This is a genomic window from Exiguobacterium sp. s193 (assembly GCF_018618755.1).
Taxonomy (GTDB): Bacteria; Bacillota; Bacilli; order Exiguobacteriales; family Exiguobacteriaceae; genus Exiguobacterium_A.
This window is the reverse complement of sequence record NZ_JACSMR010000002.1, coordinates 230,687-288,236: the sequence shown is the minus strand read 5'-3', so window position 1 is coordinate 288,236 and position 57,550 is coordinate 230,687. Positions and strand designations below refer to the sequence as shown.

Genomic DNA, 57,550 nt, shown 5'->3' with positions numbered 1-57,550 from the left:
CGAAAAGCAAAAGCGATGGAACGGGCACTCGAACGAATTGAGCGACTCAAACGGCCACTTCTTGAAAAAGCGGCTCCTGACATCCAATTTTCGTCGCAAGGGCAAATCAGTCAAGTCGTATACCGCCTGACGGATGTTGAGCTTTCAGTTGCCAACCGCAAGTTGTTCGAGTCGCTCGATTTCGAAGCCGCGGCGCGTGACCGGATTGGAATCGTCGGTGCGAACGGGAGTGGTAAAACAACGTTATTACGTGTCTTACTTGGACAACTCGAGCCGACGAATGGACGTGTCACGCGTGGTCCGTCAAATCAGGTCGGATTTTTATCAAAATCAGGCGAGAATACGCCCACTTCTAAACGATCCGGGTGAAGCCATAGTGAACGTGGGAGATGAATCGCCACCCTCTCTTTCGGGTATATCCTTTGTAAGGAGGTGAACATCATGCTGACACACAAGGCCTACAAATTCAGAATCTATCCGACAAAAGAGCAGGAAATCCTGATCGCGAAGACGATCGGTTGTTCGCGCTTCGTCTTCAACCACTTCTTGGCGAAGTGGGATGAGACGTATAAAGCGACAGGGAAAGGACTGTCCTACGGGTCTTGTTCGAAAGAACTCCCGTCGTTGAAGCAAGCGTTCGACTGGCTGAAGGAAGTCGATAGCATGTCTGTTCAAACGAGCGTCAAGCATCTTGCCGATGCCTTTGACCGCTTCTTCAAGAAACAGAACGAACGACCCCGCTTCAAGTCGAAGTGCAACCCTATTCAATCGTATAAGACGAACATTCAGGGTAAGTCTCAACTTCCAGAAGTCTCGATCGTCGGCGCCAAGATCAAAATTCCAAAGCTGAAGTGGGTCCGTTTCGCCAACTCGAGGCAGGTCGTCGGTCGCATCTTGAACGCGACCATCCGGCGTAACGCTTCAGGAAAATACTTCGTCTCCCTGCTCGTCGAGCAGGAGAGCAACGAAATGCCGAAGACGGGCTCGTCCGTCGGCGTCGATGTCGGGTTGAAGCACTTCGCCATCCTGTCGGACGGCACGGTGTACAAGAATGACCGCTACTTCCGTTCGCTTGAGAAAAAGCTGGCACGTGAGCAACGTAAACTCTCTCGTCGTCAACGGTTGGCCTTGGACAAGAAAGTAACACTTTCCGAGGCGAAGAACTATCAGAAGCAGAAGCGGAAGGTCGCCCGCATCCACGAGAAGATCGCCAACAAGCGAACCGATTTCCTGCACAAGGTGTCGACCGAGATCGTCAAAAACCACGACATCATCGGGATCGAGACCTTGCACGTGAAGAACATGCAGAAGAAACGCAAGTTGAGCAAGTCCATCTCTGATGTCAGTTGGTCGGAGTTCTTCCGCATGCTCGGATATAAGGCGGAATGGTACGGGAAGACCGTCGTGAAAGTCGGCAAGACCTTCGCCTCTAGTCAACTGTGTTCCAGTTGCGGACATCAACACAAAGACGTGAAACATCTTGACTTGCGTGAATGGACATGCCCGAGTTGCGGGATCCTCCACGACCGGGATGTGAACGCAGGATTGAACCTCAAACAAGAAGCTGAACGCCTCTTAGCTTCTTCAACCGTCGGGACGACGGGGTTAGCCTGATCAGGTTTCGACCGTTAGGTCGGATCACTCAGGAATCCTCCACCTCTAAGCGAAGCGTAGGTGGAGGTAGTTCAACACAACACGTTGACGTACCGGGTGAAGAGCGACTGATCGATTACTTCCGTTCACACGTTTCGACAGATGAAGGAACAGCCCGCTCCCTGTTAGCCCGTTTCCTCTTTTTCGGTCCACGCGTCTTCTTACCGATTGATGCGTTAAGTGGTGGAGAAAAGATGCGCTTAATGCTCGCGATTCTTGTCCACTCGCCGCTCAATGTCCTGATTCTTGACGAACCGACGAATCACCTCGACATTGAATCCCGCGAGGCGCTTGAAGAAGCACTCGAGCACTTTGATGGAACGCTGATCGCCATATCGCATGACCGCTATTTCTTGAACCGACTCTTTTCGAAAACCTATTGGCTAGATGACACGACAGAAATGTTTTCTGGCCCTTACCAATATGCTGCCGAAAAACGACATGCTCGGACAACCGTCGAATCAGCGGCACCCGCGCCTGTCAAGCGAACCACCCAGGCACCAGTAGCTGAGGAACATCCGTCTTTAAGTGCAGACGAACTCGAACAACAGATTCAACAGTTTGAGCATGCACTGGATGTACTCGATACGTCTCTTGCGACTACGGATGCTTACGAAACTCTCGCGACATTATTCTCAGAACGTGAACAGCTCGTTAGTCAAATTGATGCCTTATATGAAATTTTGTTGGCATTAGATAACTAACTCAAAAATCTTCTACCGTCAAACTACCACTCGCTTCATTAAGAGCGGTGGTTTTTTTATATTAGAAAATCTTTAATAGACGTCTCTTTTTGTACTCATTAAAAATATTTTTTAAACATTTTAAAAAAAAGTTTCGAAAAAAAGCTTGCAAGATGTCTGAAAATTCGTATAATTCAACTTATAGCTATTATCACTTTTCAGCAAAAACACTTTGGGAGGAACTATCACATGGATGCATTTCAACAGGCAATACAATCGGGCGTCGACTTCGCCAACAACATCTTATGGTCTTATATCTTAATCGCCGCTTTAATCGGAGTCGGAATCTACTTCACCTTCAAAACGAAGTTCATCCAATTCCGTTACTTGAAAGAAATGTTCCGTGTCACACTCGATAAAAACGAGAAGACAACAGATGATGAAGGAGAGAGCATCACATCCCTTCAATCGTTCTTCATCGGTGCCGCGACTCGAATCGGTACAGGTAACTTAGCCGGTGTTACGATTGCCGTGACACTCGGTGGACCAGGAGCTGTCTTCTGGATGTGGATGGTCGCCCTCCTCGGTGGCGCAACTGCACTCATCGAAAGCACACTCGCTCAAGTCTATAAAGTCCGTGACTCTGGTTCGAACGCATACCGTGGTGGTCCAGCTTACTACATCGAAAAAGGCTTGAAAAACCGTGCCCTCGGGATTGTCTTCGCAATCTTGATCGCTGTCACATTTGGTCTCATCTTTAACTCGGTTCAATCCAACACGATTGCCGCTGCATTTGACAATGCCTTTGGTATCGACAAAGCAGTCGTCGGTGGTATCTTGGTTGTTCTTACAGGCCTCGTCATCTTCGGTGGTGTCCACCGTGTCGCGAAATTCTCGGCAATCGTCGTCCCAATCATGGCGTCACTCTACTTGATTGCTGCAATCTTCGTTGTCGTCACGAACATCACTGAACTTCCAGGTGTTTTCGCAATGATCTTCAAGAGTGCATTCGGAATCGACCAAGCTGTCGGTGGTTCTGTCGGTGCTGCGATCTCACTCGGTGTGAAACGGGGTCTTTTCTCGAACGAAGCCGGTATGGGATCTGCGCCAAACGCAGCAGCTGCTGCTGAAGTGTCTCACCCAGCAAAACAAGGATTCTTACAGACGCTCGGAGTTTTCCTCGATACGTTGATCGTCTGTACAGCAACTGCCGCAATCATCCTACTCAGTGATAGTTATGCTGCTGGTAACGGTGAAGGAATCGCAATGTTACAAAATGCCCTTGCTGAACAACTCGGTGCCGTTGCACCTGCCTTTATCGCAGTCAGCGTCTTCTTATTCGCCTTCAGTTCAATCGTCGGTAGCTACTACTACGGTGAAACGAATATCGAATTCATCAAGAAAAGTAAAGCCTCTGTTTTCGGCTTCCGGATCGCGACGATGGCTTTCGTCTTCATCGGTTCTGTCTTAAGCCTCGGTATGGTTTGGAGTTTCGCCGACCTCTTCATGGCCGGTATGACATTAATCAACTTAACAGCCATCTCACTCTTGGGTGGAGTCGCAATGAAAGTTATCAACGACTACCAAAACCAACGTAAGCAAGGTCTCGATCCTGTGTTCTCTGCTAAAGCGTTAGGTATTGAAAATACGGAGTGCTGGGACGAAGAAGAAGAAGCACGCCCAGCAGCTGGAGAAGTTCCACCAGTCGCTCGTCGTTAATTTAATGCTCATCTCTAACACCTTGGTCAGGCGTTCATTCGCCGCCAAGGTTTTTTTCTTTCGGGGATTATCTTTTCGTTGAGTTGGGAAAATAGTACAAGGTAGTTACGAAGGAGGAATTGATTGTGTCAAAAGTGATGTTAATCATCAACCCGTCATCCGGGAAAGAACAAGGTAAAAAGTATGCGGAATTCGCAGAAGGAACGCTCGCCCAACGCTATGCGACGGTCGATGTCCGCTATACAGAAAAAGAACGTGATGCAACGGAATTCGCACGGACTGCGTCAAGAGAGAACTATGATGCGGTCGTTGCAATGGGCGGTGACGGAACGGTCAATGAAGTCATCACGGGAATCGCAGAACAAGACCACCGTCCGACGCTCGGAATCGTTCCACTCGGGACGGTCAATGATTTAGCACGTGCACTCCATATTCCGACGGATGCCCGTGACGCGATCAGTGTTCTCGAAGATGCACCCATTCGCCCATTTGATATCGGCAAGTACGGCTCGCATTACTTCATGAACGTGATCGCCGTTGGTCTGATTGCAGACGCCGTCGAAGAAGTGAGCGTCGAACAAAAGACATCACTCGGTTCAGTCGCCTACTTCATCGAAGGATTAAAAGCTTTTAAAGATCACAGCCCCTACCCACTCACGTTAAGAGCAAAGGAAAAGACGTTTGATGGCGAAACACCCTTACTGATCGTCTCATTGACGAACTCTGTTGGTGGATTCGAGTCGTTCGCTAAAGATGCGCGTGTCGATGATGGTTTATTGCATGTCTTCCTAGTCAAACAATTAGGCTTCTTCGATGCCTTACAGGCGTTACCGAAGCTTTTAACGGGTGACCTGTCGAATGCTGATCAAGTCGAGTACTTCACGACAACCGAAGTCGACATCGAGTCGAAAGAATCTCTTTCGATCAATGCTGACGGAGATACGGCCGGTGAGCTTCCAATCACGGTCCGCGTCCTACCGCAACACTTAAATGTCATCGCCCCTACATCTTAACTGAAACCACCCTTGCAACCTCCCGCGATTCCACATCGGCGGGAGGTTTTTTCGAGTGTTTTTGAAACCAATAATAACCATTACAATATATATTATACAATGATAACTTTGAAATGAAACTGAAATATTTTTGTTTTATTTCTGATGCTATAATCATTCTATCAAGAAAACATTTCTTAGATTAACTACATATGACGTGTATTACTGACGTCGAAAAACAAAAAAAATTACCATCGTCCGTCGCCGTTCCCAACTAGGAGGAACTTCCACATGAAACGTATTTTAACAACAATGACAATGACAGCACTGATGGTTTCAGGATTCGCTACGACAAGTATGGATAAAGTCGAGGCAGCAACTACATATAAAGTAAAAATCATGGCCGACGGTCTCCGTGTCCGAACAGGCCCATCGACTGCCTATAAAGCAGTCGGAATCGTCAACAAAGGAAAGACGTTCAACTATCTCGGTGTGTCCGGATCGTGGACGAAAATTTCTTACTCCGGCTCGTCCCGTTACGTCGCCTCAAAGTACGTCAAAAAATATAAAGTCACTACTGCAACAAAAGCGTCTAGCGGATTTTCTCGTCCAGCAAGTGGTCCGATTACACAAGGATACGGTGCAGCAAGCGGCGTTTACGGTTATACGTTCCATAACGGAATCGATATCGGTGCTGCAACCGGAACTCCGGTCTATGCTTCTGCTGCCGGTAAAGTCATCAAGTCTCGTTACTACGGCGCATATGGCAACCATGTCATGATGACGCATACGGTCAACGGGATTGCGTACACGACGGTTTATGCACATTTGAATAGTCGCTCCGTTTCTGCCGGACAAACGATTGCCAAGGGCTCGAAAATCGGAACAATCGGTGCGACCGGAAATGCTTTCGGCGCTCACCTCCACTTTGAACTGCATCGCGGTTCTTACGTTTACAGCGCTTCATCTGCTGCAAGCAGTGTCAATCCACTAAACTACTTTAATTGATCAACTCACCACTGACGAAATCTTCGTCAGTGGTTTTTTCGTATACGTAATCCTAAACAGCGTTGCCCATGTCAGTTAGATGAAAATTCCTCCAAACAGTGGTAAGTTAATTAAATATTCGCTTCTAAGGAGGAATTCATGTTGAAACGACAATCCATGTTACTTGCAGTCGCCAGTGTCGCGGGTATCGGCATTCTTGCCGGCTGCCAAGATCAGCCGACACCAGAAGAACGACTTGCTTCCTATTCAAAGCTTTGGGAAAAACAAGACTATGATAAGATGTATGCGGATTATGTCAGTCAAACGACACAAAAAGAGTACGGTAAAAGTCAGTTCATCGAACGAACGAAAAAATTGAATGATACGCTCGAAATAAAAAATATCTCCATCACACCTGAAAAAGCACCTGACTCAGATGATAAAAAGAAACAATTGCTGCCCGTCACTGTTAAATTCGATACGATCGCAGGACCTGTTTCCTTCAAGAAAGAGGTCCCACTCGTCTACGAGACAAAAAAAGATACAGACAATTGGTACGTCGACTGGGATCCGTCTTTCCTGTTCAAGGACTTTGAACAAGACGATAAAATAAAGTTAAATACAATTCCTGCAAAACGTGGTGATTTGATTGATCGGCATAAAAAACCACTCGCGACGACTGGTCAAGGCTTCGAAGTCGGCGTGACGGCTGGTCAGCTTGATGACACTGCCAAGAAAAAACTCGCTACGCTTCTCGACCGGTCGACGACTTCAATCGACGACGCCCTATCCGCATCTTGGGTCAAGGACGGTCAGTTCGTTCCGTTAAAAACATTTGATCCGTCTGACGAAGCAACCGTTAATCGCTTGACGGCAATTAAAGGCGTCAGCGTCAAGGAAACAGAAGTCCGGGCTTACCCATACGGTGAAGCGACTTCCCATTTAATCGGCTATCTTGGTGCAGCGACTGCTGAAGACGTCAAACAGTCGAATAATAAAATCCAAGCCGGTGAACGGGTTGGTAAACGTGGGCTTGAACAAGTTTTCGATGATGAACTACGTGGTCAGTCCGGCATGCGGATTGAAATCCTCAAACCGGAGCAAGATGACTCCGTGACCGTCGCCGAGACCAAAGTCAAAGACGGAAAAGACATCACATTGACGATTGATGGCGCGCTGCAACAGTCGACGTACGAGACGATGAAAGGTGACCCTGGCGTCGCGACTGCACTTGATCCAAGGACTGGTGAAACACGGACTCTCGTCAGCTCGCCAGGCTTTGATCCAAGTGAGTTCACGCTTGGCATCTCGCAAGACCGACTCGATACATTGACGAATGATCAAGATCAACCGTTACTCAATCGTTTTACGAGTGCCTTTGCACCCGGATCCACACAAAAGCCGTTGACGGCTTCCATCGGTCTAACAGCCGAGAAGTTAAATCCGGACAAAGCGTATTCGATTGACGGCTTAAAGTGGAAAAAGAACGGTTTCAACGTCACGCGTATTCATGAGACACCTGCCCCTGTTGATTTACACAATGCGTTAGTCTACTCGGATAATATTTACTTCGCGCAAACAACGCTTGAAGTAGGAGCCGACACCTTTACGAACGGACTTCAGGCACTCGGTTACGGGGAAAAAATTCCGTTCGCCTATCCGATGCGCGCTTCACAGATTTCAAACGATGGAACCATTTCATCTGACGGTCAATTAATGGATACATCGTACGGACAAGGTCAGATGTTGACGAACATCGTCCACCTCGCTTCAATGTACGAAATCTTTTTAACGGACGGAATCATCTATCAGCCAACACTACGGGCTGATGAAAAAACGAAACAAATCTGGAAACAGGACTTAATCTCAAAAGACGATGCCTCGATGATCCGAAAAGACTTGTATGATGTCGTCCATGCCGGATATGACTTACCTGCCGACATACAGGAAGTCGCCGTTGCCGGTAAGACAGGTACAGCTGAACTCAAGCAGGCGGGAGAAACAAAGGGGAAGGAAAATGGCTTTTTCGTCGGTTATGACAACGATGACCCGACGTTACTCGTCGCGATGATGATTGAATCGGTCGAGAAGGAAGATCGGGGCAGTCCCTATGTCTCCGGTCTCGTCGCAGAAGTCTTGAAAGAGGCCAAGTAAGGCGATTGGTCAGGGGTACGATTTTCAGCTGATATTTGCTGCAGGATCGCCCGTCATTGCTTTTTACGAAGAAACGTAAAATGGCCGATGATTCCGTAAAAAGTGGAATCATCGACCATTTGATTGATGTGGGTCTGACTGATGAGTCAGACCTTTTTTAGTTAGACGTGAAGATCGGGTAACCGTGCTGCCATCAATTGCTCAATCGCTGATGTATCTTCTTGTTGTAACAATTCAACAATTTTACTACCGACGATGACACCTGCGACCGAAGCCCCTAACTGTTTGACGTGTGCTGGCGTACTGATTCCAAACCCAGCGAGGACCGGAACGGGACTTAATTCCGCGACATTTGCAAGATGGGCTTCGAGCGACTCACCGAATGTCGTCTGCCCTCCTGTCGTCCCGTTGACCGTGACGGCATACAGGAACCCTTCGCTTTGACTCGCAATTTTTTGAATCCGTTCGATCGGACTCGTCAATGAAACGAGCTGGACGAGGGCGATGTCTTGTTTATCATGCTTCGCAAAAAACTGTGTACTCTGTTCGAGTGGTAAGTCAGGAATGATTAACCCATCGACCCCAACTTCGCGACATGTCGCAAGAAATGCATCGATGCCAAAGCGGAAAATTGGATTCAAATAGGTCATGACGACGATCGGGACCGTCGTTTCTTGACGTGCGATCCGAATCGCTTCGAGGACGTCATGTAAGCTGACTTCGTGTGCCAGCGCCCGAAGACCCGCTTCTTGAATGACAGGTCCATCCGCGACAGGATCTGAGAACGGGACACCGACTTCAATCGCGGTCGCCCCACTCTGTTCGAGGAATGACAAAATTTCTGGCAGACGGTCGATTCCACCGTCACCTCCCATGACATAAGGAATAAATGCTTTTTCACCACGGTCATTGACTGTTCGGATTGCTTGTTCTAATCGCATCATGCTTCCCCCTTCAAGGCCGATCTGACCGTCATGACATCTTTATCGCCGCGGCCCGATAAACAGATGACAAGAATCTCGTCTTCCGACATATCTTTTGCAAGTTTCGTTGCGTGGGCGACGGCATGTGCTGTTTCAAGCGCCGGAATGATGCCTTCTTTTTGGCATAATAACTGGAGTGCATCGAGTGCTTCTTGATCCGTGACGGCTTCATACTGGACACGCCCGATGTCTTTTAAGAGGCTATGTTCCGGTCCGACGCCTGGGTAGTCGAGCCCGGCTGAAATCGAATGGGCTTCCGTGACTTGACCATGCGCATCCTGTAACAAGTACATCATCGATCCGTGTAAGACACCGACTTCCCCCTTCGTCATCGTCGCCGCGTGTTTACCTGTCTCAATCCCGTCGCCCGCTGCTTCAATTCCGTACAGTGCAACCGTTTCATCGTCGATGAATGGGTGGAACATACCCATTGCGTTACTCCCGCCACCGACACAAGCGACGATTGCGTCCGGCAAGACACCTTCTTTTTCAAGAATTTGCGCCCGTGTCTCTTTCCCGATGACGGCTTGGAAATCACGGACAAGTTCCGGGAACGGATGTGGTCCGAGAACCGACCCCATCAAATAGTGAGTATCCTCAACATGTTTGACCCAGTAACGTAACGCTTCATTGACGGCATCCTTCAGGGTCCGACTGCCTTGTGTGACAGGGATGACGGTCGCCCCCAGCAACTCCATCCGGAAGACGTTTAATTCCTGACGCCGGACATCCTCTTCCCCCATGAAGATGACACATTCTAAATCAAGTAAGGCACAGACGGTCGCCGTCGCAACACCATGTTGTCCGGCACCAGTCTCGGCGACGATTTTTCGTTTTCCCATCCGTTCCGCGAGTAACGCTTGTCCAATCGTATTATTGATTTTATGAGCGCCGGTATGGTTCAAGTCTTCTCGTTTCAAGTAAATCTTCGCTCCACCAATCGACCGCGTCAAGTGCTCCGCGAAGTAGAGTGGCGTCTCACGCCCGACGTAGTTTTTTAAGAGATCGTTCATCCGTTCATAAAACGCCGGATCCTCTTTGACTTCGGCATAGGCTTGTTCCAGTTCAAGGACGGCTTGCATCAATGTCTCCGGAATGTAGCGTCCACCATAAATTCCATATTGACCAAGTGCATCTGGTTGTGAATAACGCATCGTGCTCATCTCCCCTTTACGGCATGTGCGAATGCCAGCATTTTCTGTTGATCTTTTTGAAACTCCGTTTCGATTCCGCTCGAGACATCCACTGCGAACGGCTGATAGCGTGCGATGGCTGCTGCGACATTCTCTGGTGTCAAACCACCTGCGACGAACATCGGTCGTGTACTTTTTAAATCCGTCGACCAATCGAACCGCTGTCCACTTCCAGCTTGTGGCGCGTCGTAGAGCATGTAATCTGCTTCTGTATCGATTGTAGTAGACCCTGCAACGACTGCCTGAATGATTGGAACTTCCGTTTGTGTAAGGATTGCTTCGTCCATCACACCGTGAATTTGAATCAGATCCAGTCCAACTGTTTTAATCGCAGCCTCGACTTCTTCTAGGGTCGGCGAGACGAAGACACCGACGACTTGGACCGATGCCGGAACCAATTGGCGCAGTTCAGCTGCTTGTTCGAGCGTGACTTGGCGTTTACTCGGCGCGAACACAAAACCGATGTAGTCGGCGAGTCGGCTCGCGACCATCACATCATCGGCGCGCCGTAACCCACAAAATTTAATGCGTGTCATAGACCGGTCCGTTGACTGCTTGGATGAAGGCGGCGGGATCTTCCGCTCGCATCAACGTTTCACCGACTAAAATGCCGTCTGCCCCGTCATGATGAAGCTGACGTGCCTGCTCGACCGTCTGAATCCCACTTTCACTGATATACCGGACACCCGGACGCTTCGCCTGCAACAGCCGTATCGATGTCGCTAAGTCGACAGCGAACTTTTTTAAGTTCCGGTTGTTGATGCCGATGATCCGTGCACCGAGCTGTTCTGCTTGCTTCAGTTCCGCTTCATCATGGACTTCCACCAAAACTTCGAGACCGTTTGCGTAGGCATAATGATACAGATCGTCCAGTGTCGCTTCGTCAAGTGCCGCGACAATCAATAAGATTAAGCTCGCTCCGTGCGCTTTCGCAAGATCGATTTGAATCCGGTCAATCATAAAATCTTTACATAGGATGGGCACGTCAACTGCATTTGCGACTGCCTCAAGATCCGCCATGCTCCCTTTGAAATACGTCGTATCCGTCAAAACCGAGATGACCGTTGCCCCACTCGCTGCATACCGTTTTGCTTGAGCGACAGGGTCGACGTCGAGCGAAATATCACCTTTTGAAGGAGACGCCCGTTTGATTTCCGCGATGACCGACAAGTCATCTTGGCCGAGACGCTCGTGAATCGAACGACGTAAGGGTGACCGTTCGATCTGCTTGACTCCTGCCACTTTGAGTTCAGCTACTTCGTGTTTTTTCGTTTCAATGATTCGGTCTAAAATATTCATCCGATTGCCTCCTGTCGTTTTGTCTGTTGCAATTGTCGTAGTTTTTCTCGTGCTTGTCCGGAATCGATACTGACGATTGCACAATCGATTCCTTCCCGAATCGTTTTGACCCGTCCTTCCGCGAACAAGGCGATACCCGCGTTGAGTAAGACCGTATCTCGGTATGGGCCCGCTTCGCCGTCAAGGACACGTAGTAAGATGTCGGCATTTTCTTGAGCCGACCCACCACGAATCGCTTCGAGTGGCGCGACGGTCAATCCGACTTCTTCCGGATGGAGACTGAAGCGAATCAATTCTCCATCGTCGAGTAACACAAGTTGGTTTGTTCCGGCGAGTGATGCTTCATCCATTCCATTCGCCCCGTGTAAGACGATTGCCCGTTTGCGTCCGAGACGGTGTAACGTCAAGGCCATCGTCTCGAGTAAATCTTCCCGGTAAATCCCGAGCAATTGTGTTTTTAAGGAGACCGGGTTCGTTAACGGACCAATCAAGTTAAAGATCGTCGGGATGCGTAAATCACTCCGTACCTTCATGATTTGTTTGACACGCGGGTGCATCCGCTGGGCGAATAAGAACGCAATCCCGTTTTCTTCGAGTCGGTTTGCGAGTTGCTCGGGTGTTTCATCCAGTTTAACACCTAATGCCTCGAGGACATCGGCACTGCCCGTTTTACTCGAGATACTCCGGTTACCGTGCTTCGCGACCTTCGACCCTGCACCTGCAAGAACGAAGGCGGCTGTCGTGCTGATGTTGAATGACTGTGAGCCATCGCCACCCGTCCCGCAGTTGTCGATGAAGTCCGTTCCTGTGACCGGAATGTCGAGTGCGACTTCCCGCATGATGGAGGCGAGTCCCGCTAGTTCCTCAGCTGTTTCGCCTTTTGCTTTTAAGGCGACGAGGAATGCTGCGATTTCGCTATCCGTCACGTTCGGTTCAAACAGTTGTCGTGCCGCTTGTTGCATCTCTTCATATCGTAAATGCTTCGCATCTGCTAGTTTCATCAATATTTCTTTCATATCTCGTCACTCCCTTGTCAGTTCAATGAATCGTTTGACGATTTGTTTTCCGTCGATCGTTCCGACCGACTCTGGGTGAAACTGAATCCCATACGTCGGGTGTTCGACATGTTCAAATGCCATGATTGTCCCGTCCGCCGTTTCTGCCGTAATCTGTAACACGTCGGGTGTCGTCTCGCGGTCGACAATCAATGAATGATACCGCATGACTTCGAATTGTTCCGCCAGTCCCTTAAATAAGTTCCCGTTCTGTCGAATCATCGATGTCTTGCCGTGCATGATGTCCGTTGCCTGGACGACTTGTCCCCCGAAAGCTTGTCCGATGGCTTGATGACCGAGACAGACGCCAAGGATCGGAATCGAGCCGGACAGTTGTTTGATGACATCTAGACAAATCCCAGCATCGTTCGGGTTGCCAGGTCCCGGCGATAAAATGATCCCGTCCGGTTTCAAGTCTTGAATGCCTTCAATCGTCATCGCATCGTTACGGACGACGTGTACGTCGGTATGTTCCGCCGCATATTGATACAAGTTATAGGTAAAGGAATCATAGTTATCAATCAATAAAATCATTTCCAAACCTCCAGTAACGACTTCGCTTTATGCAGTGTCTCTTCATATTCAAGCGTCGGGTCCGAGTCATAGACGATGCCAGCACCGGCTTGGACATAGGCCGTACCATCTTTGATGACCATCGTCCGGATCGCGAGCGCAAAATCAAGATTTCCACTGACATCGAAGTATCCGACGGCACCTGCATATACTTCCCGCTTCAACGTTTCATACTGTTCAATCAATTGCATCGCCCGAATCTTCGGCGCGCCGGAGACCGTGCCGGCGGGTAAACAAGAAATCAAAGCATCGGCTCCTGTCTGCCCGTCCGCTAACGTCCCTTCGACGACGGAGACAAGATGCATCACGTTTTTGAAACGTTCGACTTCCATATAGCGTGACACGTTGATGCTTCCGACCTGACAGACCTTGCCGAGATCGTTTCGTCCAAGGTCGACGAGCATCCGATGTTCGGCCCGTTCCTTCTCGTCTGCGACGAGCTCAGCTGCCAACCGTTCGTCTTCTTGTTTCGTTTGTCCTCTGCGCCGTGTCCCGGCGATCGGATTCGTCGTCACGCGTCTTCCCTTGACTTGAACGAGACTTTCCGGCGATGCCCCGAGGACAATCAACTCGCCAAGGTCGATATAAAAGAGATAAGGGCTCGGGTTGTCTTGCCGTAACTTCCGGTAAAAGTGGAACGGATCACCAGCGAACGTCGCATCGAGTCGTTGCGATAACACTAATTGGAAGACGTCACCTTGCCGAATATGTTGTTTCGCTTGTTCTACGAGCCGGATAAAGTCTTCCTTCTCCATCTGCAGTTGGTATGAAATATTTTCAAGGGGGCGTTCGAGCAACGTTTGCTCCCCGGTCCGTTCGAGTTGTTGCTTTCTTTGCTTTAGCCGCTCCAACATCTCACTGCGGTCCGTCACACCACCGAGTGACGTATGGACTAAGTGGACACGGTGTTCCAGATGATCATATAAAATGATTTCATCATAGACGGCGAGTAACGCATCCGGTAGATTCCGGTCAACCTTTGGCATCACGCCGATATTTTCATAGGTGCGAATCGTGTCGTAGCCGACATAGCCGATCGCCCCACTTAAAAAGGGTAAGTCCAGCTCACTTGTTGGTCGTGTGATGTAGTTTTGCAGTAAACGGACCGGGTCACCGGTCGTCGTAACCGATTCGTCCGTCTTTAAATCATGCCGCGTGACTTGATTCCCCTCTGCCCGTAGCAGAGCGACTGGGTCGACGCCGATAATCGAGTAACGTGCATTGCCGGACTGGGTCGAACTTTCGAGTAAACACTTTCGTTCCCCGTCGATGCGTCGAAAAATCGAAATCGGTGTCAGCTCGTCCCCGTTCATCTCAAGTCGTTCGATTACTAATTCCTCTGTCTGAATCATCCTGATTTCGCCTCCTGATATAAAAAAAGTCCTCCACATAGCAATTGCTACATGGAGGACGATTAACTCGCGGTGCCACCTCGATTGGAACGTTTGTTGCGTTCCCACTTTTCCGGTGCTTCCTCTATCAGGGACACCGTAGCCTGCGATAACGGGGGCTTCCGTCATGACCTACTGTAAATTCAGCCATGCTCTCATGAGACCATTCATTAAACCTCCCTGTGCCGAAGTCCCACCCTTCTCCGGCTCTCTGAAACAGTGATGTGTTTAACTACTTAACTCATTCATCGATTTTTTTATGTTGTTGTATACGAAAAGGGTCTTCCTGTCCAGTCATGTGATGATTCACATGAAGGACGGGAAAACCCGCGGTACCACCTTCGTTGACTATCCAAATAGTCCCCTCGAACGAACCGGCGCACCTGATTCGTCGTCCTCGATAACGGGAGGTCACCGTCAGAGCCTACTGTAAGTTCGGTCTGATGCTCAAAAGCCCATTCACCTGTTTCCCGATACTGATTCGCACCACCCATCAGCTCTCTTTAATCGTTTCACAGGCTACTCTTCTTCGTCGTAGCGTTGTGTTGTTCAATTGTTTATTATATTACGTCGCTTCGGGCGACCTGTCAACTATTTAGTATAAAGCAAGTTGATCCGGGTCGATCGATTCGAGCGCATGCTTGACCGTCTGCAGGAATTGGCCGGCCACTAACCCGTCGAGCACACGGTGATCGATCGACATACATAAGTTGACCATGTCACGTGCTGCGAACATGCCGTTGACCCAAACCGGGCGCTTGACGATTGATTCGACGGATAAAATCGCCGCTTGCGGGAAGTTCAAGATCGGTGCCGATTGGATCGAACCAAATGAACCCGTGTTATTGACGGTAAACGTACCACCTTGCATCTCGCTTGATGATAACTTGCCGGCCTGCGCCCGTTTACCGAAGTCATCGATTGCCCGAGCGAGTCCTTTAATGCTCAGTTCATCCGCATGTTTGACGACCGGGACGAATAACGCGTCTTGCGTCGCGACGGCGAGAGATAAGTTGATCGCTCGTTTTTGAATGATCTTATCGCCTGCCCACTGCGAGTTCATGATTGGATGTTTCTTCAGTCCTTCGACTGTTGCTTTCATGAAGAACGGCAAGAACGTCAATTTGACGCCTTCTTGTTTGAAGAACTGATCTTTATGACGATTCCGTGCTTCGACCAGATTCGTCACGTCGACTTCTACCATCAACCAGGCGTGTGGTGCTTCCTGTTTCGAGCGCACCATGTTACTCGCGATCGCTTGACGGACACCCGCCGTCGGAATTTCAATATCGCCGTCTTCCGTCGTACTCATCGTCGGTTTTGGCGCAGACTTCGGTGCCGGTGCCTCGGTTGCCGCTTTTGCCGGCGTCGGTACGGTCTCGATCGTTGGCGCCTCGACAACGTCCGGCTGATTGATTTGACCGGATTCAACGAGTTTCAACAAATCTTTGCGTGTAATGCGACCGCCCGCTCCCGTCCCATTGACGTGATCGAGGTTGATGCCGTGTTCTGCTGATAACTTCAGCACGGCTGGTGAATAGCGTTTTTTCATCGACTGATCCGTCTCCGTCACCTGCTCTTTTACAGCTGGAATTTCTTCTTCAGTCGCTGCGACTTCCGTCGATCCACCACTGACTTGTAACGTAACAATCGCTTCCCCGACTTGGAGAGTGTCCCCTTCTTCAGCGAGCAGCTTGTCGATGACACCATCAAACGACGACGGCACTTCGGCTGTCACTTTATCAGTGATGACTTCAGCAATCGGATCATACTTTTTGACAGTATCTCCTGGTTTGACGAGCCATAACGAAATCGTTCCTTCCGTCACGCTCTCACCAAGTTGTGGCATCGTTAATGTTTCTGTCTTCATTGACGGGTCCCCCTCAGTACGCGTAGAGCGTCCGGATTTTATCTTCGATTTTTTCGCTTGAGATGTTGAAGAACTTCTCCATCGTCGGTGCGTATGGCATCGCCGGTACATCGGGTCCGCACAATCGTTCGACTGGTGCATCAAGATCGAACAAGGCTTCTTCCGCGATGATTGCCGAGACTTCACTCATGACACTGCCTTCTTTATTATCTTCCGTCACAAGCAAGACTTTCCCCGTTTTTTGCGCCGCTGCGACGACTGCCGCCCGGTCGATCGGATAGACGGTCCGAAGATCGAGGATATGGACGTCGATACCGTCTTTTTCAAGGCGCGCTGCTGCGTCAAGCGCCATTTGGACACAAAGTCCGTACGTGATGACGGTGACGTCTTCTCCGTCCCGTTTGACGTCGGCCTTCCCGATTTCAACCGTGTAGTCCTCTTCCGGAACTTCACCTTTTAACAATCGGTAACCCCGTTTATGTTCAAAGAACAAAACAGGATCATTCGAGCGAATCGCCGCTTTTAATAAGCCTTTGGCATCGTATGGGTTTGACGGAATGACGATTTTTAGACCCGGCGTCGAATTGAACATCGCTTCGACCGATTGCGAATGGTACAACGCACCATGAATGCCGCCACCAAATGGTGCACGGATGACGATTGGACAAATCCAGTCGTTGTTCGAACGATACCGGATTTTTGCGGCTTCACTGACGATTTGGTTGACGGCCGGCATGATGAAGTCGGCGAACTGCATCTCAGCAATCGGACGCATGCCGTACATGGCAGCTCCGATCCCGACACCCGCGATCGCACTCTCAGCAAGTGGTGCATCGATGACACGTTCTTCTCCGAACTGCTCAAGCAATCCTTGTGTCGCCCGGAACACGCCACCACGGACACCGACGTCCTCACCTAAGATAAAGACAGAATCATCACGTTCCATTTCTTCTTTGATCGCGCTATTGATTGCTTCAATTAAACTTAATGTCGTCATTTCGTTTCCTCCTCGTCGTACACGTAACGAAGTGCGTTTTCCGGCAAGTCATACGCCGCTGCTTCTGCGTAAGCCGTCGCTTCTTCGACTTCACGTTCGAGTGTCGTCTCGATTTCTGTCGCTGACTCTTCAGTCAAGACACCCATATCAATCAATTTCGCCCGGAAAATCTTAATCCCGTCGCGTGTTTTTAGTTCTGCCAGTTCTTCGGCCGAACGATACGATTTATCATCATCGTCTGACGAGTGAGGGACAAGGCGTTCAACTTCGACTTCGATTAACGTCGGACCTTCTCCACGGATACCACGGTCACGTGCTTCCTTGACTGCTTTATAGACAGCAAGTGGATCAATCCCGTCAATCGTCACACCGGGCATACCGTAACCAATTGCACGGTCTGCGACATGTTTCGCTGACAATTGTTTCGAGAGTGGTGTTGAAATCGCATATTTATTGTTCTCACAGAAGAGAATCACCGGTAATTTATGAATCCCGGCAAAGTTCGCCCCTTCATGGAAATCCCCTTGGTTCGATGATCCTTCACCAAACGAAACGTACGCGACAAGTGGTTCCTTACGCATTTTCGCAGCAAGGGCGATCCCGACCGCATGCGGGACTTGTGTCGTGACGGGACTTGATCCCGTGACGATGTTTAAGGCACGTGAGCCATAGTGTCCCGGCATTTGACGTCCACCTGAGTTCGGATCTTCTGCTTTCGCGAACGCAGACAACATGATGTCACGCGACGTTTGACCGAAATGAAGGACGACCCCTAAATCACGGTAGTACGGTAAAATATAATCCGTTCCTTTTTCGAGTGCGAATGCCGCACCGACTTGCGCCGCTTCTTGCCCTTGGCAAGAAACGAGGAATGGAATCTTACCTGCCCGGTTCAATTTCCACATCCGCTCATCAATTTTTCGTGCCCGTACCATCGTCTCGAACATCTGGATTGCATCTTGCTCCGTCAATCCGAGCTCAACGAGTTCTTTGAATTCTATTTTTTCCATCCGTTATTCCTCCTTATGCGTGAACCGCTAATCCGTCAACTGCGAGTGCTGCTTCACCGAATGCTTCTGACAGGGCTGGGTGCGGGTGAACGAGCTGTCCGACTTCCCATGCCGTCGCATTTAATACAAGCGCCAGTCCACCTTCACTAATTAGTTCCGTTGCTTTTGGTCCGACGATATGGACACCGACTAAATCGTCTGTTTTCGCATCAGAGACCAATTTGATGAATCCGGCGGCTTCACCTTCGATGCGAGCCTTACCAAGGCCGTTAAACGAAAACATTCCCGTTTTGACATCCATCCCGGCATTTTTTGCTTCTGCTTCCGTCAGACCGACCGAAGCTGCTTCCGGCACACTGTAGATACAGCGCGGGACAAATGCGTAGTTGAGCGGTGTCGTCGATCCATTGACGATGGCTTCGACGGCTTTTGCGCCTTCAGCGGATGCAACGTGCGCGAGTTGCAGGCGTCCGATGACGTCGCCAATCGCATAGATATGATTGTCTTTCGTCCGGAAATCAGCATCGACTTGAATAAACCCATTCTCGACGACGATGTTCGTGTTCTCAAGCCCAATCCCTTCGACGTTCGCCATTCGTCCGATGGCGACCAGCAACTTATCTGCCGCAAGCGTCGTGATGTCACCGTTGCGATCGACGTCGATCGTCACACCTGACTCTGTCATCTTAAAGCTATCACTTTGCGCAGCTGTACTCGTCAAAATCTTGACACCGCGTTTTTTCAGTTGACGGGCGACTTCACGACTGACTGCTTGATCTTCCGTCGGTAAAATCCGGTCGCTAAACTCGACGACCGTCACGTTGACATCAAAGTCCGTCAACATCGAGGCCCATTCGATGCCGATGACACCGCCACCGATGATGACGATCGAGTCGGGTAACGCATTCATGTCGAGTGCTTCATCTGAGCTGAGGACATATTCGGAATCAAACGACAGACCGGCTAACGGACGTGGACGTGATCCTGTCGCGACAATCAATTGGCGCGGTAAAATCAATTCCCCTTCCCCTTCTTCCGGTTCGACACTGATTGTCCCTGGCATCGGCGAAAAGATGCTTGGTCCAAGAATTGATCCCCGACCATGGAAAACTTCGATTTTTCCTTTTTTCATTAAATGTTGAATCCCGGATTCCAGTCCATCGATGATGTCTTGTTTCCGTTGTTTGACCTGTTCGAATCGTAAAAACGACTCCGGTACGTCGACGCCATATGTAGCGGCGTGTTTAACTGTTTGATAGACCGCTGCTGATTTTAAAAGTGCCTTTGAAGGGATACAGCCACGGTGTAAACAGGTTCCCCCGAGTTTTCCTTGTTCTACGATTGCAACCGTCTTGCCGGCCTGTGCAGCACGAATTGCCGCGACATAACCGCCCGGTCCGCCACCTAAGACAACGACGTCGAATTCTCTAGCCATGTTGGTTCGCCTCCATATTCCTTAACTTCTTCTTCTCCGCGTAAAACACGTAATACACCTTCCGCAAGTGCACGTAACTCATCTTCACCCGGTATCCGGATCACTTGTCCGAGGTGAGAAATTCGTTCTTCGATCGCACTCGTCAACCGGTCGCTGTATGCTAAGCCACCCGTTAAAATGATGGCATCGATTTGACCATATAAAACTGCACTTTGGGCAGCAATTTCTTTTGCGACCCGATAAGCCATCGCGTCATACAGTAAAGCGGCCTTCTCGTCCCCGGCGTCAATTCGGCGTTCGATTTCGATTGCGTCATACGTTCCTAGGTGCGCGACAAGTCCGCCTGACCCTACGACCAGACGCTTCATTTCCTCGAGTTTATACTTGGTACTATAACATAGTTCTACTAGTTGACCAACAGGCAGGGAACCGCTGCGTTCCGGTGAAAAGGAACCTTCCCCGTCAAGGCCATTGTTAACATCGATGACCCGTCCGTCGAGATGTGCACCGACGGTAATCCCGCCTCCCATGTGTGCGACGATCAGGCGCATTTCCTCATACGGCATCTCCACTTGTTTCGCATATCGTTTTGCGACTGCTTTTTGATTCAAGGCATGAAAAATGCTTTTGCGTTCAAGTTCAGGTAATCCCGTAAGTCGGGCAATCGGCTCAAGTTCATCTACGACGACTGGATCGACGATGAACGATGGAATCGATAATGTCCGGGCGATTTCGTCTGCTAGTAGACCTCCGAGATTCGATGCATGGACGCCAAAAATGCCACTCAACAAATCTTCACGCATTTCCTGATTGACGGCATAGGTCCCACTGACGAGCGGGCGAAGTAAGCCACCACGTCCGACGACTGCAGTAAGCGCTTTCAATTCAATCTGTTCTTGTGCTAAAACATCCAACACCACTTGACGCCGTATTTCCAGCTGAGCATGAAGCGGTCCTCCGACCGCTTCAGCTGGGTGGCGTAACGTTTTCGCAAACAATTGCTCCGTTCCTTCGAAGATCCCAATCTTCGTCGAAGTCGAACCTGGATTGATCGTTAAAATACGTTCGCTCATCTGAATCCCCCTCTTATCCGCGTGATCCTAAAATATTTTTATCACGACGTAAGAATTGACTACGCGCACTACGCATCGTCGCAATCCGCTCTTCTGCCATTTTTTCAGCTGCACGATACGTCGGCAAGTGGTCACGTTTTGAAATCTCGATGACTTTTGCGACAGCATCGTACACGAGTTCGACTTTTTTCATCGCCCGGTCCCGGTTGTACCCATCGAGTTCGTCCGCGACGTTGATGACTCCACCTGCATTGATGACGAAGTCTGGCGCATATAAAATACCGCGTTCTTCGAGCATGTCACCGTGGCGGTCTTCTTTCAGCTGGTTGTTTGCTGCGCCGGCGATGACTTTGACTTTCAGTTGTGGAATCGTTTCGTCGTTCAACGTTGCACCAAGCGCACATGGTGCAAAAATGTCCGCATCAACGCTGTAAATTTCATCTGGTCCGACAATCAAGGCACCGAATGCTTCTTCCGCACGACGTAAGGCATCTTGATTGATGTCCGTGACGATTAATTTTGCCCCTTCTTCATGGAGATGGCGGCAAAGATTGAACGCCACGTTCCCGACACCTTGGATGGCAATCGTCTTTCCACCAAGCGAATCTGTTCCGTAGACTTCTTTTGCTGCTGCTTTCATCCCGCGGTAGACACCGTATGCTGTGACCGGTGACGGGTTTCCGCTTGAACCGAAGGCTGGGCTGACACCTGTCACGAAATCTGTTTCCATGTGAATATAATCCATGTCAGCAACCGTCGTATTGACGTCCTCTGCTGTGATGTAACGACCGTTCAATGACTGCACATAACGACCGAACGCACGGAACAACGCTTCTGATTTTTGCGTTTTTGCATCACCGATGATGACGGCTTTTCCTCCACCGAGGTTGAGACCCGCTGCCGCATTTTTATATGTCATTCCTTTTGATAACCGGAGGGCATCAATCAACGCTTCCTCGTCAGAGGCGTAGTTCCACATGCGAAGACCGCCAAGTGCCGGACCGAGCGTCGTATCATGAATGGCGATGATCGCTTTTAATCCTGAAACTTTATCATGACAGAACACAACTTGTTCATAATCTTCCATTTCCATTGTTTCAAAAATACTAAAGCGTGTTTCTACATTTGTTTCAACCATTTTAAGTTCCTCCTCAGATTGTTTGTTTGATTTTTTTCGTTTGTTGCGCGTTAAGTAAAGCAAAGGCTAATGAATAGAGTTTCGCTTCTGCCGTATCGGCCCGACTTGTCAGCACGACGGGTGCTTTCGCTCCAACTAAAATCGCTGCGACCGAAGCATGTGCGAAATACATCAGTGATTTATAAATGACGTTTCCGACCTCGATTTGTGGAACAACAAGGAGATCCGCTGCCCCTGCAACGTCACCCGTCAATCCTTTTTGTTTGGCTGCTTCTAAGTTGACTGCATTATCAAGCGCGAGTGGTCCGTCGACAAGGCAATCCTTGATTTGACCACGGCGGTTCATCTGTGTCAATAAGGCGGCGTCAATCGTCGCCTGCATTGTCGGATTAACGACCTCTACTGCTGCAAGGACCGCTACTTTCGGAAGTGTATAGCCGATCGCCCGAAGTGCCGATACGCCATTTTCAATGATGTGGACCTTGTCTTCTAGCGTCGGTGCGATATGAATCGCAGCATCTGTTAACCCGATCGCTGAATCGCGACCCGGTACTTCAAACAACGCCACGTGAGACAAGACGTTTCCGGAACGTAACCCTGTTTCTTTATTCAAAACAGCTTTCATAAACGTTGCTGTCGGAACAAGCCCTTTCATCAAGACGCTCGCATCCCCTTTACGAACAGCATATGCCGCTCGTTCTGCTGCTTCTTGAGCTGTTGCCGTATGTGTGATGACGATTTTTGATTCAAGTAATCCCCGATCATGGGTCATCTTTTGAATCCGTGTTGCATCCCCAAATAAATGAAAGCGAGCTAAGTCATGTTCAATCGCGAGTGCGACGGCATCCATGACTTCTTCGTCATCTGCGGAAGCGATCGCAACGATTGAATCTTCTAGCTGGGCAGCTTGTTTCAGCATCTGATCAAACTTCACTTTGTTTCCCCCTAACCTGTCATTCAATTATTTATTAGCAATTTTCATGCCAATATGAAAACGCTCTCTTTTTGGCATGAACCCCTTCTTAATTTTGCATTTAATTGCATTCAATGCAATATGTTGCACGCAAATAATTGCAAATCATTGATAAATATTAAACCGCTCGACTTTATAATAGAGGGCGCGTAATGAAATACCGAGTTGTTTCGCCGCTTCCGTCTTATTGCCGTCGACTGCCGCAAGTGCCTCACGAATCAGACGTTCTTCGACGTAAGACATTTCGTCTGAAAGATGTTTGATTTCCTTTTTCGGTCGCTCGACTTGTGCTGTCGCAACCGAATCATCGAGTTGTAAATGTCCTTTTCGCAATACCGTTTCCATCTTGTCGGTAAAGATTAAGGCACGTCCGATGACATTCTCGAGCTCACGGACATTTCCTTTCCAGTGCTGCTTGCGAATCTCAACGAGTGCGTCTTCCGAAATCCGGGCAACCGAACGTCCGTAACTTTGATTCAGTTTCCGGAGTAAGTGCATCGCTAGTGGCAATAAGTCATCCGGACGTTCTCGCAACGCTGGTATGTGAATCGGCAGCCGGTTAATTCGGTAATAGAGATCTTCCCGAAATTGACCTGTAATGATTTTCTGTTCAAGGTTTGCGTTCGTCGCTGCGATGATTCGGACATCGACCGGAATCGCGTTCGTCCCACCGACGCGCACGACTTCATTTTCCTGCAAGACACGCAGTAACTTCACTTGTACGTCGAGCGGCAACTCTCCGATTTCGTCAAGGAACAACGATCCACCGTGTGCCTCTTCAAAGTAGCCTCGCTTGCCTCCACGACGTGCACCGGAAAATGCCCCTTCTTCATAACCGAACAGCTCGCTCTCTAACAAACTCGGTGCAATCGCCGCACAATTCACGCGAACGAACTGTTCGTAACGCCGTTCACTAGCGGCATGGATTGCATGGGCGAACAGTTCTTTTCCTGTTCCCGATTCTCCCCGGATCAATACGTTGACCGGCATCGTCGCGGCAAGCTTTGCTTGGTCAACTACAAACCGCATCGCTTCACTGCCACCGATGATGTCGTCAAAAGTATACTTCGCTTCGAGCGTCCGGATTTTTTGCCGTGCTGCCTTTAGTTCTTTTGCTAGCGCCTTCATCTCAGAAATATCACGGATGACACCAACTGATCCACGTACTTGTCCATCCACGACGACGGGCTCAGCGTTGACGATGATATCACGGCGGTCATGCCCAATCTTCATCCGTGCATCGCGCACACTTTCACCTGTCTTCAAGACACGTAAGTGAACCGATTCTTGCATGCCGATGTCGGCACTTGCCGGCTTACCAATCACATCTTGTCCACTGTATCCCGTCATTCGCGTATAAGCCGGATTGATCAACATCGTTTGCCCGTCCTGATCGGCGACTGATATCGCCTCGCTCGTACAATGAATGATTGCTTCAAGCATCCGTTCTTTTTCTGTCAGTCGTTCGAGCAACACGCGTACGAACTCTCCCGGCAAGACGGCTGCTTCCGGAAAGAATTGAATCAATTCCTCAAACACGCCACGTTCCCCTGTCGCGTCGATGATGAAGTCGACGTCTGTCCCGGCAAACGCCGTCCATGATGTTTCAACACGAATCTCTCCCCGCTTCGCCAGTTGAAGACCTGGTGCCTGCGCGTTCGTATCGACGACTCCGATGACCGTCAAGAGTGGTGAACGTTGAAAGGCATGCAGCACTTCCGTTCCCCCTTGTCCGGCACCGACAATCAATAGATGATGCATCGTAATTCCCCCTTTGAAACTGCTTACATCTTTATCGTACAGATATTAAAACAAGAGGGCAAACCCGATTCGCAGTCTCTGTTGATTTTTGATACAATACGCTTGGAAAGGGGTCACTTCTATGCGAATCATCGGGTTGCTTTCATTACTCATTCCAGGCATCATCGGTGCCATCGGAATCAAACTTATGCGGGACAGTGTTTTTTTAATTGCCCAGTTCCCCTTTAAATACCTCGGGGACGCGGCCTATGTATATGTATTGCAGGGTTTTGTTGGTCTCGTGCTAGCGATGGGCGGGATTGGATTTGTCGCGGGGTATGTCTTCTACCGGGACCGAAAACGAGGAAAAGTTTCTGAGCGGTATCAAAAAAAATAAACACAGAAAAAGGTCCCCATCTCTTGAACTCATTTCAAGCGCGGGACCTTTTACTCGTATAAAATTGGATTCACGTACGGATGAACTCCTCTCATAGTAGAACTATTCGTGTACTTCAAAACCATAGGTTGTCCTCTTAATGAAGAGGTTGAAAGAAATCAGATCTGGCTATCGAGCGATCGATAGAATGGTGATACTACTCCATTATCTGACTGTACTTGGACCTAGGTGAAGCTTAATGTCATCCGCTTCGAGCAGTAAAACATTCGGTTGCTAACAATCACTGCTAGACAACACTCCTTTTCACGAACTGTACTTGTATTTCGGACATTTACGTTACCTTCCACTTTCCCCTTGCTTTGAAATCGTGGAAGTCCCTATCATTTCGAAATATCACATCTAGAAATGATACGAAAGGCCTTGATAAAATTTCTATCAAGAGAATGTTGTCCCTCATTCTTGAGCTATTTACAGGTAGCGTCCTGAGATGATATTCGTGGAATGGGTTCTCCGGAAACCGATTCGACTCGACGTTCATCTGACGTCTTTCCAAATGATTTGGTACCTTTATTATAACAAACATTTCAGTTTATGCAATGTTTTTTTAACGAATATTCAAACTATTTAAACATCGCCAGGTAAACCATGTGTAGTGAACCCTTCCAGGCATGCAAAACCACTTTTCTTTACTGTAAAAACCACTCGATTAAACGTCGAGTGGTTCCTTTCACATCGGTTTCATGTAATTCGAGACATACGAGATGAACTCTGAGTTTTTCGGACTCTTTTCTTGCTCGATCCGTCCCTTAAACAGGTCATGATTGTTCATCCCTTCCTTCCATGCCGATTTGATGGCATGACGCATCGCCCGTTCCACACGGGAAGATGTCGTCTGATGGGTGCGGGCAATCGTCGGGTACAATTCTTTTGTGATCAGCCCGAGCAGCTCTTCTCGCTCCAACACGAGCCCTACGGCATCCTTCAAGTACGTAAACCCTTTAATGTGCGGTGCAATCCCGATTTCCCGTAACATCATCCCGACTTTCGAGTCCATCGATTCAGGCTGAATCGTCTGAACCTTATTCGTCACGAGATGAATTTTATTGACGAGCTGTTCCATGCTGAACGGCTTCAATAAGAAGTATGCGGCCCCGAGCGTCACTGCCTGCTGCGAGACTTCATCCTTCCCGAACGCACTCAGCATGATGACAGCCGGATTATTTTTTTGCTTCATCAATTCCTCAAGTACCCCTAATCCATCAAGATGCGGCATGATGATGTCTAACAATAACACGTCGGTTTCGTGGTCCCGTAATTTTTCAAGACAACTCTCACCGTCATATGCAACACATACAACTTCCATATCTTCTTGAGTAGATAGATGTTGGCGAATCAACTCGACCATCTCTCGGTTATCATCTGCGATCCCGACTCTAATCAATCCTTACACCCCATTTTTAAGCGATTCCTTCATGCCCATTGCTTGATCCATCAATTCTTCCGCATGCCGGAGCGTCAAATCCGTCATGTGTGTTCCGGAAATCATCCGTCCGAGTTCATTTCCACGTTCAGATTCCGTCAAGACATTGACTTGTGTCGTCGTCCGGTCCGTCTCCTCGACTTTACGGATGTACAGATGTTGATCAGCCATCGAGGCGACTTGCGGTAAATGTGTAATACAGAGAACTTGTCCATCAATCGATAGGCGGTAAATCTTTTCCGCCATCGCTTGCGCGACACGTCCTGAAACACCTGTATCGACTTCGTCGAAAATAATCGACGCAACGCCGATTGACCGAGAAAAAATTGATTTTAATCCCAACATGATTCGCGATAATTCTCCTCCTGAAGCCACTTTTCCAAGCGCCTTAAACGGTTCTCCCGCATTCGTCATGATATAGAATTCAATTTGGTCAATCCCGCTTTTTCGTAAGGCCGGTGTTTTCCCGTCCTGCATAAACCGAATTTCAAAGCGTGCTTTCTCCATATAGAGTTCCCGCAGTTCTAAATGAATGGCGTCGCTGAGCAATTGTCCCGCTTGGCGTCGCGCTGTCGACAGTTCATGACCGATCTTAAACAGCTCACCTTCAAGCTGTTCGACTTCCGCCTTCAGCTTCTCGATCCGCTCATCCCGATTCGTCATCGTATCGAGTTCAATTCGAATTTTCTCACCATAGGCGATGACTTCCTCAATCGTTGCACCGTATTTCCGCTTCAGCTGTTGGAAAACAGACAACCGCTGCTCGATTTCATCCAGCCGGTTCGAATCGAATTCTAACGTCTCGAGCTGATCCCGAATGGCGTACCCTACTTCTTCAAGACCATAAAAGGCACTTGCGATAGCATCACTTTGACTGGAAAATTGATCATCGATACTCGATGCTTGTTGCAACTCACGCATCGCATCACCAACGGAATCAATCCCACGCATTTCGTCATGCAATGCGTCGTAGGCTGATTTTAGTGAATCATGGAGCTTCTCGAAGTTTGCGAGTCGGTTCCGTTCACCCAACAGCTCATCTTCTTCTCCCTGACGCAAGTTCGCGCTACTGATTTCTTCCGTCTGGAACGATAACAGATCGATCCGTTGTGCCAGCTCTTGTTCACTTTGGGCGAGTGATTGTAATGCCGTCCGTTTTTCCTCATAACTCCCATACCGTGCTTGATACGCATGAAGCAACGGAAAAATCGTTTCATGACCGAAGTCATCGAGAATGGATTGGTGGTACGTATTTTCCATCAAGTGTTGGTGTTCATGCTGTCCATGAAGATCAACGAGAACGCGACCGAATTCACGTAAAATCGTCAGCGTGACAAGTTTATTATTGACCCGACAGACACTCTTACCGGACGCAAACAAGTCTCGTCGTAAAATAATCGAGCCATCTTCGACATCAATGCCGTATTCTTCAGCTAACGTGTACACCATATGTCCATCTTCAATCATGAACAACCCTTCAAGTTCCGCTTTATCTTCACCATACCGGACGAATTCAGCAGACCCCCGTCCGCCGATTAATAGACCAATCGCATCAAGTACGATTGATTTCCCGGCACCTGTTTCCCCAGTCAACACAGTCATCCCTTTTTTGAAATGAATCTGTAGCTGGTCAATGATCGCGAATTGTTTGATCGATAATTCAGCTAACATCTTGTCAACTCCTTAAAGCATCCCTAAAATTCGTTCCGTCACTTCTTTTGCTGTATCTTCACTGCGGGCGATCATCAAAATTGTATCATCTCCACAAACCGTTCCGAGCAACTCGGTCCATCCTAAATGGTCGAGCAGGACACCAATCGCATTGGCATTTCCCGGTAGGACATGCATGACAATCAAATTTTGAGCGGAATCGATTGAAATAAAACTGTCACCAAGTAACCGCCGTAACTTCCCGAGCGGATTAAACCGTTGATCCGCAGGCAAACTATACTTATAACGCCCATCGTTCAACGGTACCTTTACAAGATGAAGTTCCTTGATGTCCCGCGAGACCGTCGCCTGGGTCACTTTATATCCGGCATTCCGAAGTTCTTCGACCAATTCATCCTGGGTCTCGATTTCAGATTGCGTAATGATTTCCCGAATTTTAATCAATCGTTGCCCCTTTGTCATCCCTGCACCTCACTCATTTTCTTCGCTGTTACTATTGTAATCCAATAATTCATGAAAAGTCCACGTTTGCCAATTTTATTATGGGTCTAAAAAGTCAGCGGTTACTCAAATGGCATCATGACCCTCGCACTTGCTAAAGTTACACGTGTTCATCAGACGAAAAAAACGAGAGCGGATATGTAATCCACTCCCGTATATTTTCGTTTGAAACCAACTTTTTAATCAGTCAAATCTTTTTCGTCCCTGCGTTTACAACGCCTCGTGCGCGAGACGTACTGTATCCACCGGATTGACGCTTGCGTCCATACCAGGTGTCGTCAGTTGCGCATGAAGGAGAAACTCGATGTTTCCTTCACCACCTGTAATCGGTGAAAAATCAAGTTGTTTGACGTAGAATCCTTCACGGATGAAGAATTCGACCATTTCTGAGAGGACACGTCCATGAATCCGGTCGTCACGGACGATTCCTTTTTTCCCGACGTCATCCCGCCCTGCTTCAAACTGCGGTTTGACGAGTGCGATGACGTCACCACCTTCAGCTAAAATCGCTTTCAGCGGCGGAATGATCAGGCGCAATGAGATGAAGGAGACATCAATCGTCGCAAAACTTGGCTGCACAGGAAACATATCCGGTGTAGCGTGACGGAAATTCGTTTTTTCCATCGCCGTCACGCGACTGTCTGACCGCAGTTTCCAGTCGAGTTGATTCGATCCGACATCGAGGGCATACATGTGGGCAGCTCCATTTTGGAGAGCACAATCCGTAAAACCTCCTGTCGATGAACCAATATCAAGTCCTGTCCGGTCAGTCACATCAATCGAGAAGACATCCAGTGCCTTTTCCATCTTGAAACCACCACGCCCGACGTATGGCATGACTTGTCCTTTAACGGTCAAGTCGATGTCGGACTTCACTTTTTCTCCCGCCTTCTCCAGGCGTTCCGTCCCACTGAAAACGAGACCTGCCATGATTGTCCGCTTCGCTTTTTCACGCGTTTCACATAAACCACGCTCGACGAGTAAGACGTCGAGGCGGATTTTTTTAACATTTTCCATTAATCGTTACACACTCTGTTTCTTTCCTTGATTGACAAAAGCACGTACTTCTTCTGCGATTTGTCCAGGCAATAATCCGATTTCTTCAAGTAGTTCATTGACGCCCCCGTGTTCGATATACCAATCTGGAATACCGAATCGTTTGACGCGTGGGAAGGCTTCCTGTTCGTTCGCATGTTCGAGAACAGCAGAACCGAATCCACCTTTTAAGACCGCTTCCTCCATTGTGACGAGCGGAATCCCTTCCGCGTAGAGCTCGTTCAACATCTTCTCATCAAGCGGCTTGATCGTCCGAGCATTGATGACGCGGACAGACAGTTCTCCTGCGAGCAGATCCGCAATTTTAAGCGCATCCTGGACTTGTGGTCCGAACGCCATGATGGCGACATCCGTCCCTTCGCGTTCGACGTCCCATGTATCAAGTGAGATTTCATGTAATGTCTCATCCATCGGTACACCGATGCCCTCTCCTCTTGGGAAACGGACAGCAATCGGTCCTTCATGTTTTACTGCGGAGTAGAGTAAATGTTGCAGTTCATTTTCATCTTTCGCCATGACGATCCGGATGTTCGGAACGTGACGCATGAACGCGATATCGAACACACCTTGGTGTGTCTCTCCGTCAGCACCAACAAGTCCTGACCGGTCAATCGTGAAGGTCACATCTAGATTTTGACGAGCAACATCATGGACGAGTTGATCGTAAGCACGTTGGAAGAACGTCGAATAGATGGAAACGACCGGTTTCATGCCTTGTGTCGCTTGCCCTGCAGCAAACGTGACGGCATGCTGTTCAGCGATCCCGACATCAAACATCCGATCCGGGAATTCCTTCTCGAAACAATCCAGTTTTGATCCGACACTCATTGCTGGTGTGATCAACGTCAATTTTTCATCGTCGCGTGCGATTTTTGTCAGCGTATCGGCGACTGTGAAGGAATAACTCGGGGCTTTTGATTTACCTTTGATGACTTCACCCGATTCAATCTTATATGGTCCTAGACCATGCCATGTCCCGATGCCATCATATTCAGCCGGGCGATAGCCCTTGCCTTTTTTCGTGATGACATGAAGCAAAACCGGTCCTTGTTCTTTTTTGACGTAATTCAACTGTTCGATCAAATCCGTCAAGTCATGACCGTCGACCGGTCCATAATAATTGAAACCGAGTTCTTCAAAGAACATGCCAGGGACAAGTGCTCCTTTGAGTGCTTCTTTTATTTTTTCGCCACCTTTTTCAAGGCGACCACCGATGAGTGGAATTTTTTTGATTAGCGTCTCGAGTTCGTCCTGAGCGTACCGTACTTTACGTGACGAACGAATGCGACCTAACATTTGGTGCATCGCACCGACGTTCGGTGCAATCGACATCTCATTGTCGTTCAAGATGACGATGACGTTTTGTTGTTCAGCACCGATATGGTTCAAGGCTTCAAGTGCCATTCCCCCAGTCAATGCACCATCTCCGATGATAGCGATTGCCCGGTCGTCATTGCCTTTCAATTCGTTCGAAACCGCAATTCCCATCGCTGCTGATAACGAAGTTGAGCTATGCCCCGTTTCCCAAACGTCATGGATGCTTTCATTACGTTTTGGGAATCCGCATAATCCCTTATGCTGACGTAACGTATCAAACTGACTGGCACGCCCTGTCAAAATTTTATGCACATAGGCTTGGTGTCCGACATCCCAGACGAACTTATCGTTTGGGCTGTCGAATTCACGATGAAGTGCTAACGTCAATTCGACGACACCAAGGTTTGGTGCTAAGTGACCACCCGTCGTAGCCAATTCTTCAATCAAAAAGCGTCGGATATCGCCCGCGAACACTTCTAGTTCGGAGACCGACATACGCTTTAAAAATGACGGATCCTGTATTTCTGTCAACTTCATACCTTACCGCCTCTTTTCCTTACATTCTTATATCGTTTGTACCCTACATTGTACTAGAACAATCAGATGAACGCCACATTCCTGGCACATAAAAAAGACGACGCCAAGCGTCGTCCCAAGACGGTAGACAAACTGACTGGATATTTTTTAATCGAATGTTTGTATTTACTCTGCCACATGCTCTTCTCAGTGATCACGCTTGACAACGAAGTCTAACAGGTCCTTCAGCGTCGTCGCTTCGACTGATAGTGCTAGAATCGCTTCTTCTGCCGCCTCGACTTGTGCGTCTAACGCTGTCTTCGCACCCTCTAAGCCGAGTAGTTTCGGATACGTCGCTTTATCGTTTCCTTCATCGCTTCCGACCGGTTTCCCAATCTTTTCAGCATCTCCTGTTACATCTAAAATGTCATCTTGGATTTGGAAGGCGATTCCGAGATGACGACCGTAGCGTTTTAAGTGTGCTAAATCAGTCGCACTCGCCCCTGCAAGCAAACCACCCGCTTCGACGGCGAACACCAAGAGTGCCCCTGTCTTGCGCCGGTGGATCGATTCAAGTGCTTCGACGTCATCAATTCCGCCACGCTCTCCCAGCATGTCGTCGAGCTGTCCGCCAACCATCCCCGCTGCGCCGGCAGCCGTTGCGAGACGTCCCAGCAGCTCAACTTTGACATCTGCCGGTGCCTCCGTTTCGAGCAGACATGTAAAAGCATTCGTCAATAATGCATCACCGGCTAAAATCGCTGTCGCTTCGTCAAACTCGATATGGTTCGTCTTCCGTCCGCGGCGCATGTCGTCATCGTCCATTGCAGGCAGATCGTCATGGATCAGCGAATATGTATGAATCATCTCGAGTGCTGCAGCTGTCGCATCCCCTGCCGTCCGGGCCACCCCGTACGCATCAAGAACCGCGTAAATCAGCGCAGGACGGACACGTTTCCCTCCTGCGTCTAACGAATAGCGCATCGAGTCGCGCAACCGTTCTGGTGCATCAAGTCGTTCCATATAGGATGCAAGCGCACGCTCCACTTGTGTTTTCCATTCCATCAAGGCAATCATTGTGCTCCCCCTTTTTCACGTAACGTGCCGTCTTGCTCCAAGATCAAATCAAGTTTTTTCTCCGCTGTCGACAATTTCCCTTGGCAAAGGGCCGTCAGCTTGACACCTTCTTCATACAGCGTCATCGCTTGCTCTAACGGGGCTTCACCCTCTTCAAGCAATTCGACGATTTCTTCTAACCGTTCTAACGCCGCTTCAAATGATTGTTCCGTTTCCATCTCATTCATCCTCTCGTTTAGCTAGGATACTTCCGTCGTGAAACTGAACCCGAAAGGCATCATCCGTCATATGTTTGACTGACCGGACGACCTCTCCATTTTGCTCGACATACGTATACCCCCGCAACAGGACACGCGTCGGACTGACCGAGTCAAGGCGCGCCACCATCTGATGTAGTCGTTCATGTTTCGTCTTTATGAACGGACGAATCCGCTCTAACTGTTTCCGCATCCGGACGACTTCACGGGATTGATCTTGAAGCCGTTCCCGGACCGGAATCCGTGCGAGACGGTTTGACAGGTTGGCAACGTCTTGTTGTTTCGTCAAAATAAGTTGTTTCCCGATCCGGTTCAACTGCATATCCGCCCGGTCGAGGCGTTCTTGTTTTAGTCCAAGCAAGACACGTGGTGATTTTAAACCATAACTCATTGCGAGCCGCGTCACTTGTTCCCGCCGATTTTTGACATAAGTGTCATAGTTACGCAGCAGTCGGCGACTCAGCTCATTAATTCGTTTTTCGAGATCCGCTGCTTCCGGGGTCACGAGTTCCGCCGCTGCAGTTGGTGTCGCTGCCCGGACATCGGCAACGAAGTCACTGATCGTAAAATCCGTCTCATGCCCGACAGCAGAAACAATCGGAATCGTCGACTCATAAATTGCCGTAACGACATTCATTTCGTTAAACGCCCACAGTTCTTCGATTGAACCGCCCCCCCGCCCGATGATTAAGACATCACACGCGTCACGCGCGTTCATCTGCTCAATCGCACGAGCGATTTGCGGTGATGCCTCTTTTCCTTGGACGAGCACAGGTGCAAAGACGATTGCCGCTTGCGGATAACGCCGTCTGAGCGTCGTCGCGATATCATGAAGTGCGGCACCTTTTGGTGACGTAATGATTCCAACGCGTTGCGGAAACGCCGGCAGTGCTTTTTTTAATCCTGAATCGAACCAGCCACGAGCTTCGAGTTGTTCTTTTAACTGCACAAATGCTTCATACAGGGCACCAACCCCGTCTTCCGTCATCCGTTCGACGTAAAGTTGCATCTCGCCGGAAGCGAGGTAAACGGATAACCGTGCCGTCATGACGACACGCATCCCGTCCTTGATTGGCGATTTCAGCCGACTTGCGTCCCGTGCAAACATGACTGCCTTCATCCGTGACTGGTCATCCTTCAACGTAAAATAAAGGTGACCGGAAGAGTGTCGTTTAAAGTTCGACACTTCCCCCACCACCTGCACTTGCTGTAACAGCGAATCACTTTCAAGTTCACGTTTCACATACCCGACGAGCTCGGAAACTTGAAGCGGATCATTCATCGTGCTGCCTCAATTGTATTATGGAGCAACATCGTGATCGTCATCGGACCGACGCCGCCAGGAACGGGCGTGATCATTGAAGCGACTTCTTTGACCGAATCAAATTCAACGTCCCCGACAAGTTTCCCATCGACACGGTTGACGCCGACATCGATGACAACAGCATCCGGCTTGACCATATCTGCCGTAATCAATTTTGGGACACCGACAGCGACGATTAAAATATCCGCTTGACGCGTCATCTCAGCAAGGTTTTCCGTCTTCGAGTGACAGTAGCTGACCGTTGCGGATTCATTTAAAAATAACATGCCGACTGGTTTACCGACGATTTGACTCCGGCCGACGACAACGACGTGACTGCCTTGGATTGGAACATTCATTTCTTTGACGAGGTGCAGAATACCATTTGGGGTACACGGTAAGAAGGTTGGTTCACCAATCATCATTTTCCCGACCGAGACCGGATGGAATCCATCGACGTCTTTATCTGGTGAAATGGCGAAGATGACTTTACTCTCATCGATTTGTTTCGGTAATGGGAGTTGGACAAGAATCCCGTGCACACTCGCGTCCGCGTTCAATCGTTCAATCAAGTGAAGTAACTCGGATTCCGACGTTTCTTCCGGAAGACGAATCAAATCAGACTCCATCCCAATCTCTTGTGCCGCTTTTTCTTTACCGCGGACATACGACTGACTTGCAGGATCTTCCCCAATCAAAATGACGGTTAACTTGGGTTGAATACGTTGTTCTTTCAAACGTGCGACTTCTTCTTTCAGCTTCAAACGATACGATTTTGCGATTTCTTTCCCATCGATTACTACTGCCATGATTTGTCCACTCCCCCAAAATAATTCATTTCACTCTGCACCTTAAGACAAGGTTATCTCTGTTTACTTATGAATTTTCTTTGACTGCTTGTTGTGCGACTTTACCAAGCACACCATTAACGATTTTCGTCGCTTCTTCGTCTGCGAACGCTTTTGTCAATTCGATTGCTTCGTTGATCGTAACGCGGACCGGAATTTTTGGTTCAAACATCAATTCATAAACGGCCAGGCGAAGAATCGTCCGCTCGATGTTTCCGAGACGTTCGAACGACCAGTTGACGAGTGCCGCCCGTAAGTGTTGATCGATTTCTTCTTTGTTCGTCTCTACACCAACTACTAATTGTTCTACAAACGTATCATATTCTTTACCTTCTACTGCGAATTCAATGGCCTCTTGTGCAGACAAGTCAGAAAGTTCCATTTGGAACAAAGATTGTACTGCGAGTTCGCGTGCCATGTGTCGTTTCATCATGATTTCACGTGCTCCTTTTTTTGTCGTTCTCAATCAATTAGTTTAGCACAATCCCCTTTCAAAAAACATAGTGAACGCCAAAAAGACGGGAGTAAAATCCATCGACTCCCGTCCTCGTTCATTTTACGATTGCCTCTTTTAACTCACGTTCTGCAAACTTCGTCGTGAAGGTCCCCCGACGAAATACAGGGTGTTGTAATACTTTCTGATGGAACGGAATCGTCGTCTTGACGCCTTCGATCCAAAATTCAGCCAAAGCCCGTTCCATTTTTGCACAGGCTTCTTCCCGCGTTTCCGCATGGACGATCAACTTCGCGACCATCGAGTCGTAATAAGGCGGAATCATGTACCCTGGGTAGACGGCACTGTCGATTCGAATACCCATCCCACCAGGTGCGACATATTGTGTGACGCGCCCTGCGTGCGGACGGAAATCATGGTCCGGATCTTCCGCATTAATTCGACATTCAATCGAATGACCACGGAATTCGATATCTTTTTGTTGGACCGCTAACGGATGATCAAGCGCAACCTGCAACTGGGCTTGCACGAGGTCAAACCCTGTAATCATTTCTGTCACGGGATGCTCCACTTGAATCCGGGTATTCATTTCCATGAAGAAAAACTCTTCCGTCTCTTCGACGAAAATAAATTCAATCGTCCCGGCACCCGTATAATTGATGGCTTTTGCCGCTTTGACCGCCGCTTCCCCCATCTTCAGACGTGTCGCTTGACTGACAGCCGGTGACGGTGCTTCTTCAATCAACTTTTGCATACGGCGCTGGACGGTACAATCGCGTTCTCCGAGGTGGATGACGTTTCCATGTCGGTCAGCAAGAACTTGGACTTCGACATGACGGAATTCTTCGATGAAACGTTCCAAATAAACATCGCTGTTGCCAAATGCTTGTTTTGCTTCGCGACGCGTTTCTTCCAGTCCATCAATCAGTTCCTGTTTCGTCCGGGCGACACGAATTCCGCGTCCACCGCCGCCTGCCGTTGCCTTAATGATGACCGGATAACCGATTTCTTCAGCAAGACCAATCGCTTCTTGATCCGTGACCGTCCCGTCAGAGCCTGGAACGACCGGTACATCACAAGCAATCATCGTTTTCTTCGCGACGTCCTTGATTCCCATCTGCCGGATTGCTTCAGACGTCGGACCAACGAATTTAATGCCGCACGCTTCGCACATTTCGGCAAAATCAACGTTTTCGGCCAGGAACCCATATCCCGGGTGAATCATCGTAACGTTACGATTCGTCGCAACTGCCAGGATATTCGTCACATTCAGATAAGAAGACGTTGAACTAACATCGCCGATGCAATATGCTTCGTCCGCCATCCGGACATGAAGTGCCTCCCGGTCTGCAGTCGAATAGACCGCGACCGTTTTAATCCCGAGTTCCTTCGCTGCCCGAATGATTCGAACCGCAATCTCCCCACGGTTTGCAATTAATAGTTTTTCCATTCTGATCACCCCGCTTATGGACGAACCCGGAAGAGTGGTTGACCAAATTCGACAAGGTCTCCATCTGCGACGAGAATCTCGACGACAGTTCCGGCGATTTCCGAGTTTAAATTATTGAATAATTTCATCGCTTCTAGGATACAAACGACTTGACCGACTTCAATTTGGTCGCCTACTTTAACGAATGCAGGTTTTTCAGGATTTGCGCGTGAATAGAATGTCCCGACCATCAACGCATTGATCGTGACTGTATCCGTCGTATCTTCGACTACTTCCGGTGTCGCTGCAGGAGCCGACTCGATGGCTTTTTGCGCGACAGGTGCGACAGCAACAGGTTCGTGATGAGACACGGTGACGCCGTCCCCTTGCTTTTTAAGTTTTAATTTATACGTGTCCGTTTCTAAAGAAAGTTCATTGACGCTTGATTGATCAAGCATTTCCAAGACTTGTTTCAACTGATCGATTTTCATCTTCTTTCCATCCCCCATCTATACATTCATCCATAATATTATACCAGGTGCTAATGGCTACTCAAATATTAAGTTTAACTGGTCATACCAGAGGATGCAAGTGTCGTCGAATGAAAAAAGCGCCCCTTGACTCGAAAACGAGTATGAAGGGGCGCCGACGTATTTGAATTACCCGTTGTAGCGTCCTGTAAAATCACCGGTCCGCGTATCAACTGTTACTTTTTCTCCTGCTTCGATAAAGAGTGGGACGTGAATGATGTGTCCCGTTTCGACCGTCGCATTTTTCTTGACGTTCGAAGCCGTATCGCCTTTGACACCTGGCTCTGCTTCAACGATCGTCATGACAATCGTGTTCGGAAGTTCGAGTCCGAGGATTTCACCATTGTAGACTGCGATTTGAACTTCCATGTTCTCAAGGAGGTACGGAAGTGCTGCTTCGACTTGTTCTGTCGTCAATTCCATTTGTTCATATGATTCTGTATCCATGAAGACATATGTCTCACCCATTGGATAGAGGTATTGCATCTTGTTGCGTTCGATGTGGGCCCGCTCGACACGTTCGCCACCACGGAATGTCATCTCTTGGATGTTTCCGTTACGGATGTTACGCATTTTCGTACGGACGAATGCCGCACCCTTACCTGGTTTTACGTGTTGGAATTCAAGGACTTGCCAAATCATTCCGTCTGAAGTTTTAATCGTTAAGCCTGTTTTTAGATCGTTTACTGATACCATAATTGTTCCTCCTAAATGTTCATCTTACTTAAAGTGTAATGAGTTCTTTTGGTGAAGACGAAAGAATTTCGCGTCCTGATTCGGTGATCAAGACATCATCCTCGATCCGGCATCCACCGACTTGCGGAACATAAATGCCTGGTTCGACCGTTACGATCATACCGGGTTCAAGTTTCGTTTCCGAACGGAACGAAAGTCCTGGTCCTTCGTGTACCTCAAGACCGATTCCGTGTCCTGTCGAGTGACCGAAGTATTCGCCGTATCCCGCTTCTTTAATGATGTCCCGTGTGAGCGCATCGGCTTCGATTCCCGTAATGCCCGGACGGAGCCCATCGACTCCAGCCAATTGCGCTTGCAAGACCGTGTCATAAATTTTTTGTAGTTCTGAGTTGATTGGTCCTACGGCGACTGTTCGCGTGATATCCGAGACATACCCGTTCAACAGCGCACCAAAATCAAGCGTAACGAGTTCTCCTGTCTCGATGACTTTCTGACTCGCGACACCATGCGGTAACGCTGAACGGTATCCAGAAGCGACGATCGTATCGAATGACGATGATGTTGCCCCATGTTTACGCATGAAGAATTCAAGCTCGTTCGAAACTTCAAGTTCTGTTCTTCCCGGCTGAATGTACGTCAAGATGTGGTCAAAGGTCGCGTCCGCTAGTTTTACCGCTTCCTTAACCATCTTAATCTCTGATGAATCCTTAATCAAGCGTAGGTTTTCGACGATTCCTGTCGTCGGAATCAGTTCAATTGCTGATGCCTCGTCATACGCTTCGAACGAACCGAGTGTCATCGCATCTTTTTCAACGCCGACAGCACGCACGCGGGCACCCGCAATCAGTTCACCCATCGTCGCCGGGATTGACCGGTCAATCTGAACGATTTCCATCCCTTTGACCTGGTCCGCAGCTTGTTCCGTATAGCGGAAATCCGTCACGAAGTAGGCATGTTCGGCCGTAACGAGACATGCACCGCTCGATCCAGTAAACCCTGAAATATAGCGGATGTTTTCCGCTTTCGTCACGAGAAGTCCTGGTAAATCACGTTCTTTTAAGGCAGATTGTAATGCTTCAATACGATGTTGCATGTCTGTTTCCCCCTTTTGAATTATGTAGCTTTCGAATCGAGTAATGCTTCGACGGCTAATACATATCCCGTCATGCCAAGTCCACTAATGACGCCACGACAGACCGGTGCGATGAGTGAGCGATGTCGAAATTCTTCGCGCGCGTGAACGTTCGATAAATGAACTTCAATCGTCGGTACCTCGATTGCCGCAATTGCGTCACGCAAAGCGATGCTCGTATGCGTGTAAGCAGCAGCATTCAACACGACCCCGTCATACGCGCGTGCCGCATGGAGACAATCAAGCATGACGCCTTCATGATTCGATTGTTCGAATCTAAACTCGATTTCAGGAAATCGACCGACAATCAACGTTTCTAAATCCGTTAACGTCTTTGAACCATACGTATCCGGTTCACGTGTTCCAAGTAAATTGAGATTCGGTCCATTTAAAACCAATATCCGCACACCATCACCTCCATATCGTCTTTCCTATTGTATCATAAGACGTTTTCCGCCTCCTAAAGATTGCCCCCTCTGTAAAGCAGTCAACCGTAGTTTTTTCATAGAAAATCAAGTAAACTGACGATACACGATATTTTAATTCAGATGGGATGCGTTCATATATGAAAACCGCTAAAGCGCCGATCGGTGGACAAGCCATCGTCGAAGGCGTCATGTTCCAAAATGCGACACATGCCGTGTCTGCGATCCGCCGCAATGATCAGACAATTGAGACATTCGAACAAGAAAAGCCATTACGTCCCCGCATTGCAGTCGGTAAACGGATTCCACTCCTGCGCGGTCTGTTCGCCTTAATCGAATCGTCTGCGAACGGAGCGAGCCATATGAACTTCGCGAGCGACCGTTATGGCGTCAATCCGGGTGAGGAAGAGCCGGAAGAAGCGAACCAAGGGCAACTGACAAAATGGCTCGGCGTCGCGTTAATTGGTGTCCTGTCGTTTTTCTTTGGTAAGTTATTATTTACGCTCCTACCTGCATTCTTAGCTTCCCTGTTTAGTTCAGTTCCAGCTTTATCTGGTCACTTCATTCAAAACGTCATTGAAGCATTAATTAAGCTGACATTGTTGTTCGGATACTTGTATTTGATTTCCTTGACCCCGCTCGTCAAACGGTTGTTCCAATATCACGGGGCAGAACACAAAGTCATCAATTGCGCCGAAGCCGGTCATCCACTAACCGTCGAAAATGTCAGACGCAGCAGCCGGCTGCATTACCGCTGTGGGTCGAGTTTCTTGATCTTCACCGTCATCGTCGGGTTTTTCGTTTATTTAATCGTCCCAACGGATCCATTATGGGTGCGACTCGTCTTCCGGATCGCCTTGCTCCCAGTCGTCATCGGTCTGTCTTTTGAAGTTTTGCAATTAACAAATAAAGCGCAAAACATTAAGGGATTACGCGTGATTGCGTTGCCTGGCCTATGGTTACAGTACTTGACGACAAAGGAACCGGACGATTCACAGATTGAGGTTGCGATTTATGCGTTTGAAGCACTCGAAAAACAGGAACATAACCTACATGAGAATGCACTGGGTTAATCGATAACAGGGGTGATAATATGATTAGACAACGAATCGGCTCTACATTTGCACTTGTCGTGTTACTGTTTGCTTTCGTCGGCTTTGGATATAAGCTTGCTAATGATCCGGGTAGTCTGTTTTCACAATTACTGTTTGTAGCAGTCGTGGCGGGAATAATCTTTTTGATCTTTAAGTTCATGACGCGTAATAGCGGTGCCGGAAGCGGTGCGAATTCACAGTACCGAAAATCAGTCGCGCAATCAAAAAAATTGCACGGGAAACGTGATCAAGGCGCGCGCCGGACTGACTTCAAGAAAAAAACAATCAAAAATGCTACGAAAACATCGTCTTCGAATAAAGTACGCCCAATTCGCGACCGGTCGAAAGGACCTAACTTGACCGTCATCGAAGGAAAAAAAGGGAAAAAGAAAAAACGTGCCTTTTAATCAAAAAGCGAGCAAATGGCTAAAAAACGCCACTCCCTCGCCTACTACCGTCAGCGACTCTTGTCCGCTGGCGGTTTTTTAGTCTGTCTCGACCCAGCCGATGTACGGCAAGTTGCGGTATTCTTCTGCACAATCAATCCCGTAACCGACGACGAAATAATCCGGAATCTCGAATCCGACATAATCTGCTGTCAATTCCACTTCACGACGGGCCGGTTTATCAAGCAACGTACATATCTTTAAGACACCCGGCTTATGCAGCTTCATATGTTCACATAAGAAACTCAGCGTATGTCCCGTGTCGATGATATCCTCGACAACGACAACGTATTTCCCTTCGACATCTAAATCCAAATCTTTTTTCAATTGCACGCGCCCGGAAGAGACCGTTTTGGCACCATACGACGAGCAGGCGACGGTATCGATTTGGACACTCCCTTTAATCGCGCGCATCAAGTCGGCCGCAAAAACCATCGATCCTTTCAATACGACAACCAAGACAATCTGGCGCCCCGCAGCATCCCGTTCAATCTCGACTGCTAACTCCGTAACTTTTTTAGACAACTCAGTTTCTGAAACCAATTTTTCTTTGATGACGATTTCCATCGTATCCGGGTGAAATACCACCCGTCACCCCCTTTAGTCTTTTTCATCGTCAGTATAGCATATTCGAGCTTATAGACGGACTTTTCTCTTATAAAAGTATAAATCGTTCGTCTTTAACAGGTTTTTAATGTAAAAAACAAGCCCACTCAGTCTTCCGGGTGCGCTTGTTGGTAGTTATGCAATTCTTCTTTTAGCGTGGGACGTTCGTCAAAAAATTGAATCATTCCATTGATTTTATCGAGGGCTTCGATACTTAAATGATGCTCGATTCCTTCGACATCTTTATAAATCAAGGATTCCTCAACGCCGACGAGGCGCAAGAAGTCTTCTAAGAGCGCATGTCGCTCGACGAGGCGCTTTCCGATTTTCTTGCCTTTCGCAGTCAGCATGAGGCCGCGATACTTTTCATAAACGAGATATTCTTCACGATCTAATTTTTGGACCATCTTTGTTACGGACGAGGGGTGGACCCCTAGTAATTCTGCAATATCCGACACACGGGCATATCCTTTTTCTTCAATCAAAATATAGATTTGCTCTAAATAGTCTTCCATACTCGGAGTTGGCACGACATCACCTTCCAATCCTTCTCTTTAACGTTTCCAGTTCCATTCATCACTACGGTATTTCTCGGCGAGCTGTTCAATCTCCTGCCATTGTTGCTGTGTAAATTCTAGGGGGGCGAATTCTAGTTGAAGTGCGTCCTCAAAACCACGCATAAAGGCAACCCGTACTTCGTCAAACGACACGTGACGTCCCGCAAGCTCATTTAACGCAACCGCTTTTCCTGCAAAACGTGCTTTCATCCGTTGGCGCGTCGTTTCATCGTCATACAGGAAACAATCAAATAACTCTCCTTCATCGACCGATAAAGGAACTGAACCATGTTGCAGGACAACACCTTGATGGCGGACTTGAGCGCTACCCGCGACCTTTCGTTTCCCGACAGCCAGCTCATAGTACGATGCGGCATCAAAACAAACGGCCGACTTCGGTTTTCGTAACTCTTCTTTTTCTTCTTCCGTCATCGGCACTGAAAATTCAACTGGAATGCCAAGATGGTGATATCCTTTACGGATACCTTCCGTCAACATCCGGTAACTTTCAATGACGGTTCGCGGTAAGCCTTCCGTCGCCTCTTTTATGACGACGCTATATGTGAGCTCATCTGCATGTAAAACCGCCCGACCACCTGTCATCCGTCGAACGATCGGGATTCCAAGTTCTTCAATCCGCTTTCGATCAATATCACGTGTCGCCCGTTGGAAGTGGCCAACACTTAATCCCCGGGGCTCCCATGAATAAAAACGGAGAGTCGGTGCAATTTCTCCCCGTCCGACAAATCCGATCAAAGCTTCATCAATTGCCATGTTCAGTGCTGGTTCTAATGCTTCAGTTGTCAATACGTGCCATTTCTTTATCAAGCGAACACCCCCAAAACGTTTCCGTATTAGTGTATCAGACCCTTTCTATCCTGCGCAACGACGAGTCGATTGCCGAAATCGATTTCGTTTACTATAATAGTAGGGATGTTATATGAACGAAGGGGTTGGAAGTTGAATATGGAAACAGGTACAATCATTACGATCGTTTTATGGGTTGCCTTGGTCGCTTATGTCGTCTGGCGTTTCATGCCCGTCAAAGGAATCACGAAACTGACGCAAGAAGAGTTCCGGGCAAATTACCGTAAAGCACAAATTGTCGATGTTCGGGAAACACAAGAATTTAAAGGGGGTCACATTGTCGGCGCCCGCAACATTCCGGTGAGTCAGATGAAAATGCGTTCGAAAGAACTTCGGAAAGATATGCCGATTTACTTGTACTGCCAAGGCAGCATGCGTTCTTCGCAAGCAGCTAAAGTCTTGAAAAAAGCAGGCTATACGAACTTGTACCAACTTAAAGGCGGATTCAAACAATGGACCGGAAAAGTCAAACGTAGCTAATTCACCGATTTTAGCGTAAAAACACCCTTCCTTCGCTTTAAGCGGAGGAAGGGTGTTTCTTGCATCCAGGGCGAAATGGTGTATTCCCGCCTCTCGTGAGTAAGGAAATGCAATCAAGCCTCTTTTCAGTAACCGTTATGCATGCACTTCTTGTTTCGGTTGGTAACGCAACACTGGTTTACGTGCTGCCAATGTTTCGTCCATCCGCTTGACGACTGTCGTATGCGGTGCATTCAAAACGACATCTGGCGTTTCTTCGACTTCACGCGCGATTTGGAGCATCGCATCACAGAACGCATCAAGTGTTTCTTTTGATTCCGTTTCCGTCGGCTCAATCATGATGCACTCTTCGACATTCAACGGGAAATAAATTGTCGGTGGATGGTAACCAAAATCAAGCAGTCGTTTTGCGATATCGAGCGTCCGGACACCAAGTGCTTTTTGGCGACGACCGGATAAGACGAATTCATGTTTACAATAGACGTCATACGGTGCGTCATAGGCGCCTTTGAGGCGTGCCAACATATAGTTTGCGTTTAAGACCGCTTCTTTCGAGACACGGGCGAGACCTTCTCCACCCATCGTCCGAATGTAGCTGTAGGCCCGGACATTAATCCCGAAGTTACCATAGAACGGTTTAACACGCCCGATCGAGTCTTTCCGATCGTAATCCAAGATGAATCCTTCCTCCGTTTTCGCGACGATCGGTTTTGGTAAATACGGAATCAAATCTTGTTTCACGCCGACTGGACCCGAACCAGGACCACCCCCACCGTGAGGACCGGTAAACGTCTTGTGGAGGTTCAAGTGAACGACATCGAAGCCCATATCGCCGGGACGTGCAATCCCCATGATGGCATTTGAGTTTGCTCCATCGTAATACAATTTCCCACCTGCTTCATGGACTGCTTTGGCGATTTCGACGATATCCGATTCAAACAATCCGAGCGTGTTTGGGTTCGTCAGCATTAAAGCCGCTGTGTCGTCTCCTACTTTGCTCTTTAAATCTTCTAAGTCAACAAGACCCCGTTCGTCTGACAAGACCGTCACGGTATCAAATCCTGCAACAGACGCCGATGCCGGGTTCGTGCCGTGCGCTGAGTCTGGAACAAGTACTTTTGTCCGCTTGAAGTCTCCCCGTGCCTGATGGTAGGCCTTGATTAACATCAATCCCGTCCATTCTCCGTGTGCTCCTGCTGCCGGTTGGAGCGTCACTTCATCCATCCCTGTGATGACTGCTAATTTTTCCTGTAAATCATACATCAAACCAAGCGCCCCTTGAATGCTCTCAACCGGCTGGAGCGGGTGAATGTGTGCGAATCCAGGAAGTCGCGCCATATCCTCATTGATTTTAGGGTTGTATTTCATCGTGCACGAACCGAGTGGATAGAATCCGGAATCCACCCCATGGTTCCGGTTCGAAAGTGCCGTATAGTGTCGTACGAGATCCAGTTCCGAAACTTCCGGTAACGCGACATCTTCTGTTCGTATAAAAGAAGACGGCAACATGTCTTCGATTGCTGCTTCTTCGACCGTCGCGAGTGGTAACGCATATGCGACACGGCCGGGTTTTGAGATTTCAAAAATCAATGTTTGTTCACTTGATTTATGCATGAGTTAATCCCCCTAACGCTGACACGAATTGATCGAGCTCTTCTTTCGTCCGTAATTCTGTTGCACAGACAAGCATTTCACGATTGCGGTTCGCATCGTATGTGCCAAGTGGAAGGCCACCGATGATTCCCGCTTTTAACAGTTGACGACTCGCCTCTTCCGCATCGATTGGTAATTCGACGACGAATTCATTAAAGCTCGGTCCATCATCGACGATGCGGAAGCCGGCTGCTTTCAATGATTTTTTCAAGGCATGTGCCGTTTGTAAGTTGCGGACCGCTAAATCACGAATCCCCTGTTTCCCGAACGCGCTCATCGCAATCGATGCCGCCAATGCGTTCAATGCTTGGTTCGAACAAATATTCGACGTCGCTTTATCACGACGGATATGCTGTTCTCGGGCTTGGAGCGTCAAGACGAAACCGCGTTTGCCGTCCTCATCCACCGTCTGACCGACGAGGCGTCCTGGAATTTTACGCATCAAAGCTTTTGTCGTCGTGAAGTAGCCACACGTCGGTCCACCAAAGCTTTGGGGAATCCCGAACGGCTGACAATCACCAATCGTAATGTCCGCACCGAGTTTCCCAGGTGCTTCAAGCAATCCGAGGGCAAGCGGATTCGCTGAAACGATGAATAGCCCACCCTTCGCATGGGTTGCATCGGCTAGTGCTTGTAAGTCTTCGACGCGTCCATAAAAGTTCGGATACTGAACGATGACACACGCGACATCGTCGATCGCATCCAGTTGCTCGATTGCCGTCTCCCCGTCCCGCAATGCGAGTGTCTCGACATTCAGACCCGGTCCTTTCGCATACGTCCGAACGACGTCATGTGATTCCGGATGCACCCCATCCGACAATACGATCGTCTTTTTCTTTTTATGGGCACAGGCAAGCATCGCTGCTTCCGCTAGTGCTGTAATTCCGTCATACATCGACGAGTTTGCGACATCCATACCCGTCAATTCACAAATCATCGTCTGAAACTCAAAAATCGCTTGTAATTCCCCTTGTGAGATTTCAGGTTGATATGGTGTATACGCCGTATAAAACTCTGAGCGCAACAACATATGGTTGACGACAGCCGGTGCGTAGTGATCGTAAATGCCTGCACCGAGGAACGATGGATATTGCTTCGTGTTCATGTTTTGGTCGGCAAGCTTCGAGAGTGTCCGAATCAAGTCTGTTTCCGGGAGCGGAATCCCGACTTCTTTTAACGTCCCTTTGTCGCGGACGGAAGCCGGAATATCTGCTAACAAGTCTTCAATCGAGTTCGCACCAATCGTCTGTAACATCTCTTTTTCATCTTCTTGCGTCATCGGTAAATAACGAAAATCCATCTATAAGTCCCCCTTAGTTGGCTCGACGGTAAAACGGTGTATTCACACGTTTTGCGGCTAATTTCTTCCCACGTACTTCCACTTCGAACTGTTCCTCTGTCGCATATTCTGCCGGTACGAGTGCTAACGCAATCGCTTTTCCAATCGTTGGCGGCAATGTTCCTGTCGTCACGAATCCGATGACCTCTCCGTTCAGCAAAACGGGTGCATCTTGACGGACAATCCCTTTGTCGACAAGTTCGAGTCCAATCAAACGACGTGGTGCGCCTTGTTCTTTTTGTTGTGCGAGCACGCCTGACCCGACGAATTCTTTTGCTTGCGGTTTGACGGCAAATCCCATCCCCGCCTCGATCGGTGAAATCGTTGCCGACAGTTCATGCCCGTAAAGTGGCAAACAGGCTTCAAACCGTAATGTATCACGTGCCCCGAGACCACACGGGACGACACCTACTTCAAGTAATGCTTTAAAGACTTGTACCGCATCCGCAGCTGGCATATATAACTCGAAACCATCTTCTCCTGTATAACCACTACGCGAAATCAACATATCGACACCCGCAACTTTTCCATGTACAAACCGGAAAAATTTAATGTCGCTTAACGCGAGCTCCGTCAATGTCGACAGGACTTCTTCTGCTTTAGGACCCTGGACAGCAATCTGTCCGTATGCATCCGATTGATTTTCAAGCACAGCATCCTCAGTCAAGTAAGACCGGAGATGCGCCTCATCTTTTTCGATGTTCGAAGCATTGACGACTAACAGATACTCTGTCTCGGCAAGCCGGTAAACGAGCAAATCATCAACCGTTCCACCATCTTCTTGGCATAAGACATTGTATTGCGCTTGCCCGATCGCGATTTTCGAGATATCATTCGACATCGTCTTTTGTAGAAAAGTAAGTGCTCCAGGACCTGACACAAACAATTCTCCCATGTGAGAGACATCAAACATCCCGACTTGTTCCCGTACTGCGATATGTTCTTCCTTGATTGATGAAAACAGAACCGGCATTTCAAACCCTGCAAAATCGACCATTTTCCCCATTGGCGCGATTGTCTCGAACAATGGCGTTCTTTTCAATGTCGTCTGACTCATACATATCCCCCTATTTACGAACATTTTATATCCCTTTTCTCTTTATCGTTCAACTTTCATTTACATTCTAACAACTTAAAACGTTTTTTTCTAGGTTTATTCGGAAATTGAACAAAGATAAAGGAGAGAAAGGACAAAGTCCCTTCTCTCCTATTGTTTCACATTCACACGATGAAAGCCATTTCAAAATTGCTTAATGCCGGCTGTCCGTTGAACTTCTTTTGTCAGGCGTTGTCCTTCAGTAACCAATAGACGTGCGCCTTGTTCGACACGCTTCCCTTCATCGACCAACTGATTGACATTCCCTTTGATTTGATCGATCCGATTCGTCGTATGGTCGACACCCATTTGTAACGTTTGTTGACGAATCTTAAACCGTTCCACCAATTGTTTCACAAGTTGTACATCATGCGAAATCTTCTTTTTGTATAACCAAAATCCGTAAGCGACTAAGCCGAGGATTGCAACTACGATGATACCAATAATAATCCAAATCATGACTTCTCCTCCAATATCCGTTCGATTTCTGCTGTTAACTCGTGGATTGATTTCGTTCCATCTAAGCGATAGTCCGCACTGGCCGCATAAATCGGTCGTCTTCGTGTATAAAGTGCTTTCACCGACTGATATGTGCCGACTAAGGGGCGATTCCGATCCGATTCGATCCGTTGCCAAATCGACTTAAACGGTGTATCAATCCAGATGACTGTCCCGGTCTCTTTCATCCACGTTCGATTGTCTACCCGTTCGACGATCCCACCGCCCGTGATGACGACACGGGCTTGGCTATTTCTTAACAATTCGCTTTCCTGTGCACGAAATCCTTCCTCGCCTTGCTCAGCAAAAAAATCAGCAATCGATTGCCCACGTTCTTGAACGAATCGTTCATCCAGTTCATCGACCACATAACGTTCACTTAACTTCCGACCAATCACTGTTTTACCAGTTCCCATAAACCCAATCACATAAACCTTATCCATCTGAAACGACCGCCTCGATTCCTTGTCCGTTATCTAGTACCGCCTTCATTTTAAAGCCTTTGTCGGTCCGTGTACAAGTAACGGTTCCGATTGGGTATCGGAGCGTCTCATCTGTCTGACAATCTTTTGTTGCAGCGCGTACGAGCGATTCCAGTTGTAACCCTTCTTGTTCAAGCTTTAACTGTTTGACGGATTCATCCAACTGTAGACACCCGACTAAGACCAAGGCGCTGATTCCAATCAGAATCAACAATGTCTGAATCAATATGAAGCCGGTTTCTTGCACGTAAAAGTCCGTACCCGTTGGTTGAGTTCGATCGTGACTTGTGCCCCTTCCGCTTTGATCCTGTAGTCTGATACGTCGCTCGCATACGTCAGTTCTCCGCCAAACTCTTTTTTCAGGCGGATTTGATTTTGAACGCGGACGAGTTTCCACTTGATCGGCTCCTCTCCAGGGTCGACATCCTTTCCCCGTAGCTCTTCTCCGACCACACTACACTCGATACTCCGCCACATCAGCCGCTCGACCGTATGAAAAAATAATTGCTCTTCCATTCGTTCTATTTGATTGGCGTTAGTGACGAGTTGCGTCATCGTCAACAGTCCGAGTAATAAGAGTGGACTCAGCCAAAGGACCAGTGAAATTTCGAGGAGCGTCGTTCCGGATTCTGCTCGCAAGACACACCGTTTCAAGACACCACGCTCCTTCCTTCACTTGATAGCCGGATGAATCCCCTATCGTTTGTTTTGACGCCATCTCGTCAAGACGATGTGTCTCGACGAGTAACGCTGTTTTTTGTTTTTGAACAGTCAGGTAAGGATCGATTGCCAACACTAAAAATAAACTGATCGCAACGAGTGATGCCATCACTTCGAGCAGGGTAAACCCTCGTTCACTGACTCGAATCTCGGTCGTTTGGTGTTGCTTCACCCTTTCGTCACCTCACTTGCCGAATCACCATTTGATAGTTCCCGAGTAAAAATTTAATTTCATACTCTTGTTTCGCCGAACGACAATTCCATGTCGAAGCATAGGTCGAATGATAACTTTTAAAATAAATGACGCGTCCCGTAGGCGGAACGATACAACTATTGCCTGACTGAAAGGTACGTTGCCATAGGATGCGATCATTGACGAGGATGAAGTATCCCGCCCCGTCCCCGCGCCAGTGAAATTGAATCGTATTTTGTATATCCGCTTTTGCATACTGCATCAAACGTAACGTTTGAAAGTCCTGTTTAAGCAACGTAATGTCTTGGTCAAGCGGGTAAATCACAGGGCGTCGATCGAGTAAGACCGGAAGCAACATCAACAGCATCAGCCCAATCATCATCAAGACACCCGACATTTCGACTAACGTAAACCCGTCAGTTCGTTTTCGTAAGCTCACCTGTTTTCGCATCATAGGCATAAGTCTCCTGATCGCAGAGCAATTCACTTGGTTTTTCGACCGTTCCCCGATTAATCGTTTGCAGTGTTTCAGGATATTTTTTCTCCTTCGCATAATACAAGTTGACCTCAGAACGAATGACACGGACGTTCGCTTCACAACTGACACCTTTCGCCTGATCTTTCCCGCTTGTCATCGTCGGAATCAAGACGAGTAATAACAGTGAGATGATCAATAGGACGGCTGCCATCTCAAGTAAGGTAAATCCACGTTCATTTTTTAAAAATCGTCTCATAGGTACAAGCCCCTTCTCTCTTCAAAATGGAAGTTGGCGAATCGCCAATTGAATCGGATAATACAAAATGAAAAACAACGTCCCCGTCATAAGTGTTAATCCTCCATATAACAACGGCTCAACCAACAGTAACTTTTTCTCCAATTCTTCTTCGATCGATTCATGAAGCAGACTAGCCTGTGCGAGCAACAACGGACCTAAATCTCCACTTTCCCGCGCAAGATGGACAAGCCCTGCCGTCTCGACGTCGATGAGTTGTTCTTGTAAAATCGCCTCTGATAACGACGTTCCTGCTTGTTGGTGTTGATGGAGCATCGCATACATCTGTTGTTTTTTACCTGTCTGCCCTTGCTCGAGTGAACGGAATGCTTCTTCTAACGAAAAACCCGCATCAACGAAAGAGCCGACCTCAATCGTGAACAAGTAACTGTAATACAACTGAAGGAGTTTCTGAATGATTTTAACCTGTAACAGCCGTTTGACTGGAATCAGGCGAAAGGCGAGAAGGAGGAGTGACAGTAACAGAATCGGAGTCGCTGCAAGGACATACTTCGCTGAAGGATGCAAAATCAAGACTAAAAAGCGCGGAAGACTTGCCGGACTCGACATCTCAAGCAAGGAGGGGAACACATAGAGGGCATAAAACATAAACAGTAACATCAAGCTCGAGGCAAGTACGAGCGGATAACGTGCCATTTTCCAAAACTTCTTTTTCATTTGATTTTCTAATTCGAGTAAGCGAATGACTTGCTTCAAAATCATCAACGGACGTTCCGTCTGATCGCCGACATCAAGCAAACGCTGGAGTGACGAGGATAACTCGAGCGGTTCTAGCGCAACGGATAACGACTTGCCAAGTTCTAACCGTTGTTGGATTTCTTCGATGATCGGTAAAAGAAGCGGCTCTTCAAACCGCTTGAGAATGTTTAGCGTCTCTTTCGTTGAAATTCCTTTCGTCAACAAGCGATGAAATCGATTTAAAAACCGACATGTGCTATTCGTGCTAAGTTTTCTACGATACAGCGGACATCCCCCTCCTCCCGGTAAAGATGAATGACTTTTTTACAGACGGTCAACTCTTCTTCAGAAATTCCCAATGACTTCAGCCGTAAAAATACTTCATCCACCGTTCCTGCATGTAACGTAAAGAGGACAACATGCCCACTGAGGGCGGCATTGATGGATAATCGTGCTGCTTCCGCCGTCCGGACTTCACCAAAGGCAATCCAATCCGGATCCGCCCTGAGAATCTCTTCGAAACAGCGTGTCGCATCAAACCCTGCCTTTTCATTCAGCTCAAGCTGTAAGATCCCCGGGACCGTGCACTCGACCGGATCCTCGACAGAGATGATCCGCTTGCCTTCCATCGATGCCATCAAGGAATAGAGCATCGTCGTTTTACCGGCACCTGTCGTCCCCGAAATGATGACACAGCCATGACTTTGATTCCGCAACCACTCCATATCAGTGAAGGGGTCAAGGAGAGTCGACGCGACTTCATGTGAGACGACCGCCCGGTAAAACCGCCAGGACATCGCATCCCCATGCCGACTCGGTAAAATCGCGACCCGCATTCCACTCTTTTCAATCGGATAGACACCACTTTGCGGTATACGTTCATTCTGCTCTTTCAAATTCGACTCATACCGGATATGACTGACAAGTGAACTGTATTGACTAAACGGAATCGCTTCTTGTTCCTTTAGCCCGTCTCCCGTTCTACAAATAACGCGTGCCTGCTGCTCGTCCGGAACAAAATGGACGTCCGTGACGTCGTCATCTGCAAATCGATGAATCAATTGGCTCACAAGTTCTCTCAAAGAAACACCTCCTTAGAGAAAAAGTACACAAAAAAAGAAGCCTAAACAAATCGGCTTCTTTAAGATACTTGTGCAATTAGACGTGCTTTACGCTTTGCTAGTGTTTCAAGACCTGGTTTATCGTACCCGATTACGAGCTGTTTGCCATCAGTGATGATTGGGCGTCGTAATAGTTTTGGATTGTCACTCATCAAGCGAAGCAGTTCACTTAGTTTCATGTCATCAACGTCGATCCCAAGATCTTTGAATGCTTGACTGCGTGTTGCGAGTAGGCTTTCGATTCCATCTGTTGATAGTTTCAATAATTCCATCAATTCGTCCACTGTCGGAGCATTTCTGAAAAGATGACGTTCCTCTACATCAACATGTTCCTCTTTTAACCATGATTTCGTTTTACGACAAGATGTACAGCTTGGATACGTAAAAAATATCAACTCATTTGTCATTATTGCTCCTCCTCTCAAAATCTGCGCTTCTCATTACAGAAACTATAGCATGGTTTTTTTACTTTGTACACCTTTTGTACAACTATTGTACAACTTTTTTTCAAACTTCATCTTTTGTTCACAGTTATTCCTTAACAAACACTAGAACATGATGGACGGATGATTGTTTGCTTGGTAAAATAAGTACGTATATTGACTATCTGTCGGATTTAGGGGGTTATATGAATGGGGAGAATGTACCGCGTACTCGGATTTTGGACTGGAATCATTGCAGTCATGGCATTTATCGGCGCGCTTGGCGGAGACGCCAGCTCAAGCGAGCATACGGATTCATTTTTAGTTATGGGCTTCGTCTTCTTAGCACAAACAGTATTCTTTGCAGCATTAGGCTATCTTCGCTTAACTGAAAAAACGTATGTTTACATCTTTGCAGCGTACTTAACAGTATTCTTTATCGTCTTCACGTACTGGTCCAATTTCCAAATGTAATCAAAAATCCCCTCACCTTCAAGCGAAGGTCGAGGGGATTTTTTTCGTTCCCGTCAAAAGAACGGGTTCTGCTTGATTTCTTGGCGGAGCGTCGTCGTTGGACCATGACCGGGGTAAAACGTCGTATCATGCGGGAGTTCCGCGATGATCCGGTCAATCGAACGCATTAGCACGTCTTGGTCGCCACCGTGTAGATCTGTTCGGCCAACACTTTGCTTAAATAACAGATCCCCAGCAAAGGCAATCCGCTCATCCTTGAAATAAAACGTGACGCTACCGGGCGAATGCCCTGGTGTCTCGAGGACATGCATCTTAAAAGGGCCGACAGCAAGCGGACCTGGCTGTAACGTATGTTCAGCCGGTTTGACTTTGACGGGCGGGACACCAAATTTAGAAGATCCATTTAAATCAGGATTCGCTAACCATTTTGCTTCTTTTTGATGAAGATAGACAGGGGCAGACGTAAACCGTCTTAACATTTCGACACCACCGATGTGATCAAAATGGGCATGCGTTAAGAGAATCGCTTCGACTTGCGCATCCCGCTGTTCAATTTCGTCAAAGAAACGCATATCTTCCGTTCCCGGATCGACGACTAAACATTTCCCGTCTTGAAAGAGCAAGTAACCATTTTCCGAGGCAATACCTGAAGTAATACTTACGATTTCCATATGATCAGACTCCTTTTAAACATCATTCTTCTCTACTATACACGAAATTGTCGAAAGTTCCCTCTTCCCCCTCTCGACTTTAGGCGGATAGTCGGCTAAACTAAAAAGTGAGATTTAAGTGAAATCTTCGTGAACTTCATAACGTGATTTTTAAGGGGGAGTACGTCATGCATTTGGATCAACCAATCGGTTGGCTTTTCTTCTTCGTAGCACTCGTCGGTGTTTGGGCCGTCGTCCGTTCGCTTAAGAAACGCCAAATGTTTCCACTCGTATTTGCTGGACTGACTGTTGTACTATTCGGCTGGTTCGGTATTGCGACATTGATTTTCGGTGGAATTCCATCGTAATCGTTGTACAGACATAGAAAAAGGTGAGCGTTCTCGTCGAGAACGCTCACCTTTTTTGTCGTCATACGCATTACGCAATGAATCACGCGATTAAAAAAGCCGAAATCCCTTAAAACGTACAGGGAGTTCGGCTATTTTAGTGTGTGCCGCGACTTATTTAGATTTCTGTAAGAAACGTAGTAAATCACCGTAGATGACTTTGTCCGAGAGACCCAGTTCTTTTTCAGACTGTTTGACGGCCTCTTTACAAATGGCTCCGTTTGCTTCATCCGTCACTTCTTCACCTGTTTTTCGGTCATAACATGTTTCTTGTGTATAAACCGTTTTATCGGTGATGACAGATCCGTCACGGAACAATGCATAATCTTTATGTTGTTTTGAGAACAAGTCTGTTCCGAACAAGACTTCATCTTTAAAGTCTTTTCCTAACAAGTGGAGCAATGTCGGTTTAATGTCGATCTGACTTGCTACTTCTTTATGCTTGATTCCTTTTGTTTGTCCCGGCAAATGAATCACGAACGGGACACGTTGCAATTGTGCGACGTCATATGCAGTCAGCTCATCTTTTTTGAGCAACTCCGCCATCGCTGCATTGTGGTTCGTCGAGATACCATAGTGGTCACCGTAGAGCATGAAAATCGTATCATCCCATGTCCCGTCTTTTTTCAGACCATCGATGAATTTACCGAGCGCCATATCTTGATATGCGAGCGCTTGGACATAGTGATTCAATGTCGTCGAACTCGTTTCAAGTGGTGGGACGAGTTCATCTTCCGGTTTCGGCATCTCAAACGGATAGTGGTTCGTCAATGTGATGAACTTCGAATAGAACGGACGCGGAAGATCTTTTAACATCGGCAATGACTGTTCAAAGAACTTATCGTCGAGTAAGCCCCACTCCGTTAAATCGTCTGGGTTACCGAGATCATAATCAGTCTCAGAGAAGAAACGATCGACACCAAAGCTGTTGTAGACGATGTCACGATTCCAAAACGATTTATTGTTCGCGTGGAATACGGCAGAATAATATCCGTCTTCTTTTAACATCTCAGGTGTTGCCCGGAACTCATTTTCCCCGTTCGTAAAGAACGCAGAACCACGTCCGAGTGGATAGATTGAATTCTCTAAGATGAATTCAGCATCCGATGTTTTCCCTTGTCCCGTATTATGGTAGAAGTTATCCCATGAATGTGACTCTTTAATCAATTTGTTTAAGTTTGGTGTGATTTCTTGACCATTCGGTGCTTTCAGACCAACCGCAAATGATTGTGCCGATTCGAATGAAATCACGATGACGTTTTTTCCTTCATATTTACCGAACATGACGGGATTTGGTTTTGCGTACTTCGAATCAACGAAGTTTTGGACTTCAGAAAGTTCAGAGCTGTCCGCAAGTGCTTTTTGAGCAGATGTTTTTGATTGAATCAATGCGTCATACATATGGAAGTTAAACGTTCCGATATTTTTGACGAGTAATTCGCGGTCGAACGCACGCGTCAATAACTCCGGGCGTTCCGTTTCCGCAAGTGCTAAGTTCCCAAGGAAAACGGCTGTTGCTGCGACGAAAGCTAAAATGGCACGTCCCCGTGAAGCAACATTTTTCGACATGTCCATTTTCCGCAAGAAGAACGGAAGAATCAACAGGTCGCCGACGATCAATAAATCAGCCCATGTCAGTAATGAAGTCAGTGAAGCTGAGACCGTCTCCGCATTTGACGTTTGGAATAAGACCGGTAACGTCAAGTAATCATTGAAGAAACGGAAGAAAATGATATCCGCATACAAGACGAGCGTCGCAAGGACGAGCGTTCCATAGATGAACCATTTTTGGACGTTTCCACGGAAGAAGAAACTAAATCCAAACATGAACAGTGCCGAACTAATCGGATTAATCAGTAAGATGAACGCCTGTGCTGAGTTCGTAATCGGAACATCAAAGAAAAGCGTGTATGCTACATACGTTTTTAGCCAAATTAACAATGTTGCGATCCAAAAAAGTTTATGTTCAGTGTAGGTGCTTTTGACACCTTGGCCTACTTTTAGTCGCATCCGCGACCAAATGCCAGAGTCTTGCTGCATAAAAACCTGCCTCCTAATATACGTGTGTTCTTGACTTGAAACTTTTACACGTCATTACCTATTCGATTTATACCCGTATCACGTGAAAATTTTACGCTTACTTTTACAAAAATGCAACCTGAATAAAGTAGATACTTAACAATCACATACTTTCCTTACGTTTGTAAACAAAAAAAAGATTCGCAAAAGCGAACCTTTTCCTGAAATTTAATGGAATCATTTTTTTAAGAACATTTGTTTTGCGAGCCATGCACATCCGATAACGCCGGCATCATTTTCAAGTTCAGCAATTTTAAAGGTCGTCGACTCAAACACTCGCGGTAATGCGAAACGCTTAAATTGTTTTTTGAGTGGTACCATCAAAGCATCTCCTGCTTTTGAAACACCGCCACCGATGACGATCATTTCCGGATTGATGCTATTCGCGAGGTTCGAGATTGCTAGTCCTAGATGGAACGTCACTTCCTCGACGACTTCCGTCGCGATTTTATCGCCTTTCGCGTAGGCATCGAAGACATCCTTCGCCGTCACGGCTTTAATATCGTTCAGGACCGTTTGCTGCCCTTTTCGTTTTTCGAGCCCGAGACGTGCGACACCAGTTGCAGAGGCGATCGTTTCAAGACATCCTCTCCGTCCACAACCGCACAAGACACCGCCTTCAGCAAGCATCGTGATGTGTCCGATTTCGCCCGCCATCCCGACAGTCCCGTGGACGATTTGACCATTCGTGATCAATCCGCCGCCAACACCTGTCCCGAGAGTCACGGCAAGTAGTTCCGTTGCCCCGCTCCCGGCACCTTTCCACATCTCACCGATTGCCGCCGCATTCGCATCATTTTCAATGACAGCCGGTAACCCCGTCAACCGTTCGAATTCACCGATCAACTCAAAGTTATTCCAGCCGATGTTGACGGCGCGCTCGACGA

At 48.0% G+C, this 57,550-nt stretch carries 62 protein-coding genes and 2 other annotated features (2 of these 64 cut by a window edge); of the genes, 13 read left to right on the top strand and 49 right to left on the bottom strand.

Annotation, left to right across the window (positions count from 1 at the left end):
• The 7 genes from KNQ04_RS05105 to KNQ04_RS05075 all read left to right on the top strand — a co-directional run.
• Positions 1-369, top strand: partial view of an ABC-F family ATP-binding cassette domain-containing protein gene (locus tag KNQ04_RS05105; RefSeq protein ID WP_251136889.1) — the end only. The gene continues 870 nt to the left of window position 1, outside the view; only the last 369 of its 1,239 coding nucleotides appear in the window; its start codon lies off the left edge, out of view; its stop codon occupies positions 367-369.
• Positions 370-441: 72 nt separating this feature from the next.
• Positions 442-1,614, top strand: coding sequence for an IS200/IS605 family element RNA-guided endonuclease TnpB (gene tnpB, locus KNQ04_RS05100; protein ID WP_214847792.1), 1,173 nt, complete (start codon positions 442-444; stop codon positions 1,612-1,614).
• The gene (locus tag KNQ04_RS05095; protein ID WP_214848068.1) at positions 1,611-2,357 is read left to right on the top strand and encodes an ATP-binding cassette domain-containing protein; all 747 of its coding nucleotides are present in this window, start codon (positions 1,611-1,613) and stop codon (positions 2,355-2,357) included. Before tnpB ends, KNQ04_RS05095 begins: the two co-directional genes overlap by 4 nt.
• Positions 2,358-2,585: 228 nt before the next feature.
• Positions 2,586-4,055: an alanine/glycine:cation symporter family protein gene (locus KNQ04_RS05090; protein WP_214847790.1), complete on the top strand. Its 1,470-nt coding sequence runs from the start codon at positions 2,586-2,588 to the stop codon at positions 4,053-4,055.
• Positions 4,056-4,180: 125 nt separating this feature from the next.
• Positions 4,181-5,068 (top strand): diacylglycerol/lipid kinase family protein, encoded by an 888-nt coding sequence (locus KNQ04_RS05085; protein ID WP_214847789.1) that lies wholly within the window; start codon positions 4,181-4,183, stop codon positions 5,066-5,068.
• 270 nt (positions 5,069-5,338) lie between these two features.
• Positions 5,339-6,055: a peptidoglycan DD-metalloendopeptidase family protein gene (locus KNQ04_RS05080; protein ID WP_214847787.1), complete on the top strand. Its 717-nt coding sequence runs from the start codon at positions 5,339-5,341 to the stop codon at positions 6,053-6,055.
• A gap of 138 nt (positions 6,056-6,193) precedes the next feature.
• Positions 6,194-8,188, top strand: a complete 1,995-nt coding sequence (locus tag KNQ04_RS05075) for a penicillin-binding transpeptidase domain-containing protein (RefSeq protein WP_214847785.1) — start codon at positions 6,194-6,196, stop codon at positions 8,186-8,188.
• A 161-nt stretch (positions 8,189-8,349) separates the two neighbouring features.
• Here the strand turns inward: KNQ04_RS05075 and trpA are convergent, their stop codons facing one another.
• The 15 genes from trpA to KNQ04_RS05000 all read right to left on the bottom strand — a co-directional run bounded on the left by trpA (position 8,350) and on the right by KNQ04_RS05000 (position 24,939).
• Positions 8,350-9,129 carry a tryptophan synthase subunit alpha gene (gene trpA, locus KNQ04_RS05070; protein WP_214847783.1) on the bottom strand — a complete coding sequence of 260 codons (780 nt, stop codon included), beginning with the start codon at positions 9,127-9,129 and terminating at the stop codon, positions 8,350-8,352.
• Positions 9,129-10,325, bottom strand: coding sequence for a tryptophan synthase subunit beta (trpB, locus tag KNQ04_RS05065; RefSeq protein ID WP_214847781.1), 1,197 nt, complete (start codon positions 10,323-10,325; stop codon positions 9,129-9,131). The genes trpA and trpB overlap by 1 nt, the downstream gene beginning before the upstream one ends.
• Positions 10,326-10,330: 5 nt before the next feature.
• A complete protein-coding gene (locus KNQ04_RS05060; protein ID WP_214847779.1) occupies positions 10,331-10,900 on the bottom strand; it encodes a phosphoribosylanthranilate isomerase in 570 nt (189 codons plus the stop codon).
• Positions 10,887-11,663 (bottom strand): indole-3-glycerol phosphate synthase TrpC, encoded by a 777-nt coding sequence (trpC, locus tag KNQ04_RS05055; protein WP_214847777.1) that lies wholly within the window; start codon positions 11,661-11,663, stop codon positions 10,887-10,889. The genes KNQ04_RS05060 and trpC overlap by 14 nt, the downstream gene beginning before the upstream one ends.
• Positions 11,660-12,679, bottom strand: a complete 1,020-nt coding sequence (gene trpD / locus KNQ04_RS05050; RefSeq protein WP_214847776.1) for an anthranilate phosphoribosyltransferase — start codon at positions 12,677-12,679, stop codon at positions 11,660-11,662. The genes trpC and trpD overlap by 4 nt, the downstream gene beginning before the upstream one ends.
• Positions 12,680-12,685: 6 nt before the next feature.
• The gene (locus KNQ04_RS05045; RefSeq protein ID WP_214847775.1) at positions 12,686-13,252 is read right to left on the bottom strand and encodes an anthranilate synthase component II; all 567 of its coding nucleotides are present in this window, start codon (positions 13,250-13,252) and stop codon (positions 12,686-12,688) included.
• A complete protein-coding gene (trpE, locus tag KNQ04_RS05040) occupies positions 13,249-14,643 on the bottom strand; it encodes an anthranilate synthase component I (protein WP_214847774.1) in 1,395 nt (464 codons plus the stop codon). The genes KNQ04_RS05045 and trpE overlap by 4 nt, the downstream gene beginning before the upstream one ends.
• Before the next feature lie 51 nt (positions 14,644-14,694).
• Positions 14,695-14,940: a binding site (T-box leader), on the bottom strand.
• 52 nt (positions 14,941-14,992) lie between these two features.
• Positions 14,993-15,227, bottom strand: a binding site (T-box leader).
• 50 nt (positions 15,228-15,277) lie between these two features.
• On the bottom strand, positions 15,278-16,552 hold the full coding sequence (locus KNQ04_RS05035; RefSeq protein ID WP_214847773.1) for a dihydrolipoamide acetyltransferase family protein: 1,275 nt from the start codon (positions 16,550-16,552) through the stop codon (positions 15,278-15,280).
• 13 nt (positions 16,553-16,565) lie between these two features.
• The gene (locus KNQ04_RS05030) at positions 16,566-17,549 is read right to left on the bottom strand and encodes an alpha-ketoacid dehydrogenase subunit beta (protein ID WP_159172688.1); all 984 of its coding nucleotides are present in this window, start codon (positions 17,547-17,549) and stop codon (positions 16,566-16,568) included.
• Entirely contained in the window at positions 17,546-18,559 is a 1,014-nt protein-coding gene (locus KNQ04_RS05025) for a thiamine pyrophosphate-dependent dehydrogenase E1 component subunit alpha (protein ID WP_029333083.1), read from the bottom strand. Before KNQ04_RS05025 ends, KNQ04_RS05030 begins: the two co-directional genes overlap by 4 nt.
• Before the next feature lie 13 nt (positions 18,560-18,572).
• Positions 18,573-19,994, bottom strand: coding sequence for a dihydrolipoyl dehydrogenase (gene lpdA, locus KNQ04_RS05020; RefSeq protein ID WP_214847772.1), 1,422 nt, complete (start codon positions 19,992-19,994; stop codon positions 18,573-18,575).
• Positions 19,964-21,067: a butyrate kinase gene (gene buk / locus KNQ04_RS05015; protein ID WP_214847770.1), complete on the bottom strand. Its 1,104-nt coding sequence runs from the start codon at positions 21,065-21,067 to the stop codon at positions 19,964-19,966. Before buk ends, lpdA begins: the two co-directional genes overlap by 31 nt.
• A 13-nt stretch (positions 21,068-21,080) precedes the next feature.
• Positions 21,081-22,205 carry a Leu/Phe/Val dehydrogenase gene (locus KNQ04_RS05010; RefSeq protein ID WP_214847768.1) on the bottom strand — a complete coding sequence of 375 codons (1,125 nt, stop codon included), beginning with the start codon at positions 22,203-22,205 and terminating at the stop codon, positions 21,081-21,083.
• Between the two features lie 13 nt (positions 22,206-22,218).
• Entirely contained in the window at positions 22,219-23,139 is a 921-nt protein-coding gene (yqiS, locus tag KNQ04_RS05005; RefSeq protein ID WP_214847767.1) for a phosphate butyryltransferase, read from the bottom strand.
• Between the two features lie 144 nt (positions 23,140-23,283).
• Positions 23,284-24,939 carry a sigma 54-interacting transcriptional regulator gene (locus KNQ04_RS05000; RefSeq protein ID WP_214847766.1) on the bottom strand — a complete coding sequence of 552 codons (1,656 nt, stop codon included), beginning with the start codon at positions 24,937-24,939 and terminating at the stop codon, positions 23,284-23,286.
• 121 nt (positions 24,940-25,060) lie between these two features.
• Here KNQ04_RS05000 and KNQ04_RS04995 point away from each other — a divergent pair, with 121 nt between their 5' ends.
• Positions 25,061-25,315 (top strand): DUF2627 family protein, encoded by a 255-nt coding sequence (locus KNQ04_RS04995; RefSeq protein ID WP_214847765.1) that lies wholly within the window; start codon positions 25,061-25,063, stop codon positions 25,313-25,315.
• Between the two features lie 727 nt (positions 25,316-26,042).
• On the opposite strand, the gene spo0A is transcribed toward KNQ04_RS04995, so the two are convergent.
• The 15 genes from spo0A to aroQ form a co-directional block, all read right to left on the bottom strand.
• The gene (gene spo0A / locus KNQ04_RS04990) at positions 26,043-26,756 is read right to left on the bottom strand and encodes a sporulation transcription factor Spo0A (protein WP_214847764.1); all 714 of its coding nucleotides are present in this window, start codon (positions 26,754-26,756) and stop codon (positions 26,043-26,045) included.
• A gap of 3 nt (positions 26,757-26,759) precedes the next feature.
• Positions 26,760-28,466, bottom strand: coding sequence for a DNA repair protein RecN (gene recN / locus KNQ04_RS04985; protein WP_214847762.1), 1,707 nt, complete (start codon positions 28,464-28,466; stop codon positions 26,760-26,762).
• Positions 28,467-28,478: 12 nt separating this feature from the next.
• The gene (gene ahrC / locus KNQ04_RS04980; RefSeq protein ID WP_214847759.1) at positions 28,479-28,928 is read right to left on the bottom strand and encodes a transcriptional regulator AhrC/ArgR; all 450 of its coding nucleotides are present in this window, start codon (positions 28,926-28,928) and stop codon (positions 28,479-28,481) included.
• 249 nt (positions 28,929-29,177) lie between these two features.
• Positions 29,178-29,984: a TlyA family RNA methyltransferase gene (locus tag KNQ04_RS04975; RefSeq protein WP_214847758.1), complete on the bottom strand. Its 807-nt coding sequence runs from the start codon at positions 29,982-29,984 to the stop codon at positions 29,178-29,180.
• 6 nt (positions 29,985-29,990) lie between these two features.
• The gene (gene dxs / locus KNQ04_RS04970; RefSeq protein ID WP_214847757.1) at positions 29,991-31,877 is read right to left on the bottom strand and encodes a 1-deoxy-D-xylulose-5-phosphate synthase; all 1,887 of its coding nucleotides are present in this window, start codon (positions 31,875-31,877) and stop codon (positions 29,991-29,993) included.
• Between the two features lie 186 nt (positions 31,878-32,063).
• Complete coding sequence (locus tag KNQ04_RS04965; protein ID WP_214847756.1) at positions 32,064-32,933, bottom strand: polyprenyl synthetase family protein; 870 nt, start codon at positions 32,931-32,933, stop codon at positions 32,064-32,066.
• Positions 32,930-33,151, bottom strand: a complete 222-nt coding sequence (locus tag KNQ04_RS04960; protein WP_214847755.1) for an exodeoxyribonuclease VII small subunit — start codon at positions 33,149-33,151, stop codon at positions 32,930-32,932. The genes KNQ04_RS04965 and KNQ04_RS04960 overlap by 4 nt, the downstream gene beginning before the upstream one ends.
• Position 33,152: 1 nt before the next feature.
• Complete coding sequence (xseA, locus tag KNQ04_RS04955; protein WP_214847754.1) at positions 33,153-34,472, bottom strand: exodeoxyribonuclease VII large subunit; 1,320 nt, start codon at positions 34,470-34,472, stop codon at positions 33,153-33,155.
• On the bottom strand, positions 34,469-35,302 hold the full coding sequence (folD, locus tag KNQ04_RS04950; protein ID WP_214847753.1) for a bifunctional methylenetetrahydrofolate dehydrogenase/methenyltetrahydrofolate cyclohydrolase FolD: 834 nt from the start codon (positions 35,300-35,302) through the stop codon (positions 34,469-34,471). Before folD ends, xseA begins: the two co-directional genes overlap by 4 nt.
• 67 nt (positions 35,303-35,369) lie before the next feature.
• Positions 35,370-35,771 carry a transcription antitermination factor NusB gene (gene nusB / locus KNQ04_RS04945; protein WP_251136911.1) on the bottom strand — a complete coding sequence of 134 codons (402 nt, stop codon included), beginning with the start codon at positions 35,769-35,771 and terminating at the stop codon, positions 35,370-35,372.
• A gap of 121 nt (positions 35,772-35,892) precedes the next feature.
• Positions 35,893-37,245, bottom strand: coding sequence for an acetyl-CoA carboxylase biotin carboxylase subunit (gene accC / locus KNQ04_RS04940; protein WP_214847751.1), 1,353 nt, complete (start codon positions 37,243-37,245; stop codon positions 35,893-35,895).
• Between the two features lie 14 nt (positions 37,246-37,259).
• The gene (accB, locus tag KNQ04_RS04935) at positions 37,260-37,715 is read right to left on the bottom strand and encodes an acetyl-CoA carboxylase biotin carboxyl carrier protein (protein ID WP_214847749.1); all 456 of its coding nucleotides are present in this window, start codon (positions 37,713-37,715) and stop codon (positions 37,260-37,262) included.
• Positions 37,716-37,883: 168 nt separating this feature from the next.
• Positions 37,884-38,450, bottom strand: coding sequence for an elongation factor P (gene efp / locus KNQ04_RS04930; RefSeq protein WP_214847747.1), 567 nt, complete (start codon positions 38,448-38,450; stop codon positions 37,884-37,886).
• Positions 38,451-38,478: 28 nt separating this feature from the next.
• Positions 38,479-39,543, bottom strand: a complete 1,065-nt coding sequence (locus KNQ04_RS04925) for a M24 family metallopeptidase (protein WP_214847745.1) — start codon at positions 39,541-39,543, stop codon at positions 38,479-38,481.
• 20 nt (positions 39,544-39,563) lie between these two features.
• Positions 39,564-39,989 carry a type II 3-dehydroquinate dehydratase gene (gene aroQ, locus KNQ04_RS04920; RefSeq protein ID WP_214847743.1) on the bottom strand — a complete coding sequence of 142 codons (426 nt, stop codon included), beginning with the start codon at positions 39,987-39,989 and terminating at the stop codon, positions 39,564-39,566.
• Positions 39,990-40,147: 158 nt separating this feature from the next.
• On the opposite strand from aroQ, the gene KNQ04_RS04915 reads away from it, so the two are divergent.
• Both KNQ04_RS04915 and KNQ04_RS04910 read left to right on the top strand, forming a co-directional pair.
• Complete coding sequence (locus KNQ04_RS04915; protein ID WP_214847741.1) at positions 40,148-41,080, top strand: DUF1385 domain-containing protein; 933 nt, start codon at positions 40,148-40,150, stop codon at positions 41,078-41,080.
• Between the two features lie 20 nt (positions 41,081-41,100).
• Positions 41,101-41,508: an SA1362 family protein gene (locus KNQ04_RS04910; RefSeq protein ID WP_214847739.1), complete on the top strand. Its 408-nt coding sequence runs from the start codon at positions 41,101-41,103 to the stop codon at positions 41,506-41,508.
• Between the two features lie 78 nt (positions 41,509-41,586).
• Here KNQ04_RS04910 and hpt read toward each other — a convergent pair whose 3' ends face one another.
• The 3 genes from hpt to KNQ04_RS04895 all read right to left on the bottom strand — a co-directional run bounded on the left by hpt (position 41,587) and on the right by KNQ04_RS04895 (position 43,538).
• A complete protein-coding gene (hpt, locus tag KNQ04_RS04905) occupies positions 41,587-42,114 on the bottom strand; it encodes a hypoxanthine phosphoribosyltransferase (protein ID WP_214848066.1) in 528 nt (175 codons plus the stop codon).
• A gap of 146 nt (positions 42,115-42,260) precedes the next feature.
• A complete protein-coding gene (mntR, locus tag KNQ04_RS04900) occupies positions 42,261-42,683 on the bottom strand; it encodes a transcriptional regulator MntR (RefSeq protein ID WP_214847738.1) in 423 nt (140 codons plus the stop codon).
• A 24-nt stretch (positions 42,684-42,707) separates the two neighbouring features.
• Entirely contained in the window at positions 42,708-43,538 is an 831-nt protein-coding gene (locus tag KNQ04_RS04895) for a lipoate--protein ligase family protein (protein WP_214847737.1), read from the bottom strand.
• Positions 43,539-43,676: 138 nt separating this feature from the next.
• Here KNQ04_RS04895 and KNQ04_RS04890 point away from each other — a divergent pair, with 138 nt between their 5' ends.
• On the top strand, positions 43,677-44,057 hold the full coding sequence (locus tag KNQ04_RS04890) for a rhodanese-like domain-containing protein (RefSeq protein ID WP_214847736.1): 381 nt from the start codon (positions 43,677-43,679) through the stop codon (positions 44,055-44,057).
• A 135-nt stretch (positions 44,058-44,192) separates the two neighbouring features.
• On the opposite strand, the gene gcvPB is transcribed toward KNQ04_RS04890, so the two are convergent.
• From gcvPB to KNQ04_RS04825, 13 genes are all read right to left on the bottom strand, one after another.
• On the bottom strand, positions 44,193-45,671 hold the full coding sequence (gene gcvPB, locus KNQ04_RS04885) for an aminomethyl-transferring glycine dehydrogenase subunit GcvPB (RefSeq protein ID WP_214847735.1): 1,479 nt from the start codon (positions 45,669-45,671) through the stop codon (positions 44,193-44,195).
• Entirely contained in the window at positions 45,664-47,010 is a 1,347-nt protein-coding gene (gcvPA, locus tag KNQ04_RS04880) for an aminomethyl-transferring glycine dehydrogenase subunit GcvPA (protein ID WP_214847734.1), read from the bottom strand. The genes gcvPB and gcvPA overlap by 8 nt, the downstream gene beginning before the upstream one ends.
• A 13-nt stretch (positions 47,011-47,023) precedes the next feature.
• Complete coding sequence (gcvT, locus tag KNQ04_RS04875; protein WP_214847733.1) at positions 47,024-48,106, bottom strand: glycine cleavage system aminomethyltransferase GcvT; 1,083 nt, start codon at positions 48,104-48,106, stop codon at positions 47,024-47,026.
• Between the two features lie 183 nt (positions 48,107-48,289).
• On the bottom strand, positions 48,290-48,604 hold the full coding sequence (locus tag KNQ04_RS04870; RefSeq protein ID WP_214847732.1) for a hypothetical protein: 315 nt from the start codon (positions 48,602-48,604) through the stop codon (positions 48,290-48,292).
• The gene (locus KNQ04_RS04865) at positions 48,601-49,086 is read right to left on the bottom strand and encodes a shikimate kinase (protein ID WP_214847730.1); all 486 of its coding nucleotides are present in this window, start codon (positions 49,084-49,086) and stop codon (positions 48,601-48,603) included. Before KNQ04_RS04865 ends, KNQ04_RS04870 begins: the two co-directional genes overlap by 4 nt.
• Positions 49,079-49,351: a hypothetical protein gene (locus KNQ04_RS04860; RefSeq protein ID WP_251136887.1), complete on the bottom strand. Its 273-nt coding sequence runs from the start codon at positions 49,349-49,351 to the stop codon at positions 49,079-49,081. Before KNQ04_RS04860 ends, KNQ04_RS04865 begins: the two co-directional genes overlap by 8 nt.
• Entirely contained in the window at positions 49,348-49,779 is a 432-nt protein-coding gene (locus tag KNQ04_RS04855; protein WP_251136886.1) for a hypothetical protein, read from the bottom strand. Before KNQ04_RS04855 ends, KNQ04_RS04860 begins: the two co-directional genes overlap by 4 nt.
• Entirely contained in the window at positions 49,661-50,017 is a 357-nt protein-coding gene (locus tag KNQ04_RS04850; RefSeq protein WP_353049710.1) for a prepilin-type N-terminal cleavage/methylation domain-containing protein, read from the bottom strand. Before KNQ04_RS04850 ends, KNQ04_RS04855 begins: the two co-directional genes overlap by 119 nt.
• 7 nt (positions 50,018-50,024) lie before the next feature.
• The gene (locus KNQ04_RS04845; protein WP_251136885.1) at positions 50,025-50,492 is read right to left on the bottom strand and encodes a prepilin-type cleavage/methylation domain-containing protein; all 468 of its coding nucleotides are present in this window, start codon (positions 50,490-50,492) and stop codon (positions 50,025-50,027) included.
• Positions 50,455-50,772, bottom strand: a complete 318-nt coding sequence (locus KNQ04_RS04840) for a competence type IV pilus major pilin ComGC (RefSeq protein ID WP_214847726.1) — start codon at positions 50,770-50,772, stop codon at positions 50,455-50,457. Before KNQ04_RS04840 ends, KNQ04_RS04845 begins: the two co-directional genes overlap by 38 nt.
• A 21-nt stretch (positions 50,773-50,793) precedes the next feature.
• Positions 50,794-51,735 carry a type II secretion system F family protein gene (locus KNQ04_RS04835; protein WP_251136884.1) on the bottom strand — a complete coding sequence of 314 codons (942 nt, stop codon included), beginning with the start codon at positions 51,733-51,735 and terminating at the stop codon, positions 50,794-50,796.
• 14 nt (positions 51,736-51,749) lie between these two features.
• A complete protein-coding gene (locus tag KNQ04_RS04830) occupies positions 51,750-52,592 on the bottom strand; it encodes an ATPase, T2SS/T4P/T4SS family (RefSeq protein WP_214847725.1) in 843 nt (280 codons plus the stop codon).
• Positions 52,593-52,651: 59 nt separating this feature from the next.
• On the bottom strand, positions 52,652-53,038 hold the full coding sequence (locus KNQ04_RS04825) for a Spx/MgsR family RNA polymerase-binding regulatory protein (RefSeq protein ID WP_214847724.1): 387 nt from the start codon (positions 53,036-53,038) through the stop codon (positions 52,652-52,654).
• Between the two features lie 225 nt (positions 53,039-53,263).
• On the opposite strand from KNQ04_RS04825, the gene KNQ04_RS04820 reads away from it, so the two are divergent.
• Positions 53,264-53,527 carry a DUF2626 family protein gene (locus KNQ04_RS04820; protein ID WP_012369782.1) on the top strand — a complete coding sequence of 88 codons (264 nt, stop codon included), beginning with the start codon at positions 53,264-53,266 and terminating at the stop codon, positions 53,525-53,527.
• Between the two features lie 53 nt (positions 53,528-53,580).
• Here the strand turns inward: KNQ04_RS04820 and KNQ04_RS04815 are convergent, their stop codons facing one another.
• Complete coding sequence (locus KNQ04_RS04815) at positions 53,581-54,198, bottom strand: MBL fold metallo-hydrolase (protein ID WP_214847723.1); 618 nt, start codon at positions 54,196-54,198, stop codon at positions 53,581-53,583.
• A gap of 167 nt (positions 54,199-54,365) precedes the next feature.
• Between KNQ04_RS04815 and KNQ04_RS04810 the strand changes: the two genes are divergently transcribed.
• Complete coding sequence (locus KNQ04_RS04810; protein ID WP_214847722.1) at positions 54,366-54,545, top strand: DUF2759 domain-containing protein; 180 nt, start codon at positions 54,366-54,368, stop codon at positions 54,543-54,545.
• A gap of 153 nt (positions 54,546-54,698) precedes the next feature.
• Here the strand turns inward: KNQ04_RS04810 and KNQ04_RS04805 are convergent, their stop codons facing one another.
• Positions 54,699-56,624, bottom strand: coding sequence for an LTA synthase family protein (locus KNQ04_RS04805; protein WP_214847721.1), 1,926 nt, complete (start codon positions 56,622-56,624; stop codon positions 54,699-54,701).
• Positions 56,625-56,840: 216 nt separating this feature from the next.
• Positions 56,841-57,550 carry the 3' portion of an ROK family glucokinase gene (locus KNQ04_RS04800; protein ID WP_214847720.1) on the bottom strand. The gene runs 247 nt beyond the window's last position, so only the last 710 of its 957 coding nucleotides appear in the window; its start codon lies off the right edge, out of view; it ends in the stop codon at positions 56,841-56,843.

Coding starts and splice junctions, on each gene's coding strand:
- KNQ04_RS05000 (WP_214847766.1), bottom strand. CDS start 24,939: ATGCATCATCTATTGATTGTCGGTGCCGGACAAGGGGGAACGGAAGTG.
- KNQ04_RS05030 (WP_159172688.1), bottom strand. CDS start 17,549: ATGACGACATTAAGTTTAATTGAAGCAATCAATAGCGCGATCAAAGAA.
- KNQ04_RS04820 (WP_012369782.1), top strand. CDS start 53,264: ATGGGGAGAATGTACCGCGTACTCGGATTTTGGACTGGAATCATTGCA.
- ahrC (WP_214847759.1), bottom strand. CDS start 28,928: ATGACAAAGGGGCAACGATTGATTAAAATTCGGGAAATCATTACGCAA.
- accC (WP_214847751.1), bottom strand. CDS start 37,245: ATGGAAAAACTATTAATTGCAAACCGTGGGGAGATTGCGGTTCGAATC.
- KNQ04_RS05035 (WP_214847773.1), bottom strand. CDS start 16,552: ATGAAGACAGAAACATTAACGATGCCACAACTTGGTGAGAGCGTGACG.
- accB (WP_214847749.1), bottom strand. CDS start 37,715: ATGAAAATCGATCAGTTGAAACAAGTCTTGGAAATGCTTGATCAATCA.
- nusB (WP_251136911.1), bottom strand. CDS start 35,771: ATGAAACGACACATGGCACGCGAACTCGCAGTACAATCTTTGTTCCAA.
- KNQ04_RS04865 (WP_214847730.1), bottom strand. CDS start 49,086: ATGGATAAGGTTTATGTGATTGGGTTTATGGGAACTGGTAAAACAGTG.
- gcvPB (WP_214847735.1), bottom strand. CDS start 45,671: ATGCATAAATCAAGTGAACAAACATTGATTTTTGAAATCTCAAAACCC.
- KNQ04_RS05025 (WP_029333083.1), bottom strand. CDS start 18,559: ATGGAAAAAATAGAATTCAAAGAACTCGTTGAGCTCGGATTGACGGAG.
- KNQ04_RS04975 (WP_214847758.1), bottom strand. CDS start 29,984: ATGGAAAATGTTAAAAAAATCCGCCTCGACGTCTTACTCGTCGAGCGT.
- KNQ04_RS05060 (WP_214847779.1), bottom strand. CDS start 10,900: ATGACACGCATTAAATTTTGTGGGTTACGGCGCGCCGATGATGTGATG.
- lpdA (WP_214847772.1), bottom strand. CDS start 19,994: ATGGCTAGAGAATTCGACGTCGTTGTCTTAGGTGGCGGACCGGGCGGT.
- hpt (WP_214848066.1), bottom strand. CDS start 42,114: ATGGAAATCGTCATCAAAGAAAAATTGGTTTCAGAAACTGAGTTGTCT.
- gcvT (WP_214847733.1), bottom strand. CDS start 48,106: ATGAGTCAGACGACATTGAAAAGAACGCCATTGTTCGAGACAATCGCG.
- KNQ04_RS04810 (WP_214847722.1), top strand. CDS start 54,366: ATGCATTTGGATCAACCAATCGGTTGGCTTTTCTTCTTCGTAGCACTC.
- KNQ04_RS04845 (WP_251136885.1), bottom strand. CDS start 50,492: ATGATGCGAAAACAGGTGAGCTTACGAAAACGAACTGACGGGTTTACG.
- KNQ04_RS04960 (WP_214847755.1), bottom strand. CDS start 33,151: ATGGAAACGGAACAATCATTTGAAGCGGCGTTAGAACGGTTAGAAGAA.
- KNQ04_RS04965 (WP_214847756.1), bottom strand. CDS start 32,933: ATGATTGCCTTGATGGAATGGAAAACACAAGTGGAGCGTGCGCTTGCA.
- trpB (WP_214847781.1), bottom strand. CDS start 10,325: ATGCGTTATTCACAACCAGATGCACTTGGTCAATATGGAATTTATGGT.
- KNQ04_RS05010 (WP_214847768.1), bottom strand. CDS start 22,205: ATGGTTGAAACAAATGTAGAAACACGCTTTAGTATTTTTGAAACAATG.
- KNQ04_RS04870 (WP_214847732.1), bottom strand. CDS start 48,604: ATGATTTGGATTATTATTGGTATCATCGTAGTTGCAATCCTCGGCTTA.
- KNQ04_RS04805 (WP_214847721.1), bottom strand. CDS start 56,624: ATGCAGCAAGACTCTGGCATTTGGTCGCGGATGCGACTAAAAGTAGGC.
- efp (WP_214847747.1), bottom strand. CDS start 38,450: ATGGTATCAGTAAACGATCTAAAAACAGGCTTAACGATTAAAACTTCA.
- trpA (WP_214847783.1), bottom strand. CDS start 9,129: ATGCGATTAGAACAAGCAATCCGAACAGTCAATGACCGTGGTGAAAAA.
- KNQ04_RS04840 (WP_214847726.1), bottom strand. CDS start 50,772: ATGAGACGATTTTTAAAAAATGAACGTGGATTTACCTTACTTGAGATG.
- KNQ04_RS04925 (WP_214847745.1), bottom strand. CDS start 39,543: ATGCAACATCGTATTGAAGCATTACAATCTGCCTTAAAAGAACGTGAT.
- gcvPA (WP_214847734.1), bottom strand. CDS start 47,010: ATGGATTTTCGTTATTTACCGATGACGCAAGAAGATGAAAAAGAGATG.
- KNQ04_RS05090 (WP_214847790.1), top strand. CDS start 2,586: ATGGATGCATTTCAACAGGCAATACAATCGGGCGTCGACTTCGCCAAC.
- trpE (WP_214847774.1), bottom strand. CDS start 14,643: ATGATTCAGACAGAGGAATTAGTAATCGAACGACTTGAGATGAACGGG.
- dxs (WP_214847757.1), bottom strand. CDS start 31,877: ATGAAGTTGACAGAAATACAGGATCCGTCATTTTTAAAGCGTATGTCG.
- KNQ04_RS04825 (WP_214847724.1), bottom strand. CDS start 53,038: ATGACAAATGAGTTGATATTTTTTACGTATCCAAGCTGTACATCTTGT.
- xseA (WP_214847754.1), bottom strand. CDS start 34,472: ATGAATGATCCGCTTCAAGTTTCCGAGCTCGTCGGGTATGTGAAACGT.
- trpC (WP_214847777.1), bottom strand. CDS start 11,663: ATGAATATTTTAGACCGAATCATTGAAACGAAAAAACACGAAGTAGCT.
- KNQ04_RS04995 (WP_214847765.1), top strand. CDS start 25,061: ATGCGAATCATCGGGTTGCTTTCATTACTCATTCCAGGCATCATCGGT.
- KNQ04_RS04915 (WP_214847741.1), top strand. CDS start 40,148: ATGAAAACCGCTAAAGCGCCGATCGGTGGACAAGCCATCGTCGAAGGC.
- KNQ04_RS05045 (WP_214847775.1), bottom strand. CDS start 13,252: ATGATTTTATTGATTGATAACTATGATTCCTTTACCTATAACTTGTAT.
- tnpB (WP_214847792.1), top strand. CDS start 442: ATGCTGACACACAAGGCCTACAAATTCAGAATCTATCCGACAAAAGAG.
- folD (WP_214847753.1), bottom strand. CDS start 35,302: ATGGCAGTAGTAATCGATGGGAAAGAAATCGCAAAATCGTATCGTTTG.
- recN (WP_214847762.1), bottom strand. CDS start 28,466: ATGTTAGCTGAATTATCGATCAAACAATTCGCGATCATTGACCAGCTA.
- KNQ04_RS04815 (WP_214847723.1), bottom strand. CDS start 54,198: ATGGAAATCGTAAGTATTACTTCAGGTATTGCCTCGGAAAATGGTTAC.
- buk (WP_214847770.1), bottom strand. CDS start 21,067: ATGAGCGAACGTATTTTAACGATCAATCCAGGTTCGACTTCGACGAAG.
- trpD (WP_214847776.1), bottom strand. CDS start 12,679: ATGAAAGAAATATTGATGAAACTAGCAGATGCGAAGCATTTACGATAT.
- KNQ04_RS04890 (WP_214847736.1), top strand. CDS start 43,677: ATGGAAACAGGTACAATCATTACGATCGTTTTATGGGTTGCCTTGGTC.
- KNQ04_RS04910 (WP_214847739.1), top strand. CDS start 41,101: ATGATTAGACAACGAATCGGCTCTACATTTGCACTTGTCGTGTTACTG.
- KNQ04_RS05080 (WP_214847787.1), top strand. CDS start 5,339: ATGAAACGTATTTTAACAACAATGACAATGACAGCACTGATGGTTTCA.
- KNQ04_RS05075 (WP_214847785.1), top strand. CDS start 6,194: ATGTTGAAACGACAATCCATGTTACTTGCAGTCGCCAGTGTCGCGGGT.